Origin of the sequence: Vibrio sp. ZOR0018 (genome assembly GCF_963865925.1) — a bacterium.
Classification (GTDB): Bacteria; Pseudomonadota; Gammaproteobacteria; order Enterobacterales; family Vibrionaceae; genus Vibrio; species Vibrio anguillarum.
Genome location: NZ_CAWMCN010000085.1, coordinates 1 through 57,671 on the forward strand (window position 1 = coordinate 1; position 57,671 = coordinate 57,671).

Genomic DNA, 57,671 nt, shown 5'->3' on the forward strand with positions numbered 1-57,671 from the left:
GCGCACAATGCCGTGCACGCGCTGCACGACAAGGTCATCACGCAGCATCTCAAGCTGAGCGGTTTTGTCCACCAGCTCCAACGCTGTTAAGCCAGATTGGCGACTGGCTAGTTTTATCTCATAGCGAAAACCGTAGCAACGCAGGCCCGCTTGCGCGCTATCAGACAGCGATTCCACACCTTGGTATTCACGCACCACCAACGTGTCGTCTGCCAAACCCTCCACGGTGAGCCTAAAACTTAACCTTGCCATCTTTTTCCCTTCCACTCTTTTATCGCAAAATGACACTAGTACAGCAAGTGCAGTGCCAGATATTTTTCTTTGATATTCATAAGGTTATAAACAGCCCGATTGACAAAGGCAACAAACTGCCTGATATGAGCAAAAAGTTGCCCTTCAATAACCAATTGTTGCTCAGCTTATTGAGCATGAGCTTCCTGATTATGTGTCACAGTCAAATGCTCAAACTGCTTGTCGAGCTCGGCCATTTTCCAGCTCAAATTATTAAGCCGCTGCTTCAGAATCATAAACTCCTGTTCAGCCTGTACAACATCACCTTTTTTGAGCAACTCTTCGACATATGCAGCTCTCCCGTAAATAGGTGACAAACTAATAGCGAACTCCTCCAACGATTTGGTTTGTCTTTGCAGTTCGGTTAATTTTCCTTTTTGCGCGAGCAGCGCGATGTTGGCCATATTGGTTCGCGTTTCACTAAAACGCTCCATAAAGCGCTCAGTTTGTTGCAGAGCTTCACGCTGAGCATCGGCAAACGCTTGATCAACCTCCAGCACTGATTCGGTTTGGGGATAAAGTTGCAATAACGCATCCAACACTTGCTGGGCTTCAACACGAGCCGATTCAAAAGAGAGCGCCATTTTTTGCTCAATCGCCTCTCGGTACAATGGCACAATCTCATTTGACAACTGTTCAAGCTTGGCTGGCGAGTTGGCCTGTTGAAACGCATTGACCTGCTCTGGCGTATGTAAAGCAGGTAACCTTAGGTTGGTTGCATAAGATATTGAGTTGAAAAACGGCAAATAAGTGACGGCTCCATACACCATCACAACACCAAGAACACCGGATATAAAAGCGGCCACATGCGTAACACGTGAGCGCTTTTGATTACGAACCTGCTCAACCTGTTCCGTTTGGGTATGACGCTTTAGCAGCGAATGATATTGCGTTTCTAAACGATCAATATGTTCAAAAATAGCAAAACCTACTCCTTCGAAATCAACCAAATAGTCCGGCTGTTGCAGCTCTAAAATGGCATGCATGCGCTCACAAAAGCGCTCACAACGGTATAAATCACGCAGTGCTTCATGATTCGGACGCAGATCTTTTAACTCCCGCACTACACGAGCATTAACCCAATCGAGCACTTCCTTGCGCATTTTCGCCGATTTTACGTCCGGTTTTGGCAAATTACTTAAGCAGTAGCACAACAGTTCAACACCATTGGCGTATCCCGCTAAGCCCTGCATTTTTAAACAGGCTACGGTGTAATAACCGCACAGCAAAAGGTCAATCCCCGGGCCTTTTGCTAATGTTTCACAAGCAACTTTCACCACAGCCCAGTCTGGACCACCTGATAATGGGTTGTTACGACGATTGATCTCATCTCTCACCTTTTGGTAGGCATCAATGTGACGAACAGCGGCAGCATCATCTATCAAATGAAAACGAGCGTGGTCGATAAATACAATATTGGACATGACTACAGCGTCCTAAGTGAGTTGAGGAGCGATGACCAATCGCTCCTCACTATTATTTTAGTAAAGGGTTTTCGAGAGTTTGAATGACTTAAATAACCGCTCGGTGAATGGGTTAATATCTGCCTCTGAATTGAGTCGATAAATCATCTCACCACCGTCAACTGCAAACTTAAAGTCAACCGACGTGGAACTAGCACCCACCACATCACCTTGTTCAAGCAAGCGGAAAAATGCCCACGGACCTTGGATATTAATACTTCGTGGCGACATATTATTTTTAGTCGGCACTAACGTTACTTTAGAGATCGCAGAATCACGCAGCGTATTTGGCCAAATCAACTCGACACTGTCTCTTGGGCCGTGACTGTAAGCGAGATATTGACCATCAACATTCAGCACACTGCGGCGTTTGTTGTTACTCAAGCGTAACGGTTCAACCGAGAAACTAACGTCTAAGACCCCTTTGCGGTTAAAGAAAGCTTGCTGAATTTTCTTCGCCTGCTTGAGCTGTTCTAGAACGTCTTTGCGAATAATCGACTGCGCGTTATCGTCATCATTGACCGCAATATTTTCTTCCACAAACATTCTTAGCTGGTTGTTGTAGAAGTTGTCTAATGTGCCGTTGGGCGCAAAAAACGCTTCAAAGTCAGAAAGAGAACTGTCTTTGTTGGATGACTCATTAAATGGATAGCGCCCAGCTAATTTCTCTTCAAAGGTTTTGTAAACATCATCATGCCAACGAACTTCAAGGTGCTTGATCGCTTCTTGTTTGACAACATACCAACTCTCATCCGCCAGTTTAGACACCATAGTATCGAGCGGTTTAGGCAAACCTGATGCAATACGTTTCACCGTGTAAATTGGATCAGCGTTCACTAATTTTACGCGTGCTTTAGTGGCATCCAGCGCAGCCATACCAACATCTGGCGCTTCTTGAATAGATTTGAGGTAATTTTGTAACTCTTCCACCGCCACTAACACTTCATTGATGTACGCTGGCTTATCACCGACTGGCTTGAGCATAGCGTTTAGTTCAGCAAAGGGTGCATCAATCTGCGAAGCAACTTTGTATTTTGGATTTTTTAACAGCTCTTTTTGCGCGGCTTCATCTTTAGGCACACTGGCATACATTTGAGTATTGCTTTCTAAAGTGCGAAGCAAACGTTGCATCGGTTCAATGTTGCCAGTAAAGTTTTCTAATACTGACACCGCGTCATTGATGTCGCTAAAATACTTAACGCTGATTTCATTAAGAGCCGCACGCCAGGTATTGGTGTAGTCCGCCACATACAAGCTGCGGATTTTGTTACGAAGGTCGTGCTTATCCGCTTCGCTAAATTGAGCCGATTTGGATTGCCCCAGTACCCAACTGTCGATCAAGGCCAGCTCAGAAACGGATTCTGATTGCGGCATGAAGTAATCTTCAAACCCTTTTTTGGTAAGCATTTGCGGAATATACAGCGAGCTGCTGTTGACCACTCGCTCTTCAAAAACCACATCAAAGACGGGGCCAATCAAGTTGCGTAAATTGATCGAGGGGCCAAGAACCGTTTGTGCATTCAACTTCAAATTACGGTAAACACGTTGATCGTTAGGCATAGAACCAAGATCAGACTGCACTTTCGCCACCACCTGATCATAAGGCTTCATCACCGACTCTGCATTGCGATCACCGCGCGCGCGATCACCCGCTAAATCCGTGTGTAACATGGCGTAGTCTAAATGCCCCAGTAGTTCTTCTTGGATCACGCGTTGCCCAGCGAACTCTTGCTGCCAGTATTTGGAGAAATAATCGAGTACATAATCCTTATAGCGGCCGCTTTTATCTACCATCATGCGATAGACGCGCAGCACGGCCAGCTTCTCTTCATCTGTTTTGGCTTGGTTAAGCTGTACAACGACATCAGCCATGAGCAGAGGTAAAAAGCGGTTTTCCAATAAATTCAAATAGGTCGCTTCAACCATTGGACCAATCGTGTGGCCTTGGTACAAACCAAAATCGGAAATGTACTGTGGTTTATCACGGAAGAAGCCAAACTCCAATGTCGCCTCTCGAATTTTATTGAGCGGCACGAGAACATCTTGCTGAGAGGCTAAATAAAGATTAGAGGGGAACTCGTTTTTGTACTCGTTTACTTTCGCTAACACCGCATCAGAGTGCTTCACGTTACTAAGGTAATAACGATGCCAAGTGCCGACTAATAACACAGTTGCAATAGAACAAGCCACTACTGACAAACCAATCAAGCGCCGTTTTTGCTTCGCAACACGAAAATTATCTGAGGCAAGCCCAGCTTCAGGATAGATGATGTTATTAAACAGTTTTTGTGTGAAATAAACCGTTGAGTTTTTAGCTTGCTGCGCTTTATTAATGGCATGATCTAGCCCATAACGACGCGAAGCAGCATCATCAAATGCGTTTGTAGGCACACCTTGTTGATACACAGAAGTGAAATACGCACCACGCACCAAAGCCGACGTAGAGAACTGATCACTGGCCAATGCATCGTTGAAAAATTGTAATAAGATCTCTTTTAAACCGGAGATTTGACGCGTGAAGCTATAAATAGCATTGCGCTCTTCCAAATCCATCGGCACAGAAACCGCGTGCGGCAGTACATCATTAATGCGCTCAACAAACTGACTGTAGTCTTTTGAAAACTCGTTGAGCCAGTTATCCAAGTCATCAATAGAGTCGAGCGAAAAGGTAAAGCCCAGCACATCTTCACGCTGACTGCGCGAGTAATGTTTAAAGAAAGGTTCAAAACCGTGTAATAAATCCAATTTGTCAATGCAATATAGACAGGTAAACGCGTGGATAACGTCTCCATTAGTTCACGTAAGCGAGCACGTAATAAATTGGCGTAAGCTTTACGCTCGGTTGCAGTTGCGGTTGCTAAATGAGAAACGTCTAACGCTAAAACGATACCGTTGAGTGGACGGCGGCTACGCGTTCTCTCCAACCAATTAACAAAATGAAGCCACAAACGGCGCTCCATCGCACCATCGTTATCATTGCTGTGGTTACCTTGTGTCAGTAGCTCTCCATCTGGATCGATCAATACCGATTCATCGCCAATCCACCAATCAAACGAATACGGGTTTTCACTTTTTTGACCCGAGGCTCGCATTACCGAAGAAAAAACAAAGTTTTGCCCAGAGCGGTTGATGAGGCTGGTTTTGCCGGCATTTTCCAAACCGAGCACTAAATACCATGGCAACGCATAAAGATAATTACGTTTATTGAGGTTCTCTTTCATGCTGACCATCACTTGGTTCAGCTCAACCTCTTGGCGCTCTTCATAGGCTTTAATTGGATCTTGGCGAAGCTGATCTTCACGCTTTTGCTCGGCTTTAAAACCTTGCAATTTTCGCCACTGCCACACACCCCAAACGGCCAATGCACCTAAAGTGAACAAGCTACTTGCCACTGCGCGAGCGGTTATCGATTCAAGTGGCTTATTCCCCGCGATCTCTAGCCAAGGGCCTGCCCACCAAATCGCAACATTCAATAAAATGAATGTGCTAAATAGCAAAATAGGCATCGCCGCGGCAATGCCCGGTGTTAACTTTCTTGCGATCCCAACAATAAATTTCCACATGGGTTTGTGTCCTTCGTTTACTCTGACGTTGTGTATTGTTCTAATTGCTCAACTAATGAGGGTTCCCAATCGGTAACGCTCATGGTGCTAACCTGAGCATGTAACGTTTGGTACTGTTCTTTCGCCATCGCATCTAAATTATTGCTATTTAACAAATCAGCCGATAATAACCGCCAATAGAATTTATCCCTTGGCTCACTGGCGCTGACCAGGCCATCGTTGAGCATAGAGAGCGCCACCGCAATGCCTCCCTCTTTCGCTAAGCTAAACGCCTCTTTGCGTTTGTCTTGCCAATCACCTGCTACTTGGCCTTGGGCGCTACTTTGCTGCTGGCTGAGTAGCCACTCTTTTACGCTCGCATTGACAAAAGGCTCGCCTCCTTTGAATTTCAACTCGAGCAGCGCAGGTAGACGTGCCACAAACTGCTGGCTTTCACTCAAAATGGCTTCACTCCACGCCTTTTGGCCTAAACTTTGCGCGATTTGATAGCTCATCATTTGCCCTTCAAACCAGTAAGGTGCCATGGTCAAACTCTGCTCTACCTTGCGCCATAAGGCTAAATCTGGGCTACGCATTTGGTCGTGATACTCTTTGATTCGTTCTTGCGCCATCGCCCGTAACAGTGTTTCCCCGCTGACGTCGTGCTCAGGTAATGAGGTAATACTTGACCACACGGCAAAACGCCTGACTCGTATTGCCAAGGCAATGCCGAACTCTTGTTCAGACAAAAACTCAGCTACCTTTAGTAAGGTCTGCTTAGTGGCTTTGTCACTTGAACTGTCGACTGAGATGGCGCTCTGGGTGGTGGTTTTACGTTCAACCGCCGGAGTCTCTTGCACATGTTGAGTCGCTTGCTCACGTTCTGTTGCGCGGCGCAGTTGGGCTTGAACTTTAGCTACTAGACTTTCAACGCTTTCAGACATCAGTCCGGCTTGAGTAGTCGCTTGCTGTAGCGCGTCGATCGCGGTGTTTAACTCATCACGATCTGGTCCATCAAATTGTGCGAAATCTAACTTGTCGATGACTAAGGCTAACCGCTGCACAATCTGGCTGAAGAATTTGCGACGTGGCAAACTGCCTCTTTTGCCTGGCGCAGGGAAGCAATCTTCCCAGTAAAGGGACATGAAATCGCTCAGCAGCTGCAGCGACGTGGTGAAACGTAGCGGTGTGGCTTGGTTATGCAAACACTGCAACAAGTAGATCAATAATTTGAGATCTTTACTTTTTTCGCTGAGTAGTTTGAGCGTACTGTGTTCGACTTCATCCCATTGCACACTAGCGTGGGAGAGTGACCCCACTTTCATCATTTGATCTTCAACAAAATCAAACAGTGGATCATCAATCAGGCGCTCACCCACAGGGTTATCGGCTTGAATAGGCTGAGTAATACAGCGGCGATAATCGGTTAACTCCATTGGAACTCCTTACCAACCACAGCGTGTTTTTAGTGCCGTTAATGATTGCGAAAGCTCGCTCGCATCAAACTGCAATCCATCAACAAAAGGAGAGTTTGAACGCAGCACAAGGCGATTTTCTCGCGCCATCGCTTTCATCATCTCAATCGCTGGCATGCCTCTGCCTGAGGAAAAGAGCAAACCTAAATCGTCACTACGCCAAGATTGTGCCTGCATATTAGCAATCGACACTTGGATGCGAGGGTCATCAATCGCGCTAGGAAACGCCAATTCCACTCGACTCAAATTGTCGATACAGCTCATCAGCAGCACAGGTTTAGCGTTATCGTCAAACTTCGTATTTTGATTTAACGCAACCAAAGTAATCCACGCATTCCCTTTATCATCGTCGCCCTCAACGGTTAAGTGACTTGCTTCCCCGTCTTTATACTGGCTGATGCTATCAAAGGCGCGTTGCCAAGATAGCGGCGCATTGGGCGTTGCCGCTTGAGGCATCACCACGTCAGAAGGCGTTTTAAACAGGTGGTCAAAACAGCTCAATCGCTCTAACCGAGATGTGATCGTAGTGCATTGCTCTGCTTGTGCTATAGCGTCATTTTCCGCATTCGCCATGGGGAAATACAGCGTCATAGAGAGGCAAACTGTGAGCCTAAACAACCGTTTATTCATGGTGTTTTAATCTCCAATTTTTGGCATTTATAGGCCAAGGTCCGCTTGGGAATACCGAGGCTTTGGGCCGCTTTGGCCCTGTCACCAGCAAAATATTGGAGGCGCTCACGGATAATACGAGACTCAAATTCATTCACCGCTTGTTTTAAATCATCCACCACTCGGCTGACACCGGGCTCAGCTTTAGCGACCTTATGCCCATGTCGTTCAGTCTCTGGCTGCTGATCGGCTTTAGTGTATGCTAAACGTTGTGTAAAGCAGGACTCCTCCACCTGTGTGCCATCCAGTGTTTGCGCACAACCAAATTCAATAAGGTGCTTGAGTTCACGCACATTACCGGGAAAGTCATAACGTTTTAGGCAATCGATCGCTTTATAGTGCACACCCCGAATGTTGGTTGCATGCTGCTGATTAAAGCTGCGTACAAAATGTTGGCTAAGCCGTTCAATGTCATCCATCCTTGCCGCAAGGCGTGGCAAAGTGATCGGGTACTGAAATAAGCGGTAATAAAGATCCTGACGAAACGATTTATTACGCACTTGTTCGAGGAGATTGACATGCGTTGCTGAAACCAAACGAAAATCAGAAGATTGTTCGTTTTTACCGCCAATCGGCCGAAAAGATCGAGATTCCAACACCCGCAGTAATTTGGCTTGCAGGCTCAAGGGCATATCACCGATTTCATCCAAAAACAGGGTTCCGCCATCGGCTTGCGCAATCAACCCTTGTTTATCGCTATCCGCGCCGGAAAACGCCCCTTTGCAGTAGCCGAACAGTTCACTTTCCAATAAGTTTTCAGGGATAGCCGCGCAGTTAATAGCAACAAATGGCGCTTGTTTACGGGGCGAGAGTTGGTGCACCGCTTGCGCGACCAACTCTTTACCTGTCCCTGTTTCACCTTGCACCATCACTGAAAGCTGTGATGGCGCGGCGTTGATGATCTGCTCTCTTAATTTTTTCATCACCAAGCTGTTACCGATTAAGGTTTCAGAGAGGCTCGCAATTAATGAACGACGAGCATTGTCACGCTGAACGTCAGACAACGATTCCGATAAGTTTTGTCGATTTTGTTCTTCCCGTTGCATCTCATTAAGCAACGACCACTGATGGCAAAACACATCCACATACTTGATAAAATCTGGCTGCTCAAATAGGCCTTCCAAGGTATGGGTTTCACCAATCAACAGCAAAATAGACTGAACTTGTGTATCCCCATTAGGTAACGGGTGTACAACCACGCTATCTAGCATGCCGACCCGGCTAGTGAGTTGACTAAACAGGCGATTAGATTGCCAAAAAACCAATTCATCAGCGGTTAAGTGCATCGATTTGGCCGATTGCAATACATGGGCAAACGGACAATCAAAATCGGTGACCGACCAGCTTAAATTCAGCGGGTTATCCTGTGGCACTAAGGTACGGCCGTCTGAACTGGGAACCAGTAACAAGCAAGTATCGAGCCTTAGCTCTCGGCGCAGCGTTTCTACAAACAATGCGGCCAATTGGCTAGGCTTTCTCGCGACAACAAGCTCGGTTGCGTAAGCTAACCAGTGACTCATGATCACTCAACCTCTCCAATAAACTCACCCTCTTCCGCCGCTAAATAGATGCGTTGCACTGGTTGTTTATCAGCCAGTTTATTTAACAAAGCTAATGAAATCGGTGGTAGTAATTGACCTTCGATGATCGCTTCCAGCATACGAGCCCCATTTTCAGAGCGCGTTGCACGGCTTAAGATCTCTTCGATCAAGCTATCTTCAATCACCACGTCAGCGGCATAACGCTGTTTAAAGAGCTGCTCAAGGCGGGTTAACTTGCCACGCACAATCTGCTCTAGCACTTCCTTGCTGAGCGGTAGATACGGAATAATCTCCATACGAGCCAGTAAGGCGGGTTTGAAGAAAGCCGCAAGTTCTGGGTAAAGCTGCTCATCAAGCAACTGAGGCTGCTGCGCGTAATCGACTATGGTTTGGTAACCTAAATTCGAGGTGAGGAAGAAGACGATGTTTTGGCAGTCGATCACTCGACCTTCACCATCGGCCAGCTCACCTTTATCAAAGGCTTGGTAGAAAATATTGAGCACTTCTGGGTGCGCTTTTTCAACTTCGTCTAACAGCACCACAGAGTACGGCATTTTACGAATCGCTTCGGTAAGAATGCCACCCTCACCATAACCAACATAACCCGGAGGCGAACCAATCAGGCGTGAAACGGTATGCTTTTCTTGATATTCCGACATGTTGATAGTGGTTAAAAATTGTTTACCACCATAAAGTTGTTGCGCCAGTTGGACTACCGTTTCGGTTTTACCAACGCCACTTGGACCCACGAGTAGGAAGGAACCTTTTGGACGCCCCGGACGGCGCAAATCCGCGCGCGCCGTTAATAAGTTACGGTGAACACGCTCAATCGCAGTATCTTGCCCTTTGATTGCCTCACCTAAAATAGCCGTTAGGTGGGTGATTTTATGCAGCTCATCGCTGTTCATTTGGTCAACGGGCACGCCCGTCCAGTCCGCAATCACTTCCGCGATTTGCTGAGCATCGACTTGTGGATGCATGAGGCGATCATTATGAGGGATCTCTTCTAAAGCTCGATATTGCTCCTGCAATTGAACAAGTAACTCATCACGCTCAACTTGGGTCTGCTCACCATGATCCTCAGCGCCATCTAAGAGCTGATCGCGTAGGGTAATAATGCGCTCAATGATCGCTTTTTGCTCTTGCCAGCTTTGAGTCAAGGTCGCTTTTTCAGCTTCATCGGCCACTTCTTGGCTACATAGCTCATCCAAGCGATGCGAATCAACCACTTGACCTAAATATTGAGCACGCTCAAGCATATCAATTTCAAGTTGACGTTGATGGCAAGCGGTCTCTAGTTGCGCTAAGCGCTTCGGCGGTGTGGTGATATTAATTGCAATACGCGCGCAAGCAGTATCCAACACATCAATCGCTTTATCCGGCAGTTGTCTACCTGAAATGTAACGCGCTGAAAGCTCGGCGGCGGCTTTCAATGCATCATCAGTAATCAATACGTTATGGGCTTTTTCGTAAACACGATTCAAGCCACGCAGAATATCTACTGCTTGGCTGATGCTCGGCTCTTCTAATTTCACTAACTGGAAACGACGAGTCAGCGCAGGATCTTTTTCAAAATACTTTTTGTACTCTTTCCATGTGGTGGCTGCGACAGTACTGAGCTCGCCTCGCGCAAGAGCTGGCTTGAGCAAGTTGGCCGCATCACTACCACCCTCTTGGTTGCCAGAACCAATTAAAGTGTGCGCTTCATCGATAAACAAAATGATCGGTTTAGGCGAGGTTTTGATCGCGTCAATCACGCCTTTAAGACGTTTTTCAAATTCACCTTTGACTGAAGCACCCGCTTGCAACAAGCCTAGATCGAGTGAGCACAACTCTACATTTTGCAGTTGTGTCGGCACATTGCCCGCAACGACGCGCAATGCAAGTCCTTCAATCATAGCGCTTTTACCGACACCAGCGTCTCCCACAACGATGGGGTTGTTTTTACGACGACGACACAAGATGTCGATCATCAAATTGAGTTCGTTTTCACGACACAATACTGGGTCAAGTTCGCCGTTACGCGCTTGCGCCGTGACATTGGTGCAGTATTTATGCAGTGGCGAAGATGACGCTGCATCCAGCGCGGCAGGAGCTTGAGAACCCGCTTTGCTTTTTTCAACCGCCGACTCGGAAGAGTCTTGCAACAGCGTATCAAACCCTTTGTTTAGGCTCTCTTTGTTGATGTGTTCAAAAAGACGGATTAGTTTAAGTGGTAGGTAACGATCAGCGCGCATCAACGCGGCTAAAAACACCACACCTGAACGAAGCTGATTCTGATTCAGCTCAGTGGTAGAAAGCAACCAAGCTTCCTGCAATAGCTCAACCAACAGTGGCGAGAATGCTGGATAGGTATCTAACACTTGTTCACGAGCGTAACTTGCACTGATGGCTTGTTTTACGGTTTCCACATCTAAGTTAGCGTGCTTAGCTATCACACGCACATCCGAAAGTGGGTTCTCTAGCAACACATGTAAGAAGTGCTCATAGGTCACTTCTGGGTGCTGACGTTCAATACATAATGAAGCGGCTTGCTCTAGGGCTAGCTTACTCTGTTCATTGAGTTTTGAAATTAATGTGGGTAATTCAATACGGATCACTACAATCACCTAGCCTTTTATAATTAGAGTATTTGGTTCAATTGGTTTAATACGTCTGCCGATTGGCTGTGCAGTAAATAGGAATAGCCTAAAAACACACCGACCCAAATAATGACAAAACCAAGCAGTACTGACCAAACCGGTAACTGCCTGCTTAACTTATATTTTGATTTCACCACATGGTCCGTGGCGGAGGTCAGTTCTTTCGGCTCGTTTTCATCCAACGAACTGACGGTGTCATGTAAACGACTGATCACCTTTTCACGCTCGTTGTGGCCGCTTTCCATCACACGGTATTTACCTTCAAAACCTAACACTAGGCATTGATAGATAAACTCTAGCAACGCGCGATAACGTTTAGGTTCACCTTCCAAGCGACTTAAGATGGTAAACACTTTTTCGCCGCCCCAAGTCTCACTGTGGAAACGAGACAGCATAGAATGTTCAGCCCACACACTAGATGCACCCCACTCGGTTCCCATGACGGCTTCATCCAAAAACGCGCACAGAATGTAGCGATAAGCCATCAAAATCGCATGCTCAAACCCTTGCTCGGCAAGCTCGATTTCAATCGCTTTAATCTCTTCCACCGTCTGTTTGTAGATCTGCTCAATGTTTTCGCACTCTGACAAGCTGCGTACCCGCAGCGACAAACCAAACAGAGGGGTAGCAGCATCAATCAAAACATTAGGGTTATCACCACGCAGTTGAAACCAGTAATCTTGGTCGTGGTTGATCTGCTCGACGCTGTCAAAAAGCAGACCGCTGTATTGGGTGTTTTTTTTATCAATGGCCATCATCAGCTCCTAATCGCCCAGAATTGCAGGTCAAGATCTTCAAACGCACCCGCGACATGGAAAGCAAAACCACTTGAGCGACCTAACATCGACCATGCTGAGCTGGTTTTATCCAATTGGTAATAGGTATAACCGGCGTGGTAAGGCAACTGCCTTGGTGCAACTGGTAACGGTGTAATTGGAATGCCCGGTAATTGCAGTGAAATGAGCTCGCGGATTTTCTCCACTGACGATACTTTGGTCTGCTGAGTAAAGAGACGACGCAGTTCATCTAATGGCATGCGTGCTTTCACCGCGATGATGAATTCTGCGCTTTCAACCAGTTGAGGGTCGTGGATTGGGGCAACCATCAGGCCGTACTTACGTTTATCCAACTGAATCGAGACCGCTCTAGGCTCAAGTACGATACTTAGGCTCTGTCTTAAGTTGCGGATCAGCGGCCCAAAAGAGTGGGTCGGCATTTCATGGTTATAGCTCGGGATGCTCGGTGGTAAACGACTTTCATCGGTAAATGTAGCCAATTCTCCACATACGCATGACAGGCACTCAAATAAACGTTCCGGGTGCAAACTGCGTAGCTCTGCCAAGTGTTGCATCTGGGGTTGTAGACGATTCAGGGCTTGCAACAGCATAAAATCAGACACATCCGCGACCCCGCCTTGAGAGGGAGAGCTGATACGTTGAGCAATGTTTTTGGCACGTTCGCGCATTAACCCAGATATTTCGTTAATAAAACGGTGCAAAGCCGCATTGCTCGCAACATTAAGATGGCACGGAATAAAGTCCGGATCGAGTACGACACTACCATCAGGACGTTTTTCTAAAATACGAGCGATCGCAATTGAGGCGTAAGAGCTTCTGTCTTCTTTTTCAAGCATCAACTGCACACGAACAGGTGAGACATCTAGCGTCGTGGTGTCACCGCGCACGGTATGTACGTCGCGCACTTCTAAACGATTGCTTAAGTAACGCCCGGTTCCACGCTCTTCGGGCCAGTTAATCTCCATTAACGATTCACTGCGAAGCGGCACCGCTAAATAGACCAACTGGTTTGCAAGCGAAGCATCGGCAATCTCGAGCGCATCTGGCAACACATCTTCCTGAGGAATACGGAAAACGGTTCCATCAGGCATAATACCAACCGCACGTTCGATCGCGATACGACCAAAAGAGAGATATTCAGGGTTAAGTGATAACTCTGATACTCCGTAAAGGTAGCCACTGACTGATGAGATGCGTTCATCAATATGATATTCAAAATAGCGTTGCTGCTGCTGGAAATGCTGCGGTTTAATGAATAGACCTTCATTCCAAATGACACGATTACGCGCAAACATCTTGTTATTCCACCCTTTCCAGTTTTACATCGTAGTCTTTGAAATACATCAAAAGATGATATTCCCTACCTTTGTTAAGCACTTTGACGGCCTTTTTCCATTCACTCAGCTCAGGTTCAGCAAAATGCGCCATGACCCCAATGTAGTTCGTGCCTTCATCAATCTCGAACGCGTTCACAAACTTAAACTGGCCTGGTGTCATTACATAATCGTAATTGGCGATAAAATTGCTGCGTAACGCTTTTTTGTAGTCTGCTTTTACTTGGTCATAATCGGCAGACATAAACATCGAATCATCTTTGAGCTCAAACACTTGAACCTCTATCGGCGACGCTTCACCCCAAATATTAGGGTTAGTACCTTCATCACTAACGAGACTGAAGGTTACCTTGGTCGGCTGTGTGGCTGGCTCATACTTTTCTGATGAGCTACAGGCGGTTAATACCGTCAGTAGCATCAGCAGGACAAAAGACCGCTTGTTCACCGTTATAGCTCCAGCTGTTTTTCACGAATTTTCTTGTCGTAAGACTGCTCGAAAATTTCCCAAAACAGTTTCTCAAATCCTTTTTGGCGATTAGAAGTGAGCTCTTGGTAGTAGTGGCAATACATCTCCCACGCCCAAGCATCTGAAGAGTGGTTCTGTGCATCACTATTGCGCTTGTAATGTTGGAAACGGCGCAGTAGCACTTGAGGAGAAAAGGCATTAAGAATCTGATTTAGGGCTTCGCTAGTGGCGTGCTGCATTGCTTCGTTATGGTCGCGCACATTTTTTAGGCTTTCGGCAATCGCCGCTGGGGCAGACAAGTGCACCACACTTTTATCAGCATCATACAGAGTACGAATGGTTTCTTCGTATGATAGCCCCAAGCGAAGTGGGTTATCTTCAATCGGTTGCAAGTTACGATTCATCATACCAAAACGCCCTTTACTCACTTGCTGGTGAAGCTCAAGCAAACCTTGCACACAAGCTTGCAACGATTGCCCAAGCTCTTCTGAAAGCATGTGCATTTTCGCCATATCGTGGCTATTGCCAACGTCAACACCTAGCCCGGTGAGCATAGGGCCGGTCAATAAGTGTGATGCATTGTTTGACGAGCTGTTGTGTTGCTCGGAGTGAGGGTGGTAGCTTCTCGCCACTTCTTCCTCAAGTAGATCTAATACTTTATCGTCCATCGCTAAGCCCTCAGGTACGTTGTAAATACTGTTATTAATGTTCAAATGAGTCGGTGGTTGCGCAGTCTCATGGTGCTCAACAGCCGGAATAGGTGGTAAATCGGTGGAGGTTTTGCCAAAACCGAGAATTTTCTTTAATCGAATCGATGACGTCATCTCATACTCGCTGTCAGCTTGAGGCGTAAACTGCAGTTGCGACTGCTGGCTATCGTATTCTGGCACTAATGAATGTTGTGCTTGTGCGAGTGGTTTTTCCGTCTCTTCAAGCAACGACTCTTCTTGTTTAATGCCTTGCAATAAATCATCTAAAGCGGCGATAGGGTCCATTGAACTCGGCTCTGGTTCATCCTCGTCGCGGCTGATATCATCCAATGGACCATCTTTGAGTAGATCGAGCCCCTCTTTAGCAAACAACTGATCCAAAGAGCCATTAATCAGAGAATCGTCTTCACCCACTTGACCAAAAATGACACGAATTTGGTAAGGTCCAATGGCCACTTCATCTTTGTGCTCCAACTTAGCCGAAGCACCTTGCCCTAACGGCTTATGGGAACCATTAACATAGGTATTACCAACCAGATCTTGAATGCAAAACGCACCATCAATCACACGGATGGCACAGTGATGATTTTGAATTTTCCCTTTACCGTCACGAAGCTGCCAATGCGCATCACTTGCAGAGCCAATCACACCGCCTTGCACATTAAACATCGCTTGTGCGGATAATCCTGATTCCAGTAGTTGCACATTCGTCACTACCATTGAAAGCGTTTGCTTCTTCTGCATATCGCTATTGCCTTACTTGTATAAGCACGCTTTTGTCCGCCAAATCGCGCCCTAAAAATGATGACCAACCCAAAGCCACACCACTGTCATGGCATAAACTCATCACTGGAGCCTCGCTCTCGTGCATGGTCAGCTCAAGGTCGTAAGCCATCTGCTCTCGTAAAATAAACTCCACCAACTTACACAGCGGTTGATGTTCTTTGCCTGATGGCAAAAAATCGGCAAATCGTTCTCGAGTTAAGTTTTTGATACAGATAACAAACTTACCGTTACAGTCCATCACTGACTCACCCAACATGCTGTTGATCCCAAGCTCGCCATTCTGCTTACCTAAGCAAAACTGCTGATAAGGCTCTATCCGGACTTTGCGTCGAACCCACTGGCGAATACTGACTTCTTGCAGATCAAAACAGTGCGCGATGATGCCAGACACCACTTGCGGTGAACGACTTCGGCCAGCCAAAGTGCCCGCATAAGCCAGCATCTTGCACCAATTTATCGGTGTTTCGCCGCGCAAGTCCGCATCACCCAAACCGACTAAAGCAAACAGCTGTGATGAAAATTGATCCTGCGCACCCGCTTGAAAACGGACGTAATAGCGATACTTTCGCCATACGCGGTACACAAGGTTAATCAACCGGTTATTGAAAAAATCCAAAAAGGGCCGCTTGAAACCACCGGGATCTTCTTCGACCAATTGCTGCAAAATAAAACCAGGCAACGGTGACTGTGCCCCAGTTAATCCGAAAAAATTGGTTTGTAAGATCAGGCGCTCATCCGCGAACTCACGTAAATCCGTTACGTCCGCTGGTGCAAAGCCTAAACTGGGGTTGGCACTGAATACCAACTGGCATGTCCGCTCCCAATCTTCTGATTCAGGATTAAACGCATTAAGTTTTTGCAGCAGTTCCACCAACTGATAGAAGTTGTACGTTCGTACATCGCTTGGTAAACCCAGTAGAGGCTCCGGCACAGCCGCCGCAGCCATCTCTAGATCAATGGCTGCATTCCTGTCTGTGTTCCCCATGTGTACTTCTCTTGATTGGACGCGTTAATAACGATCAGCTCATGAAACGAATTGATGCTGGCATATAGGGCAAAAAAGTGGCTAAGCACGGTGCCAAAGAGGTAAAGCTCCCCTTCTGAACCAAAACAGTTTTGATCAATATGAATCGTCGATTGCAGCCCTCGCACTGGCAAACCGCGCAATATTTTATCCACGGGTTGCGACTCAATTTTTTGGATCCCTTCAAGACGCAAACGCGCAACACGCTCCGCTTGGCGATCCACCAAGGCTCTGAAATCGTAAGCTCGCAACACACTGCTTAAGGCATCTTTGGACAGCAGCGATAAATAATTCAGCGATAAGTTAGAAATCAATACCCACAATAGACTGCCATCCAGTACTGGGCGCAGAGATTGTGAAGGCACGGTAATATTGCTGAAAGTGGCAAAGGGGGGCGAGCTGTCTGTCGGCTCACAAATGTCACCGACACCGAGTTCGAGCGGTAATAAGCGATTGGTGCAGGTGAGTTTGAGCGAGATGGCTTCATCGACATGCATGGATTGCGTTTCATCTCCGCGAATGAAAGAGATGAAATTATCAAATCCATCGCCACGGATACTGTCTTTTACTCGCGTGCGGTAATAGAGCGCTTCACGATTTCGAACCCGCTCCACTTCATGCTGAAAACTTTCAAATGCTGAATAGACACGTTTTTCACCCCGAATTCGTTGGCTGGCTTGAGTTTTGTCTTGCCAACCGAACACGCCGTCAACGCTGAACACTTCATAGTGAGAAGGGTAACGACTAGAGGGAATAATGCGATACTCAGAACGCTTGCCCGTTAAATCGATCGGATCGGCATCATGTTCAAACAAATTAATGACAGGGGTGCAGTACAACTGGAAATTATCCTGACGCACTCGAACGTCCGCTGGCAAGGTTTTCGAAAAACTGATTTTCAGTTTGAACGCACCATGCACTGATTTCGGCACTACGCTAGCCAGACGGGTAATGTCAACAAAGTGAAATGCTTCAGGAAACGACAAGTATTCCTGCAAAACGCGATAACCTTCATACACATTGGAAGGATAGGGCAAAAGTGACTGCTCGCTATCAAATCCGACCGTTTGGAAGCTATTGCGCGGCAGCGTAAATTCTACCCCCGCGACTTCAACAGAAATCTTATCGAGGTAGTGGTTGAGCCATAGATAGAGCATTTGTGAGCTGTATTTATCACCACCTAAGTAAAAGCGCAGATCATCAAGATGCGCATCACCGACGCTTATCTCACCCAACATATTAAGCGACACTTCGATGATGGTCGCTTCTCTAGTATGTTGCGCAGTGACGTCAGTACATTTCAGTGGGTAAATCTGCACGTCACGACAGGTTCTAAAGTGACATTTGGTGCCGAAAACAGGCTTGCTATCGAGCTGAGTGCCACGAGCGATTTGCTGCTTATCACTGACACTTTTATCCGGTGTGAACGAGACAATACTCATGCTTGGCACAGGACGTAAGTAGTTTGGCCATAGCATGTTGATGATGGAGTGCGTTAGCTCAGGAAATTCATCTTCAACTTTTTCGCGCAAGCGAGCGGTGAGAAAGGCGAATCCTTCCAATAAACGCTCGACATCAGGATCCGTCGTTTTACCGTGTAAAAAGCGAGAGAGTTGAGGATGAATTTCAGTGAAATGCTTTCCTTGTTCTTTAAGGAAAGCAAGCTCTTCTCTGAAGTACTTATCTTGAGCCATAATTTTCTAATACACTCGGTACTTTCGGTTTTGATCCAGTAGCAGGTTGAACTGCACTTTCTCATGTAACGCATCACTGTTTATTTCGGCCACAATATGGAAGCGCAGCATCAAAGGGCTAAACACGTCCGACTCGGATCGAATCACAATATTTCGTAAACGGGGCTCATACACATCTAAGCAGCTTTGTATCGCAAGCTTAATCCGCAGCGATAAGTCTAAGGTTTCTAACGTTGCATCGTTAAAATCCACTAAACCTAACGTTGGAGCACTTTGTGCCTCACCCATGCGAGTATTCAAAATATTGGAAACATTGCGTTTGATTGATTGGAGCACATCCCATGCATTTGGCCCTTGAGTCAAAGACATAGGCTTGGTGCCAGCTTCTAAACGTTCAAAGAAGCCGACACCAAATGCACTCTCTTCAGGTGCAATATAAGTCATGGTTATGCTTGATCTAATCGACCAACCAATGACAATTCAAAGTTCGCGCCCATGTACTTAAAGTGAGGACGAACAGAGAGAGAGACCTGATACCAACCTGGTTCACCTTCAACATCCATGACTTCGATTTTTGCAGCACGAAGAGGACGACGGCTACGTACGTCTGCTGGTGGATTTTCTTGGTCAGCCACATACTGTTTGATCCAGCCATTAAGCTCACGTTCAAGATCTTGACGCTCTTTCCAAGCACCAATTTGCTCACGCTGTAGCACTTTGACGTAGTGTGCAAGGCGATTGATGATCATCATATATGGCAGTTGCGTACCCAACTTGTAGTTGGTTTCCGCTTCTTTGCCTTCTTTAGTATTAGGGAATATTTTTGGCTTTTGGATCGAGTTTGCAGAGAAGAATGCGGCGTTATCACTGCCTTTACGCATGGTTAAAGCAATGAAACCTTCTTCTGCTAATTCAAACTCTTTACGGTCAGTCACCAACACTTCAGTTGGGATCTTACTTTGCAGTGCACCCATCGATTCAAACACGTGTACTGGCAGATCTTCAACCGCACCGCCACTTTGTGGGCCAATGATGTTTGGACACCAACGGTACTTGGCAAAGCTATCGGTTAAACGAGTAGCGAAAGCAAACGCGGTGTTACCCCATAGATAGTGTTCGTGTGAAGCGCTGACACTTTCCACATAATTAAATGATTTAATTGGGTTTTCTGTTGGGTCATAAGGTACGCGCAATAAGAAACGAGGCGCAGTCAAGCCAAGGTAACGCGCATCTTCTGATTCGCGTAGAGAACGCCATTTAGTGTATTTAGGGCTTTCAAATGTTGACTTAAGATCCTTGATATTTGGTAGCTCTTCAAAAGAATCGATACCAAAAAACTCAGGGCCTACACTAGAAATGAATGGAGCATGAGCCATCGCACCAAGTGCACCCATGTATTGCAGTAGCTTCATGTCAGGGGTTGATGGCGTGAAAGCAAAATTACCGATGATAGCGCCAGTCGGCTCACCACCAAATTGGCCATAACCAGAAGAATAAACGTGCTTATAAAGACCGGATTGCGTCGTTTCTGGTGCAAATTCAAAGTCTTCAAGCAACTCGCCTTTCGTTACATGCAACAAATCGACCTTGTTGTTTTCACGAAAATCGGTACGGTCAATAAACAGTTTCAAACCACGCCATGACGATTCCATCTGCTGGAAACGCTCTTCGTGCAAAATCTCATCCATTTGAGCACTGATTTTCTTATCAAGCTCAACCAGCATTTGATCAACGAGTGATTTGTTAACCGGCTCTTCCGTTTGATTCGAACCGATGAGATTCTCAATAAACGCAGCAACCCCTTTCTTCGCAACATCATACCCTTCTTCAGTCGGTGCAATGCGCGTTTGTGCCATGATTTCATCAAGTAAACTGCCTTGGGTGGCACTTTGTCTCTCTAAGACGGCTTCAGTAGTAGACATCAATTTCGTTCCTAAATTTGATTAAATAAAAAGTTGGGTTGATCAAGCCTTATGCTTGAGGCTCTTCTTCTTTGCCGCTCACTAGGCTTAGCTCAGATAGAAGTTTTTCACGCGATTCTTCCGAATTTAGTAGCTCTTGTAGACGCTCTCTAAATGCGGGAATATTGCCCAAAGGACCTTTTAAGGCCACAAGAGCTTGGCGTAGCTCAACCAATTTATTTAATTCTGGAACTTGTGCTGCCACTGAATCCGGTTCGAAGTCAGCAAGAGATTTGAAACTAAGCTCAACAGGAAGCTCAGCATTTTCATCGCCACTCAGTTTATTGCGCACTGTAGTGGTCAGTTTCAAATCGCTTTCACGCATAACCGCTTCAAAGTTGTTCTTGTCCACTGAAACGGTTTGTCTCTCTTCAAGTGGGGTCTCTTCGGTATGGCCTTTAAAATCACCCACCACCAGAGTTTTTAGCGGTAACTCAACTTCAGCCTGTGCATCTCCCGTTGCTGGAATATACTTAATATTAATCCGCTCTTTAGGAGCTACACTTCCTTCTTTAGACATATTACGTCTCCAATACCTATGCCAATCATTGTCAAAATTACGGACAAGAGCGTAGCTAAACTTAGTTACCACTTACTCAGGCCGAGGGTTACATAACGTTGTAAAAATTAAAGTTAAATCTATTGGACTTAAGTTCTAATAGAACTCAAGTCTCTTAATATTTATTATCTGGTAGATTTTAATGAGCATTTAAACAATAAATCCCATTAATTAGCATTAGCTATTAAACTCTTCCCTAAATTACCCCATTAGATTTATCGATATTTTTCGTGGGGATTTAAAATTCTCGGCACATTCTATTCATATAGGAGCATTTTAAATATAAAAAATCACAAAAACATGATCTTCACCCAAAAAAATATGCCGTTTCTAATACTGTATAATTTACCTAATTAATATCCCAAAAGACATCATGATAATAAAAATTCAGATTATTCTTATAGTTAACAAATATGTCATTAGCTTGTGCTTTTTCTTCCTCACTCATCTTACCAGCAAGGCTTTCTTCCTCTAATTCCAATATTGAGTAGAGCGACTGCATACGTTCAGTACCAGCAGCAGAGAGATATAAATCTAAATAGGCTTGCGCTTTGATCCGATCGGGAGTCACAAAATGATAGGATGCGCTATCGCCGAGCAGAATCTTAACTACCGTTGCCAAAGAGGTAATATCACCTTGCTCTAACGCCATCAGTCGCCATTGATAGGCATCTTCAAAACGGCCTTTGCTCTCTAAAATACCGATGTAGCGTCTCATCGCAGGGATATAGTTTGTCTTCGCAGCCGCGAGATAGAGCTCTCTCACCTTGGTCTCCCTTTCCCCTGGCATTAAAAACAGGCCTCCACCCTCTTGAACTTGCTTTGCTTTATCCATCAATGCTCGTGGATGATTAAAACTGACCGCTTTATCGAGATAGTAGCTATACATCTCGTTATCCATACCTTTGTAAAACTGGGCAAGCTCGTAAGTGGCTTGTGCAGGATCATCTCGTCCTAAACGAATCAAACTATCGTAATACTGGCTTTTCCAATACTGCACATCGCGATCTCTTAACCACTTGGCATCAGTATAAAGATGTTTCATGGCGCGACGATTGCCTAATTCTGCGGCTTTAAGCAGATATTCACGCGCTTCAGGAGGCGTTCTAATGGTCGTTTTGTAGTTCGAAAGCTCCATCGCGTAGAGAAAGGCGGCATCCGAATTGTCGTTGTCTGCCGCGTACTGGAGGTATGGTCGCGATTCCATATTTTTGTATTGCGCTCGAAGCAGTCGTCCGGTAGCAAACGCTTTTTCTGGAGACATATTTCCTACTTCATACACTTCTGCTGCAGACGTTTCTTGCTCAGCATGTAACACCATCGAAGGAAATAAGGAGAGCGCTAAAATGGCATATGTTTTATTAATCCACATTGACGCGACTTCCAAACTTGACGCTTGCGGAACACACAATGATAGACGTTGGCAGAAATCCATCATGAACCGTTTCCATATTACCCACTACAATACTCTGACTCATTATATTTCCTTAACTGACTAACCATTTATCCATAAACACGTAAGCAAAAATCATTCCCTTCAATTACGCTTACTTAAGAATAAAGCCCCACAGCCCGAGCGGGCAAAAAATTGCCCAGCCGAGCAACAAATTGCCCGAGCGGGCATAATATTGCCTATATGATAATCAATACTCAGCCTTTACCCATCAAAATTAAAAACAATACACTCATTAAATTAAATAGAATCAGGAACCAATCACTATAAATAGAATTAATGACAAAAAAACTAACATAAAGCTGACATTGTTTTACATAGAAATAAAATGAATTAATCCTCCAATCATTCTATATGTTTTAAATAAACGCATAGCATCAGGTTAAATCGACACTGTTAACTTATTTCTTTGGGATTCACTAAGCTATATTAATGATATTAATAAGCTAGTTACATTAATTAATCGTATCATCATCGCCGTTCAACCAGAAACTGGCATTTCTAGGTCAAATCAGTACAATTCTGCGTTCTCCACCACCATCCACTGCGAGCCAGAGAAAATGCCAACACCAGCGCCCTGTTTTACTGCCTTTAAAAAACCTATTGAAGGCTACTCTCTGCCTGAGCGCTTTACTTTCCCATTTTGTTACGAGCCGCATCCGCTAAGCGAATTAGCGGCAAGCCAGCTGCAACAACACCTGCTGAACCAGCAGAATTGGCAACATAATTTTGGGCTCGATAATCACGGCGTGCTAAACCAGCATCCGGAAGCTATCGGGAAAATGTTTGGCGTTTTAGTGGTGCGTAAACAAAGTGGAGAGCTAGGGTACCTGTCTGCATTCTCGGGGAAGTTAGCTGAGCAAAACCTGCTGCCGCATTTCGTGCCGCCTATATTTGACATGCTCACTAACGATGGTTTTTTCTTGGAAGGCAGCGTGCCGATCAATCAAATTAATCAGCAAGTTGAACAATTGGAGTGCGATCCACAGCGTGCGCTACTTCAGCAGCAATGGACCACGGCCCAACAGCAGGCGCAAGATGAATTAGAAGCGCATCGCCAACTGATGATTCAAGGTCGTGAACAGCGTAAACAGCAACGCATCCTTGCCGAACAATCAAATGATGCCCAACAATTGCGTGAAACCTTAGATTGTCTCGCCAAACAAAGTGTGGCTGAAAAAACGTTCCTCAAGCAATTAAAACGAAAATGGGACGTCAACCTCAACGAACTACAAGCGCAAATAGACGCATTTCAAGAACAGATTGATGCGTTAAAAGAGCAGCGTAAAAATCTCTCTAATGCGTTGCAGCAACGACTTTTTTCTCACTATCGATTTCTCAATCAATACGGCACTGAAAAATCTCTGGGGGAGATTTTCCGTCTTACGGCTAACCCTGTTCCACCAGCAGGATCTGGAGAATGCGCCGCACCAAAATTGCTGCACTACGCGTTTCAACATCAGATGACACCGATTTCACTCGCCGAATTCTGGTGGGGAGCGTCACCAAAATCTGAAATTCGTCAACACAAGAAATTCTATCCTGCTTGTCAAAACAAGTGCCAACCGATTTTGGCTCACATGCTTGATGGGCTGAAGCTCGATGATAACCCGCTATTGCATAACCCAGCGCAAGGCAAAGAGATCGACATCATCTATCAGGATGAAGCCATTGTTGTCGTCAACAAACCTGCCGAGTTTCTATCCGTTCCCGGAGTCAATATTCAGGACTCGGTTTACACTCGTCTGCAACAAACGTTTAGCTCAGATGAAGGGCTTTTTGTGATCCACCGCCTCGATATGTCTACTTCAGGTTTATTGGTGTTTGCTCTCACCCGCCGAGCCAATAAAAGCCTGCAGAAGCAATTTATTACTCGCGGCGTTGAAAAACGCTACCTTGCTTTACTCGCTGGTGAATTACAGCAATCGCATGGTGACATTCGCTTACCGCTGCGGGGCGATTTAGATGACAGGCCGCGTCAATTGGTCTGTTTTGAACATGGCAAACCCGCTGACACTCACTGGCAATTAATTGAATGCCGAGATGGATTCAGTAAAGTCTACCTCTACCCCAAAACAGGACGAACCCACCAATTGCGCGTACATTGCGCTCATGTGGAAGGACTCAACCTGCCCATCGTTGGCGACGATCTTTATGGCACGAAAGGAGCGCGTTTACATCTACATGCTGAGTCGCTGAGCTTTGATCACCCTTATACCAAGCAAAGGATGACATTCACGGTGGATGCCGAGTTTTGATCGACATTCCGCTTTAGTGACATTGAGGTGACAAATCCTGACTTAGCACAGCTATAATTTCGTGAATGCGAACCTTTTTCTAAGTGCTTAACGTTGAGAACACGGCTGCTGTACCTTTTGATCACACTCACCGCAGTGCTAGGACAATCAAACCTAGCACACGGGCAAGAGCAAACGCTGCAAGATCGTTGGCAGCATTTTCTACGCCAAGCCGAATCGCTATCGGCTGCGCGAGCCTTGCCATTGCAAAGTATTAACTCATACCCTGTCGATCTTCTGCTCAGCGCCAGCGCCTATCCTGATTTTTCCCGTTATTCATGGCAAACCATAACCGAGCTCAAAGCGATAGCCTCACAGTGCGCACTGTCGCCCGGTTTATCAAAAACCTTGGCATCACGCCCTGAATTGCAAAAAGCAGCGTCGTTTGAACTCGCTTTATGCCAAGGCGATGAATTGCCCATCCGTTGGTTTAAGACTGCTCCGTTTCTGCATCCTGTAGGCGGGAGCTACGCAGAGCGATACTTAGCTTTTTCTACTCATAACATAACGGCCGAGCAAAGCGCCGAGCTACAGCCCTACACGACTCTCTCTGACCCTCAGCATCCGCTGTACAACTTTTTTACCGATTTAGAAACGGCAGGGCGAGATGCCTTGGTCAGCGGTTATCGCGCTTATATTGACCGTCAACAACGACTATGGATCAGTGGCGATTTCGGTATTCGCGTACTGAGCGCATTGCAATGGAAAAAAGTCGCGCTCGATCAGCAATTGGTATTGTCGGCCATCACAGCGGCTACTCAAAGTTGCCAATTACGCTACAGTAATCTGTGTGTCTCTAGCCAAGAAAAACCCCATATCTCACTGTGGTTATCGGTCATATTACTGCTGTTGCTCGCGGCAACGCTGAGTAGGACGCTCTGGTTACGCCGCCAACAAGCCAAAGAAAAACGCTTTATTTTACAGTTGCTAACGCATGAACTACGCACCCCTATCACCAGTCTTGGCTTGACCGTTGAGCAGTTTCGCCAGCAATTTGATACTCTGCCAGAGCCAGCCCAAGATACATTCGGCCGCTTACTGGCCGATCACCAACGTTTAGCTCAGCTTGCTCAGACCAGTAAAGGATTTTTGAGTAGCGACCCAAATGAGCCGTTTCAATGTCAAACCGCTTATCTCTCAGATTGGTTAGATCACTGCGTAGCGAAACACGAACTCAGCTATGAACTGACACAAGATATCGAGCTCACACTACCGTATTACTGGCTTGGGATTTGTTTGGATAACTTGATCCGTAATGCCAAGCAACATGGTCAAGGGACAATCTCAATAACGGCCAGCGTGACTGACACTCAACTGCGGCTTTGCGTTAGCGATGAAGGCGAGTTTCCCTCTCGTCTAAAACGGCTATTTTCCCGTTCTCGCACGGCTTCCAATATGGGGATTGGGCTCCGTCTTGTGAGCCATTTGATGCTTAAAATGGGCGGCAAACTGACGTGTAAAGCCCACCCCACTCGCTGCCAATTGGAATTACCATTATGAACACACTGTTATTGGTCGAAGATGATCCTCTACTCGGGCAAGGTTTGCATGATTACTTGCTACAGCAAGGTTTTGATTGTTTGTGGGTACAGCAGCTCTCACAAGTCAAAAAAGCATGGTTTCGCGCCGATTTGGTGATTTTAGATAGACAACTGGCTCAAGGAGACAGCTTGGATCATCTACCTCAATGGCTAATGGCCAAAGCCGTGCCAGTGATCATCCTGACGGCCAAAATCGAGGTTGAGCAAAAAATAGCAGGTCTGATGGCGGGGGCGAAAGACTACGTCACTAAACCATTTTCGCAACAAGAATTACTGGCGCGAATTCAAGCGCAACTGCGACCATTAGGAGAAAGCTTGCTTTCCTACGCTGACATTGCCATTGATCTCTCAAAGCGCAGCGTTACCTTAGGTGAGCAGTTGATGACGCTAAAACCGAAACAGTTTCAGCTATTACTGCTGCTGGTTCAAAATCAAGGACGTGTTTTTCACCGTGATGAACTACTCAATAAAGTGTGGGGCTACCAAGCCTTTCCCTCAACTCGAACCGTCGATAATCATGTTTTACAGCTGAGGCAGCAGTTACCCTCACTCAATATCGAAACCGTTCGTGGCGTTGGGTATCGTTTAGTCGAGGTGTCCAATGCGTAACCTTTGGCTGTTTGTACTGTTCGTCGTTAGTCCAAGCCACGCCGTGAGTGATGATTGGTTTATGGCAACACCACTGCAATCAACCTATCGCGCTTTAGCGAACCATCAGCCACAGCTTGCCTGGCAAGAGTTGATCCTCGCACTCAATAACCAAACCATTGCCACGCAACACTGGGCAAGCGTCAAGCATGCCATTATTGAACAAACCCAATGTGGCCAACAGCTCTTAAGCGATGTGGTACCAAATGCGGCGCTGATCAAAGTCTCGATACAAAAAAAAACCAACGTGATGCAGCAAGGTTACCAGTTCAAATTATCAATGGAAGGAGCAGAGCTGCCTAGTCAGGTTGAACTTCTTGGCCCTGACAATAGCTTGCTCATCTCACAGAGCCAAGTAACGTCATCAGCCCCTTATATAGAATTAGAAAGCCCAGAACTGCTCTTTGCTCCGCAAGATGGCGTTTATCGACTGACACTCGACAAACAGCACTATTGGTTAGTTCTTACCATGCCTTTTGGCTCCACATGGTTGCAATCCGCCTCTCCCAACGGTGGTTACCCACTAGCACTTGAGTCCCCCATAGCATTGACAAACTGCCCCCCAACAAGCCTTGCTTGGCAATGGTTTGACGACCAATTTCAGTTAATCAAGCAGCAAGATATGGTAGCAATAAGTAATACTCAGCAATTATTGGACAAACCAAGCTCATCCCCCAGCTCGGCTAAATGGCTCAGTACTCTGATCAAAACTATCGAGTATCAAGGAGCAATCAAAGTGGAATATGTACAACGTTTGACTCTGCCAAATCAGGCTCAATGAAGACATCAGGGTGACAATTGAGTTGTCGATTTCTTATGTAATCAACACACCGAGACACACTGGAAATGACAAACCATGTATAAACCACTTTGTTCTTTATTGATCACCTGTACGCCACTTTTGGCGTTGGCTAGCCAATCACAACCAGCGTCAATTACACTGCATAATCAAAACCAAACCGTGCAAATAGAGCCACAAAATTTTGCTATTGATTGGCAGCAAAATGCCCAGCTAACCATTAACCAAGGCCAGCTAACCGTTAACCAAGGCCAGCTAACCGTTAACCAAGGCCAGCTAACCGTTAACGGCCAGCCACAGCAGGTCAGCCAACTGCAACAAGATAATCAACATCACGCCTCTTGGCTGCTTGTTCCTAGCCAGTTAAAGGTTGAGGCCAATTTACAACAAACATTGAAGCTGTCGATTACCGCGAGCGCTGAGAGTAAGATCTCTCGTGCTAAACCGTTAACCGTGCAGTGGTTTGAACTGCCTGAGCAGCAAAGCAAAACGCTCATTCTTCCTTTTAGTGAAGGAATGCGGATTCCAACTGATAACCCACAGTGGGTGAACTACCTCATAGCGGAACGCTCTGCCAGCAATACCACCCAAGATCTCAAAATGCCATTTTGGAGTGTAGAAGCTGGCAATGAGCAGTATGTGAGCTACCAACTCAATACCGCCACCAACAACAAACTCAATTTTAGCGCCAAGCAAAACAAGCTGGACATGCAAGCCACGCACGCTTTCACTGTGCTCAATAAAGATGAGCCTTTTGAGGTGGAAATCTCCCTTGGCAACTCACCACTAGATGGTGCCAAACGCTACCGTCAGTGGCGAAAAGAGAATGGGTTATCACAAACGCTCGAACAAAAAGCGCAGCAAAACCCAGCCATAAAACAGCTTATCGGCGCAAGCCATGTCTACTTGTTTGGCCAAGACTTAGTGTCCAAACAAGATGTGACTGATTTCTGGGCACTTAAAGAATGGTATTTTAAGCAGCCCCAGTGGGTAGCATCAAACGAAGCGCTCAAAGAGCTTAAGCCACTCGTTAAAGGAAAAGATTTTTTCAACAACTACAACAAACGGTTGTTGATTGACGAAGTGAACCGCTCGCTCAATGCTTGGATAAAAGAGCAACCTTCAACCCAAGAAGCAGGGATAGCTAGCCAATACCAAGCCGCTCAGGCACGAAAAGCATGGCTCGCAGAGCAGAAACTACCGTTTCTACGTGATGCCAGCACTTGGGGACAGGGGCTATCGACATCCATGATTGACGCACTCAGCTCAGCTGGTTTGCAGCACCTCTGGCTAGGTTTGGATAATTGGATGCCCGCCTTTTACCAGCCACAAGTGGTTGATCAAGCAAAACAGGCTGGCTACTTAGTTGGGGTGTACGACTCCTACAATACCGCCATTGCAAAAGGCATCAACGATGGTTGGCTTACCGCGCAGCTACCGGATGCAATGCGTGAGCAATGTTCGATAGAAAACGCCGACGGCAAAAAACAAAAAGGGTTTCGTGGCAACGGCTTTTATCTTAACCCAGCCTGCCAATTGGGCTTTGTGCAGCAACGCATTGAGGCAATTTTAAAATATGGCCGCTTTAACAGCCTGTTTCTTGATGTGGATGGGACCGGAATGGCCCGTGAAGATTACTCATACCAAGAGGGCCAAGGAATGAAAGAAAGCGCGATGCTGGAGGCATTCAATCAACGCATGCGCTGGATAGCTAATGAACAGAATGTGGTTCTCGGCTCTGAAGATGGTAACAGCCTGACGACACAAGGGCTCTCTTTTGCTCATGGTTTAGAAACGGTAGGATTTGGCTGGACAGATCCTGATATGAAAACTAACCGCCAATCGCCTTACTTTCTTGGAGCATGGTTCCCAACAACGAGCCCAGATTTTTTCTTTAAACCCGCGCAAGTCAAAGAGCCGTACAAAACACTGTTATTTGCACCGCAATACCGTATCCCTCTCTATCAGACCGTGTTCCATGATGAGGTGATCAACAGTCACCACTGGCACAACGACAGCGTGAAGTTTTCCAACGTGCAAGCGGAGCGAGATTTAATCGCCATGCTGTATAACACCCCAGCGATGATTCACCTTAGCCGTGATGAAGCGACGCCTAACAGCGCACGAGTTAACGCATTACGCCGTTATCAGCAAGGGTTTGCACCAATCCATGAAGTCGTGTGGAACCAACCTTTAGTCGATTTTAAATGGCTTGATGAACAAGGGATGGTACAACAAACAACCTTTGGTGATGGCAGTAAAATTACCGCCAATTTCTCTACGCAGCCATATAAAAAAGAGGATAAGGAAATAGTTCCAGCCTTGAGTATTCAAGCTGAACTCAGCAATGGGCAAAACCTCATTTGGCCATCGGATACGCTAAAGACAGAAAAATAGTCTCATCTCTCACTCATTAAAAGATAAATAATAGTGCGACACTTCAAGGAGGAAGTGTCCATTTCTATCATTCAGCAACCATAGCCAGTAGCACAAATACAATATGAACAAACAAAACTAGACGACTGGTCTAATTTAAATTATAGTGCCGTCCATGAATACAAAAACCCATGATACTCGCCAACACATCCTTGAGGTCGGTTACCAACTTGTCGTAACCAAAGGCTTCACCAGCGTAGGCTTGTCTGAATTATTAAAAACCGCTGATGTGCCCAAAGGCTCTTTCTATCACTACTTTAAGTCAAAAGAGCAATTTGGCGAGGCACTGATTACGGACTATTTTCAGCACTATTTAGTACGGATTAATGCCCTTTTTGACCAAGAAGAAGGAAACGCCTATCAACACTTGATGCATTATTGGCAATGTTGGTATGAGCAGAGCAATGGCTTATGTAACGCACAGCGCTGCTTGGTGGTGAAATTAAGCGCTGAAGTTTCAGACTTGTCTGACGCGATGCGTATTGCTTTACTTAAAGGTGCAGATAGCATTATTGAGGCGGTCGGAAAATGTATCCAGCAAGGGATCGACGACGGCTCCATTCACGTACAACACAGCCAGCAAACCGCAGAATTGCTTTATAACCTTTGGCTCGGCGCAAGTTTGCTCAGTAAACTGCGTCAAGATAACCAAGGGCTTGCACAAGCGCTTACGAGCACCGAACACATTTTGCAAGGCCAGTGCCCTAGTTAAGATTCACCCGCTATTTCGATAGCGGTTTTTTTGAAACCCAAACTAGACGACTGGTCTAATTTAAAATAATAAAGGACTCTCCAATGACTGAACAAACTAACCGCCGCATTGTACTCGCTTCACGCCCTGTCGGTGCACCAACGCCTGCTAACTTTCGCTTAGAACATGCGCCTAAACCAACACCTGCCGCTGGTGAAGTGCTGCTGCGTAGTGTTTATCTTTCACTTGACCCCTACATGCGCGGCCGCATGAGTGACGCTAAATCGTACGCCGATCCTGTCGCGATTGATGATGTCATGGTAGGCGGGACCGTGTGTCAAGTGGAAGTATCAAACCACCCAAAATTTGAGCAAGGTGAGTGGGTACTCGCTTATACCGGATGGCAGGATTACGCTATTTCTAACGGCGAAGGTTTACTCAAACTCGGTAAAAATCCAACCTCACCCTCATACGCACTAGGCATAATGGGAATGCCCGGTTTTACCGCTTATATGGGTTTGCTAGACATAGGCCAACCGAAGCAAGGTGAAACTGTGGTAGTCGCCGCAGCCACTGGCCCCGTAGGGGCAACGGTTGGTCAAATTGCTAAAATCAAAGGCTGCCATGTGGTGGGCATTGCTGGCGGTGAGGAAAAATGTCGTTACGCTAAAGAAGTATTAGGTTTTGATGAATGTATTGATCACAAAGCTGACGATTTTGCAGAGCAATTGGCTAAAACATGTGCTCAAGGGATTGACGTTTACTACGAAAATGTCGGTGGCAAAGTATTTGATGCGGTTTTACCTCTGCTTAACACAGCAGCGCGAGTTCCGCTGTGTGGTTTGATTTCTCAATACAATGCAACGTCGCTGCCTGAAGGACCTGATCGTCTCTCTATGCTGATGGGCACCTTGCTTACCAAACGAATCCGCATGCAAGGTTTCATTATTTTTGATGACTACGGCCATCGCTATAACGAATTTGCTACTGATATGACTCAATGGCTAAGCGAAGGGAAAGTGAAATACCGCGAGCAACTGATTGACGGTTTAGAAAACGCACCACAAGCCTTTATTGGTCTATTGGAAGGCAAAAACTTTGGCAAACTGGTTATCCAAATCAACCAACCACTTTAATAAGGACCACATAATGATCAAACTTCACCATCTAAATAAATCACGCTCTAAGCGCATAATCTGGTTACTTGAAGAGCTCGGGGTTGAGTATCAAGTGGTTCCATATCAACGTGATAGCGTGACCTTTCTGGCACCGCCCGAGCTAAAAAGCGTGCATCCGTTAGGTAAGTCACCTGTGATTGAAGACAATGGCTTGGTGATTGCTGAATCTGGCGCCATTACCGATTACTTGATAGAAAAATACGGTCAACACTTTGCGCCTCAGCGTGGCAGCGTGGAATATGTGCAATATCAGCAATGGCTCCACTTTGCGGAAAGCTCTGCCATATTGCCGCTGCTATTAAAGATGTTTGTTGCCAAAGATGGCTGCCAAACCAATTTCCTTGGTGGCTATGCAGAAAGCGAAACGGCCAAAGTGATGAGTTATTTTGATCAGTGTTTAGCGGGTAAACGCTACTTAGTGGCCGATCAACTCACTGGCGCTGATTTCATGATGTCATTCATTGCTGAAATATTGCTGACCAACGGAGCGATTACTCACTTCCCGAATATTGAACGTTACTTAGAGCAGCTCGCCACTCACCCTGCTTATCTAAAATCGAACCAAATCGAAGCGCAATACGCCTAACCTTAGGTTCCTGATGACGCCACTTCGACGATAACGAAGTGGCGTTTTTATTTCCATTATGGAAATGACTACTTGATGTATTATCAATAGTGAAAAGTAACCAAGCACATTAGGATTAAACCACAATAATATAAGGGTTTAATTCATGCGCCATTCACTCGATACACAGCAACGCTTCCACGCCATTGTCACTGACGCACACCTCTCGCCCAAACAAAAGTCACACTTCCTTGCGCTAGAGGCCGAAGCAAGCTTGCCCTATCTGAAACTCTCTCCTGAGTTGGCTCGAGCAATGGAACAAGGCATTATCTGCGATATGTTTGAAGGCCATGCCCCTTTTAAACCACGTTACGTGTTGCCTAACTACGCAAAATTTTTAGCACAAGGCAGTGAGTATTTAGAGCTTTCGCCTGCCAGTAATTTTGATGAAGCACTCAATATGCTGACCATTTTGTACCATCACGTGCCTTCAGTGACCTCTATTCCTGTCTATTTGGGGCAATTGGATAGCGTGTTATTGCCCTATGTGGGCGAACTGAGCGAAGCGTTGATTTATCAAAAATTGAAGCTGTTTTGGATCATGCTTGATCGTACTCTGCCCGATGCTTTCATGCACGCCAACATCGGCCCGAGCGACAATATTATTTGTCGTACTATTTTACGTGTCGATGCTGAACTGAAACAGATCGCTCCCAACCTTACCTTCATGTATGACTCTTCTATCACTCCTGAGGATTTACTGCGACAAGCGACCGATAATATCTGTCAATGTAGTAAACCGCACATCGCCAACTATCCGATTCATGCCACCGCCTATGGCGAGCAAGGTTTTGGTATCGTCAGTTGCTACAACTCGCTTCCTTTAGCGGGTGGCTGCAATACTTTGGTCAGAATGAATTTAAAAGAGGCCGCGAAAAAAGCCTGTGACCGCCAAACATTTTTCGATCAGATTCTACCCACTTACAGCCAATATATGATTGAGCTGATGGATGTTCGAGCTGCTCATCTGCACCAACAATCTCATTTTTTTGAAGGTTTTCTGACTCAAGAAGGGTTGATTGAAGAATCTCGTTTCGCACCGATGTTTGGCATTTATGGCATGGCTGAAGCCGTTAATCTATTACTGGAAAAGGAGCAGAGTAACGCTCGTTATGGCCATGATGATATCGCCAACCAATTAGGCATCGCCATTTCCGCCAAGCTGGCCGACATTGTACAAAACTCACCAGTCAAATATGGCTTCAACGGCCGTGCTTTACTGCACGCGCAAGGTGGTATTAGCCTTGATCTTGATGTCACTCCGGGCGTGCGCATCCCTTATGGTACCGAACCCAACCCGATTGAATATGTGCAAGCAACGGCTGGACATCATCAATATTACACCTCTGGTATCAGCGATATTCTAACTCTGGATGAAACCATAAAGGTCAACCCAGAAGCGATGTTCAACCTATGTAAAGGAGCCCTCCACTCGGGCTATCGCGAATTTACGGCCAACGTGGCTTCGAACGATTTAGTTCGCATTACGGGTTACATGGTGAAACTGTCTGAAATAGCGCAATTTGAGCAGCGCGGATCACGCACCAACACCACATTTCTTGGGGCAGAAGCGGCCAAAAACACGGCCGTGCTCAAGCGAAAAGCACGCGTGGTTAGCCATGAAATGCAACCGGCTTATCAACCAAACTCTGTCAGCTAAACTAATGGTGAGTAAAAAACAGCCGCTCCGAGCAAAAGTCAGCCGAGTGCTGACTTTCTCCTGCGTTGATGGCCCGGGCAACCGACTGGTCATTTTTATGCAAGGTTGCAACTTCAATTGCTTGTCTTGCCATAACCCACATACGATTCGTCACTGTCACCATTGCGGTGATTGTGTAACAACCTGCCCATCGCAAGCACTGCGCCTCAATGCTGACCAGCAAGTCGAATGGCTAGCGAATAAATGCACTCACTGCGATCGCTGTATTGAGCACTGCATGCACCAATCAAACCCCAAAATTCATCACTACAGTGTTGAACAACTCGTGGAACTTATTCGCCGAAATCATTATTTCTTAGCCGGTATTACCATTTCAGGAGGGGAAGCAACCCTACAACTTCCGTTTATCATCGCTCTTTTCAAAGCCATCAAACGTGATGAAGAATTGAAACATCTCAGCTGTTTTATTGATAGTAATGGCTCACTATCAGAATCGGGATGGGACAAAATATCGCCCTATGTGGATGGCGCAATGATCGATTTAAAAGCTTGGCAAGAGGAAACGCATCGGTGGCTAACCGGACGCAGTAACCATAGAGTGATACGCACTATTTTCCACCTCGCTACACTGAATAAACTGCACGAAGTGCGACTGCTACATATACCGGACAAAAGTGATTTAGAGACTGAAATTACCGAAGTGGCGCATCTGATTAACCAGTTGCCTGCGAACGTCAACATTCGGCTCAACGCCTTCCAACATCACGGTGTGGTCGGCAAGGCCTTAACTTGGCAGCCATGCAGTGAAGGTGAAATGCTACAGTTTCATCGGAAACTAGCCGCTCAAGTACAGCGAACTGTTTACCTGCCTACAAGCTACGCCTAGCGTCGAAAACCACCATATCCATAGGCTACCTATATTAGATTAATAACCCGTACCATTTTGCCTAATGCATAACGCTCACCTATGCTTATCCAAACAGGCACTAACCGTTTAGCAAAAGGCCGAGCACTCGCTCTCATCACATAAAAAGGAAAGCATCATGATTGAATGGGATTTCTTACATCTTTTCGATACTCAAGAGCTCTTTATATTTTATTAACGAGAACCAATATTATTAACGAGAGCCAACCTCATTTTAAATAGCAGCCGCAATTTCACCTTCAATATCCTTTTGCGGCTCTTTTTGTACTGGTGGAACTTGCCCTTCTTCTACAGCGTGTTGGTAACATCCACTTAGCTTAATGGCTAAATACATGTCCGCACGAATCACCACGCCGCCATCACCCGTTGAAATTCCAGCGATTTCACACCATTTTCTCAAACTGCGTTTACGCCCCGCTAGCACTAAACGAATGCCTCGTTTTTTCAGAATGCTTTGCACGTCCGATAACATCGCCATGACGCTTAAATCTAAATGGGTAAAACTCGACACCGCATCAATAATCACGCACCCCACACTCATGCCCGCCGATTCAGTGTGAAATAAAATACGACGTTTAAAGTAAGGCGCATTGAAATAAGTCAGCGGAGAGTTGAAACGATAAATCACCAAACCCGGTATTGGTTTCGCCTTCGCTGACGTATCAATCGTGCGAATCGTTCCTTTATCATCCAAACCCAATGTTTGATCACTTGGCCGCATCACGGTGCGTAAAAATTGGAACAGACCCAGTAATACCGCAAGAGTGATGCCGGGGATAACGCCAATGACCAATACAGCGATGAAGGTTAAGCTTGCCAAATAAAAGGCGTCTTTATCACGCTTGTGTAAACTCCAAATCCCTTTCAGATCCAGCAACGAGATAGACGCGATAATCAACACCACCCCCAATGCAGCAATCGGAATGTATTGTAGTGGCTGATACGCCACAATCGCGACAAATCCAATCACAATCGCTGCAATAATCGAAACTAATTGCGATTTCCCACCATTAGCGTCATTCACCGCCGTACGTGAATCCGCCCCACTGATGGCAAAACCTTGTGAAAATGCAGAAGCAATATTAGCTAAGCCAAGCGCGCGAAACTCTTTGTCGGCGTCAATATCGTAACCATTTTTTGCCGCAAAACTGCGCGCAGTGAGCATCATACTGACAAAGCTCACCATCGCTAAGTTCAAAGCGGGCATGACTAATTCACGGCTCACCCCTAGATCAAATAGAGGGGTTTGGAATATCGGTAACCCACCTTGGATTAAACCAACGACTTTAACGCCAAGATGTTCAGCGCCAAAAAACCACACCCAAAATGCAGCAGCGATGATAGCCAACATCGCTGCTGGCCAATTGGGCCTGACACGCTTACACAGAAAATAAACCACCACTGTCAGCGCACTTATCAATAAGGTTTGCCAATGCAAATCAATCAGCAAGGATGGCGCTTCCACGATACGCTCTAGTAGATATTGCTGCTCATATTTCAGCCCAAACACTTTAGCAAATTGACCCACGATAATGGTCAGAGCAACACCGTTTAACAACCCAAGTAGAATAGGGCGAGAGAGAAAATCGGCTAAAATACCGAGTTTGAAACGACTGGCCAGCAAACACCATACACCAGTCATTGCCGTCATTGTCATGACCAACTGCCAGTGTTTGAGAGGATCGCCCATCGCCAGCGGTGTCACTACCGCCGCAATCACTGCGCAAGTTGCCGCGTCTGGGCCTAAGATCAACTGCCTAGACGTGCCAAAAATCGCGTAAACCAACATCGGCAATACGCAGGAATATAAGCCGACAATCGCGCTTACTCCAGTGAGCTGCGCGTACGCTATCGCGACAGGCAGTGCAACCGCAACCACAGAAAGCGCCGCACGTACGTCATCCATCAACCAGCGAGTTTCATAGTCTTTCAGTTGGTGTAAACCCGGCATCCACTGTTGTACAAATGCACTATTCAAATTGCTTCCCCCCCTCTTCTCGCAACAAGGTTTTCACATTAAGCATAACTCATTGCTAACAAACTAGCGCTTATAATTGGCTGATTTTATTGAAGTATGAGAAAAAGAAAAAGTGCAGGAAAAAGATCGCCTCCATAGGTCGACTTATGTGAAAATAGCCCACTCCATTTCACTCGCCTAAAGTTGTACTTATGAAATTTCAAGCTGCCATTTTTGATATGGATGGACTGTTACTCGACACGGAACGTGTCTGCCTTACTATATTCGAACAAGCTTGCCACGCAGTTGGCGTCCCATTTTTAAAAGAGGTTTATCTCTCGGCTATTGGTCGCAATGCGGCAGGCATTGAACAAGCACTGCGCGCAGGCTACGGGCCAGAATTAGACTATCCGGTATTACATACGGAGTGGCGTAAACGTTACGATGCCGTGGTGAAACACCAGGCGATCCCAGTGAAAGAAGGGGTTATCGAGTTATTACAATGGTTAAAAGCCAATCGTGTTCCTACTGCTGTCGCAACATCAACCCAAAAAGACGTGGCACAAATTAAGCTGCGCCTTTCAGGCCTTGAGCAATATTTTGACTCGTTCACAACCGGTTGTGAAGTGACACATGGCAAACCCGATCCTGAGATTTATCTACTCGCTGCGCAACGTCTTGGCGCTGAACCGACCCAATGCTTAGCCTTTGAAGATTCTAATAACGGCGTGCGATCCGCCGTGAGTGCGAATATGATCACCTACCAAATTCCTGATCTCGTCGAACCCAGTGAGGAGGTTTTGGCGCTTGGACACCAAGTGGTCCCCTCACTACATCACGTTTTAACGGCCCTGAAAAACAGTAATTGATCGGTTTTTCATACGCCGCCTGTTTGATTTCGATTGCCATAACTAAACAGCGTGATATTGGTATTGCAATTACAGATAGCTAACAAGTAACAAGGGGTATCATTGATACCCCCTTGTTTAATCAATAAGAAATATTCGTTAATGTTTAGGTGGCGTACCTTCACAATTAGAAACCACAGCGTCAATTTGTATTAACGCATCCATAGGCAGCTCTGAAACACCAATCACGGTTCTCGCAGGTAGCTCATGGTTAAAGAAGGTTGTGTAAACTTCATTGACAATATTAATGTCATCCATGTTTTTTATTTGAATATTGACTTTAACAATATCATCCATAACATGCTCAACACTTTCTACAATATTCTTTATATTTTCTAAACACTGCTTAACTTGTTCTTTTATTCCACCAGCAACAACTTCATTATTTTTTGGAGATAAAGGTAACTGACCTGAAATATGATTATAATGAGAAAAAGCAACAGAGTTGGAATAGTCGACTTCAGGTGCATTCACGGTATTATTTTCTTCAATCACAAGTAAGCGAGCATCTTCAGGAAGCTGTGGCGGTGTACCATCACCATGTGACACAACAACATCAATTTGCACCAATGCATTCATAGGCAAGTCAGCAACACTAACTAGGCTTCGCGCAGGCACATAACTTGGGAAAAATTGTCCACAGACTTCATTGATGGCTTCTGCATCAGATATATTTTTAAGAAATATCGTTGTTTTAACGATATCAGCCATCGTATGACCAATACTTTCTAAGATAGCATTAATATTATTCAAACACTGTTTACTCTGTTCTTTAATACCGCCTTGTACTATTTCTCCCGTTTTAGGTTCAATCGGCAATTGAGCCGAGAGGTTATTATAATGAGAGAAGGCCGCGGTTTGAGAGTATAGACCTTGAGGTGCATGTTCAGTATTCCTTGACACTTTTATGAGCTCACAAGGCGCTTGTGGAGCAGTGCCTTCACCGTTTGAAATAAGAGCATCAATTTGCACTAAAGCATCACTGACAGGTAAAGCCGTAACCGCCGCTATGGTCACTGTAGGAAGCGGCCCCTGAAAAAAAGTGGGGTATACTTTTTTGATGGCATCAATATCTGAAATATTCTTTACAAAAATATTCATTTTGACCACATCATCCATAACGTGACCAATACTTTCTACGATAGACTGTATATTATTCAGACATTGTTTTGTTTGGTCATTTATACAACCAATAACAATTTCACCTGTTTTAGGATCTATCGGTAGTTGTGCTGAAATATTATTATAATGAGAAAAAGCGACAGTTTGTGTGGAGACAGAACATATAGGTGCATTTTCTGTGTTTCTTGAAACCTTTACAATATCGGCAGCCATATCGAAATTTATCCTATTATTGGTAGAAATATGTATTTATATTTAATAAGTGTTTTTTGATAAAACAATCAAAGTGGCGAAATGGTAAGTTAAAAAAATTTCAGTAAATGTGACATACATTAAAATATTATTTGACTAGAAAGTCATCGCTTATATTGATAATGATTGATTAACGACTAATTATCCACAATCGTGTTAATAACGTGGATTAAAGAATATTTATCCTCGAAATGATTCTAAAATTGTGAATATAATCTCATGAAAATGAATACTGCATTTTCTTGATTTAGTCCAATAATGATAGGTTGTTCACAATAAGCTTCTAAAAATTTACACATAAACTCGATTAATGTGCCATTTCAATCGTAATAAATGCATAAATTTCCTGAGTCACTTAGTTTCCTTACTCCATCAAAACGCACAATAGCATGCGTATATTGAGCTACTTAATGGCTTGTTTTCTGTTGAAACTGCTTCACGCTGCGCTTTTGAGCACTGCGGCGGTTGGCTTGCTTATCACGCGGTTTGCGCTTCGGTTCACCGCTGGTCGGTTGGTCTGTCACTGGAAAATCGGTCAACGCCTCCAGCGGTAAAGCGCGCTGCGTTAAGCTGCGGATTGCCTCCAGAACTTGGCTTTCACCATGGCAGACCAGCGAAATCGCCACACCACCTTGACCAGCACGCGCTGTGCGGCCAACGCGGTGAATATAAACTGGCGCACTAGGCGGTAAATCAAAATTGATCACCACTGGCAGCGCGTCAATGTGAATACCACGCGCCAGTAAATCGGTGGCCACCAGTACATCCACTTGATTCGCTTTGAAATCGGCTAACGTTTTCTCGCGAATAACTTGATCTTTTTCACCATGCAAAGCTGCCGCACGAATACCCGCTTTGAGTAATTTTTTCGCGACCGCGTCAGCACTATCACGAGCGCTAATGAACACTAATACTTGCTGCCCAGCCCGCTGTTTAATCAGAGCAATTAATGCTTGTGCTTTACTGCCCTTATTCACAAGGTAGAGCTGCTCTTCAATTTCTTCCACCACTTTATTGGCTTGATTCGCCTCTATCTTTACCGGGTTATTTAACACGGCCAATGCCACCTGTTCGAGATCGGCGGCGAGTGTGGCGGAAAACAACAACGTTTGTTTGGTTTGGGGCATAAAACTGAGCAGGCGTTGTACATCCGGCCAAAACCCCATCTCTAACAGTCTGTCAGCTTCATCTAACACCACACAGTGCATCGACTCCAATGAGATCAGTTGCTGTGTGAGTAAATCAAGCAAGCGGCCCGGTGTCGCGACGATTAAATGCGGTAATTTGGCCAACTGCGCAAGCTGCTCTTCTTGGGCCACTCCCCCGCATAAAGTGCATAAGCTAATGCCCATTTTGCTTGCCACGGTACTCAGCTCTTGGCTGACTTGTTGTGCTAATTCACGGGTAGGAGCAATGACAACCGATTGAATTTCAAGAGTATTAACTTCAATCCGTTGCAGTAAAGGCAAACCATAAGCTAACGTTTTACCACTGCCCGTCTGCGCGAAGGCAAGCACATCTTGCCCAGAAAGTACGGCTGGAATAGCCAATTGTTGGATTTTGGTCGCCGTGTGTCGCGACGCAGGCAGCGCAGCCATCAAAGGGGCGCTTAAGTTAAGCTTAGAAAAATTCATAAACGACTAGCAGGGTGAAAAAGGTTGCGCCGAGTCTAAAGCTATTCATTCTCCATCACAACTGTCGATACGGATCAGGACTGAATCTGGCCGCCAGTACTCAAATTCACAGTCCATGATCTCGCCATCTTGTTTGTAATTAACTCGACAAATTTTCATTACAGATTGGCCAGCAGCCAAGTTAAGGGCTTTTGCCACATGAAGAGGTGCAGCCGTAGGGATTACTTCAAAACGAGAGCGCGTGGTGATGTAACCGTATTTTTGCTGATAGAGATGCGTTAACGAAGCGGTTAAATTTTCCTCTAATATCTTTGGAAACCACTGCGCAATCAGGCAGTTTTCGACAAACAGTACCGCTCGCCCGTCAATCGAGCGCAACCGTTCAATAATATGAATGGGCGTAATTCGGTCAATATCCATCGCTCTTGCATACTCACGAGAAGCCATCACGCTGCGTACCGCAACTAGCTTAGTTTCTGCGATTCGGTGCTGCTCGCGGATCATCTGGTGGAAGTGGCAACGCGATAGCGGGTTATAATGAATTCGCGCCGGAGAGACAAACCAACCACGCCGCTCTTCTCGGTAAATCAACCCTTCGGTTTCCAGTGAAACCAAAGCGTCTTTAATTGTAATGCGCGTTGTATTAAACAATTCACTCAATTCACGTTCAGATGGCAGTTTTTGTCTGTCGCTCAGCATCCCACTGCAAATTTGCTCACGAAGGGTGCCTTTAATGTTACCAAGTTGGGTCTTTTCTAAAGGAGCATTTGCCACTGGCAAAGGGCTGCGAAATCTCATGCGTGACCTAGTCCAATATTATACAGAGTGAATAAACGTCTTTTAGACTACTTAAGGCAGATAACAAATTTATGACAGGCTAATTGATTGAATTTGAAATAAAAGTGCAATAGAAAATCATCAAAAATGTCAAATAACTACACCGAAAACGTCACAGTTCTTCCCTAGGATAAAAATCGAACTTACTGACCTAGTCCAGAAGGATAGCGACAATGAAAACCTTATTTACCCGCGCAACGACTGCCACAGCACTTGCGCTGACTCTTTCAACTTCGGCTTTTGCTAAAGAGGCTGATTTACAATCTTTGATCAACGCAGCGAAACAAGAAGGCCAAGTGTACAGCATTGGTATGCCCGGCAGTTGGGCTAACTGGCAAGATACGTGGAGCGATTTAGGTAAGATTTATGGCCTAAAACACCAAGATACGGATATGAGCTCAGCGCAAGAAATTGCCAAGTTTGAAGCCGAAAAGAAAAATGCGACCGCCGATATCGGTGATGTTGGCTTTGCATTTGCTCGCGTGGCGGTGAAAAAAGGCGTAACTCAAGCGTACAAACCGAGCACTTGGAATGAGATCCCGGACTGGGCCAAAGATAAAGATGGCCACTGGGCTCTGGCTTATACGGGCACCATTTCATTTATCTCGAACAATAATCTAGTCAAGAATGCGCCAAAAACGTGGAACGATTTGCTCAAAGGCGATTACAAAATCAGTATTGGTAATGTCGGTGTTGCCGCGCAAGCAAATAATGCCGTACTAGCCGCTGCTTTTGCTCATGGTGGCAGTGAAAAGAACCTCGATCCGGCAATCGAATTTTTTGCCAAACTCGCCAAGCAAGGGCGCTTATCATTTACAGACCCAAGTATCGCTAACCTCGAAAAAGGTGAAGTTGAAGTGGCCGTATTGTGGGATTTCAACGCTCTAAGTTACCGTGACCAAATTGACCGTAACCGCTTTACCGTTAACATTCCGCAAGATGGTTCTGTGATTTCCGGCTACACCACCATCATCAATAAATACGCCAAAAACCCAAATGCGGCCAAGCTAGCACGTGAATACATCTTTAGCGATCAAGGCCAAATCAACCTTGCACAAGGCTATGCTCGCCCGATCCGCAGCAACGTTGCACTGCCTGCTGCGGTACAAAGCAAATTGATTGCTAACGATCAATACCAGAACGTGAGCCCAATTAGCGACTTTAATGCTTGGGAAAAATCAGCTCGCCAATTGCCACGTCAATGGCAAGAAAATGTCATTATCCACCAGCAGTAAGAGGTAACCATGAACAATAAGGTGATCCTTGTTGTTCTTGATGGACTCAATTATTCCGTAGCCCGTGATTGCATGGGCTACTTAAACGGCTTAATTGAGCAGCAAAGAGCAACCTTATACTCCCTACAATGTGAATTGCCTTCGCTATCGCGTCCTTTGTATGAATGTCTACTCACTGGCGTAAAGCCTGTCGAAAGCGGCATTGTTCATAACCACATTGTGCGCCTTTCACATCATCAATCCATCTTCAGTTTGGCAAAAGATCAAGGGCTGACAACAGCCGCAGCGGCGTATCATTGGGTCAGCGAGCTCTATAACCGCGCGCCTTTTGATGCAACGCGCGATCGTTTTACCTGTGATAAAACACTCAATATTCAGCATGGCTGTTTTTATCACTGGGATCACTATCCCGATGAAGCACTGTTTTTAGACGCCGAATACTTACGTCGTACTCATCAGCCTGATTTTTTACTGATCCATCCAATGAATATCGATGATGCTGGACATAAGTTTGGCCTTGATTCAGGACAGTATCGTAATAGTGCACGCATGGCCGATGCGCTGTTATCTCACTTTTTAGAAAGCTGGCTAAACGATGGCTACCAAGTGATGGTGACCAGCGATCACGGCATGAACAATGACAAGTCACACGGCGGAATATTAACCGAAGAGCGCAACGTCCCGCTGTTTGTATTGGGCGATCAATTTTCGCACCAAGCTTGTGAGATCAAACAAACTGAGCTCTGCGGCCTGTGCTGCCAACTGCTTAATCTTGATCACAATAAGCCCTTTTCTGCGGAGTGCTTAGCATGAGCAGTAGCCAAGTTATTAGCAAGCCTAGCGCCGTGCTGAGCCAATCAACGCACTGGGCACGCAAACTCAAACCTGCGTTATGGCTTACTCCTTTTGCGCTGTTTTTCTACTTATTTCAGCTCGCCCCCATGCTGTGGGTTTTGTTCAACAGCTTTATCTCTGACGATCAATGGTCACTAGACCATTATCGCGAAATCTTCAGCTCATCCTTTATTTTACAAGGGCTGGGCAATAGTTTGTGGCTCGCCATATGGTCCAGCGTCGCGGGCCTTGCGATTGCGGCAATGTTGGTCGCCTCCTTACGCCGAGTCGATGGCAAGCTGCGCGATGGTGTGATCGCCTTTACCAATATGAGCAGTAATTTTGCGGGCGTCCCTTTGGCATTCGCTTTCATTATTATTCTTGGGGTCAACGGCGCACTAACTTTGCTGCTAAAGCAATACGGTTTGATTGAAGAGTTCAACCTGTACGGCAAATGGGGACTGCTGGCGATGTATATCTACTTTCAGATCCCTCTTGGCGTGCTGCTGCTCTACCCTGCATTTGATGCACTCAGTGATGACTGGCAAGCGGCGGCATCTACTCTGGGTGCCAACGGATGGCAATATTGGCAGAAAATCGCCTTGCCTGTGCTTTCACCAGCCCTACTCGGCACCTTGATTATCCTAATCGCCAATGCGATGGGCGCGTATGCCAGCGTCTACGCACTCACATCCGGCAACTACAACGTCATTACGGTACGCATTGCCAGTTTAGTGGCGGGAGATCTGTTCTTAGAGCCCAATTTAGCCGCCGCCATTTCCATAGTATTGATGCTAATTTTAGCCTTCATTACTGTGATCAATCAGTGGCTAATTGCGAAAAGCTATAGCGCAAGGAACACCCATGCAAAACGCTAATCCTACCCTTGATAAAATCACCTTTCATAAAAGTGTGGTCTATTCCATCGTGGGAGTGATGTTGCTGCCCATTTTGGCCACCTTGGTTTATTCCTTTTCTTCACGCTGGGGCGCAACGATTTTACCCGATGGCTTCACCTTTGACTGGTATCTCAAACTGCTGACCGACCCTCGCTTTCTCGATGCATTTGGCCGCTCATTGCTGATTGGCATCGCTTCTCTGACACTCAGCGCGGTTTTGATTATTCCGGCGATCTTCGTGGTGTTTTACTATTTCCCTCGTCTCGATAAAGTGATGAACCTGCTGATTTTAATCCCTTTTGCGGTACCGCCTGTGGTCTCTTCAGTTGGATTACTGCAACTGTACGCCGATAGCCAATTTCCAATTGTGGGTACACCTTGGATTTTGATTGGCACTTATTTCACCATTGCGCTGCCGTTTATGTACCGTGCAATTGCCAACAGTTTTGAGGCGATCCATCTGCACGATCTCATGGACGCCGCGCACCTGCTCGGCGCAAGCACCAGCCGTGCTTTTTTACTGATCGTACTGCCAAACATTAGAAAAGGGTTGATGGCTTCGCTGTTTCTATCCTTTTCTTTTCTACTTGGCGAGTTTGTATTTGCGAACATTCTGGTCGGCACGCGCTATGAAACCTTGCAGATTTATCTCTACAACATGCGTCAGACTAGTGGTCACTTCACCTCCGCGTTAGTGATGACTTACTTCCTGTTTATCTTTTTACTGACTTGGCTCGCCAGTCGTTTTAGCCGAGGATCCACTCAATGAATTCCACGACCCACACAACCTCTCGCTCTGATTACGTCCACGTCGCCAACCTCACCAAACGCTTTGGCAACAATACCGTTTTTGAAGGGATTGAATTTTCCATTGAGCAAGGGGAATTTGTCACGCTACTTGGTCCGAGCGGCTGCGGGAAATCGACCTTATTGCGCAGTTTGGCTGGCTTAAATCCCGTCGATGACGGCGAAATTTGGGTCAACGGTGAAAACATCACTAACCAAACACCACAGCAACGCGGCATTGGCATGGTGTTTCAATCCTACGCTCTGTTTCCGAATATGACGGTGGCTGAAAACATCGCTTTTGGCCTCAAAATGCAAGGGCAAGACAGAGCTTACATCGCGCGCGAAGTACAAAAAGTGGTCGAACTGGTTTCGCTGATAGGGAAAGAAAAACACTATCCCAACCAGCTCTCGGGTGGGCAGCGCCAACGCGTCGCTTTAGCTCGCGCCTTAGTGGTCAAGCCGCGTATTTTGCTACTTGATGAACCCCTTTCAGCACTGGATGCCAAAATTCGCAAACACTTGCGCCAGCAGATCCGTGATATTCAAAAAGAGCTCAATCTCACCACCGTATTTGTAACCCATGATCAAGAAGAGGCGATGATTCTCTCTGATCGTATTTTTTTAATGCACCAAGGTGAAATCGTTCAGCAAGGCTCCCCAGAAAGCATTTATACTCAGCCAGCCAATGAGTTTGTGGCTGGTTTTATGGGCCATTACAATTTAGTAGAGGCGGCCACCGCCAAGCAGTTGTTTAACATAGACACGGCTTGGAAAGTGGCTATTCGCCCCGAATCCATCTACGTCAAGGAAGCTGGGCGGAGCTATGGTGCCCATGTTTCTGCGCCGCAACATGGCACCATCAAGCATCACCAATTACTGGGTAATGTCATTCGCTACCATGTGGATGTGCGAGGCTGCGAGCTCACGGTCGATTTACTCAATCGTTCGTCAGAGCGATTATTTGCCACTGGCAGTCAGCTAGAATTACTGTTTAACCTTAACGAAATACAACCTGTGAGAGCCTAAATAGATGCCGACACCTCTATACGTTTTTGATATGGACGACACATTGATTGACGGCGACTGCGCAATGATTTGGAGCGAATATTTGGCCGATAAGGGCATAGCGAGCGACCCTGATTTTGTCGCGCAGGATAGGCTGATCATGTCACGCTATGCCAGCGGTGAAATGGACATGGAAGATTACCTCGATTTTGCGATGCAACCTTTGCTCACCCTGCCCACAGAGCAAGTCCAGCGCTTGGCGGACGATTGTGTCGCTACACGCATCATACCTAGGCTATTTCCTCAAGCCAAAGCACTCATTAAACAGTTAACAGACGAGCGTATTCAAATGCTCATTATTTCGGCGTCGGTCAGTTTTTTGGTTAAAGCTGTCGCCCGTAAAATAGGCGTTGCAGAGGCGATGGGTATCGATATGGTCATAGAGAACAACCATTACACCACGCATATTTTGGGGACACCCACCTACCGAGACGGTAAAGTCACTCGCTTAAATGAATGGCTAGCTAAGCGCCCACAATACGTGGGTCAAGTGCATTTTTTCACTGACTCGATCAATGATTTACCTTTGTGTCTACACGCCGATTTCACCTATTTGGTCAACCCATGCACGCGCCTCATCCAATACGCTCAGCCCCAACAATGGCCGATATTAAAGTGGGGCTAATCACATCCTCTACTTTTGATGAACCATGTAGCTTGAGGCGCTGGCGGTAAACTTCTAGTATGAAGACAATAAGTTAACCGAGCCTCTCGCCATGAGCATGAAACATCGCATTGCCTTTATCTCTCTTTTACTGTCAACTCTCAATGCTTGCTCGCCGGAAAATAGCGCGCAAGCATTGGGCACTTTAGAGCGAGACCGCATCACTTTTTCCGCCACCGCCAATGAGATCATTCGCGCGCTTCCTGTCGCGGAAGGCAGCGCAGTGCATGCTGGCGAAGTATTGGTTCGACTGGATACCAGAAATCAGCAGGCGGTGCTGGCCCATGCACTCGCAGAGGCGGCCAAAGCGCAAGCGTATTTGCTCAAACTGAGCAATGGTGAACGCCAAGAAGACATGGCAGCCGCGCAAGCCAAAGTCAATCGCGCGCAAGCCAAACTGACAGAGGCGTTGCAAAACTTCAAACGTGTGGAAGAACTGGTCGGTAAAAAGCTCCTCAGCCAATCAGAAAAAGACAGCGCCACCGCCACGCGTGATGCCGCTCGCGCCGAACTCGATTCTACAAAAGAAGAGTTTGCTAAGCTCACCGCTGGCACTCGCCCTGAAGATATTGAACAAGCGCAAGCGGCGCTGACCGCCGCCAAAGCCGACGTCTCACTGCAACAGCAAAAGCTCGACGAGTTAACCATTGTCGCCACCCGCGATGGAATTTTGGATAACCTCCCATACAACTTGGGTGAGCGCGTCCCAAACAACGGCATTGTCGCTATCATCCAAGCAAGCCGCATCCCTTATGCTCGTGTCTACGTTCCCGCACCACATCGTTTAGCGGTCGTGCCGGGCGCACAGTTTCCAGTGCATATCGACGGTATAAAAGAGCCTCTGCAAGGCACAGTTCGTTGGGTGGCAACGGAACCCTCTTTCACGCCTTACTACGCACTGACCGAAAATGAACGCGCCCGCTTAATGTATCTAGCCGAAGTGGATCTGCCCGAATCCGCGCAATCGCTCCCTTCTGGCATTCCGGCGCAAATCGATTTAACGAGGCAAAAATAGTGACTGAACTCGCCATTCACGCCCGTAATGTGGTCAAAAAATTTGGGGATTTCACTGCGATTGAAGGCATCAATCTGAGTGTCCCCAAAGGAACCATTTACGGTTTTCTCGGCCCAAATGGTTGTGGCAAATCGACCACAATTCGCGTACTCACGGGTTTATTAAGCCCTACCTCCGGCAGTGTTGATGTGCTGGGGTTAGCGATCCCAAAACAATCCGAGCAATTGCGCCTAAAAATTGGTTATATGACGCAAAAATTTTCGTTATACGATGATTTGACCGTAGAGGAAAACCTACAATTTATTGGACAAATTTTTGGTATGCCGCGCAAAGCATTGGCACAACGGCTCAATGAACAGTTGTGCACTTATGGGCTTGATCAGCGCCGAAAACAACGCGTAAGTGGGATGAGTGGCGGTCAAAAGCAGCGCTTGTCACTAGCAGCCGCCACGATGCATAAACCTGAACTGCTGTTTTTGGATGAACCAACGTCAGCGGTCGATCCTGAAAATAGACGGGAATTTTGGGAACAATTGTTCGATCTTTCAGACCAAGGCACCACCATTTTGATCACCACTCACTACATGGATGAAGCGGAACGCTGCCACCGTTTAGCCATCATGGAATCGGGTTTAATTCGTGCAGATGGTGAGCCAGAAACCTTAATGAACACGATGGGCGTCAACATTGTCGAAGTCCGAGCCCATAATTTGCGCCAATTAAAAGAAAAAGTCATGGCTCGGGCGGAGGTTCGCTCTGCTGCGCAACTTGGCATCCGCTTGCGGATCCTTATTCATCAACAAGTCACACAACCTATCGCGTGGCTAAAAACAACCTTCCCTGAACTGGCTGAAGCTGAGATGAATCTAGCTCGCCCAAGTTTGGAAGATGTCTTTGTCACTGTGACTGGCAAGGGGCGTCAATGAAAGCACTGTTTCGAATGAAAGCGGTGATGGTGAAAGAGATACGCCAACTCTCGCGAGACAGAATTACGTTTGGCATGGTAGTGATGATCCCACTGATCCAGCTGTTGCTATTTGGCTTTGCCATCAATACTGACGTACGCAATATTCCGATCGCCATCGTTGATCAAAGTGAAAGTACCCTCGGACGGTTAATTGTAGAGTCAGTCAAAGCCACACAGGTTGTGAGCGTCAAACACACTTTTGCCACAGCAGAGCAAGCTGAACAAGGTAACGTAAGAGCAGCGCTGATCCTGCCAAAAGATCTCACCCAGCGCGCGGTGCAAAATCGCGTGTTAGGCCAGTGGATTGTTGATGGCTCCGATACGATGATCAGTGCCTCCATTTTAGGTCTGCAATCCATGCCGCTGACCGATTTTGATTTTGACATTCGTCCAGCTACCGTCAAAACCTTTGAAGTCACGCTGTTTTATAACCCCACTCGCCGCTCTGCGGTCAATATCGTACCCGGTTTACTGGGGGTCATTTTAACCATGACGATGATCCTCTTCACCAGTGCCGCGATTGTGCGAGAAAAAGAGCGCGGCAATTTAGAACTGCTGATCACAACGCCAATTCACTCTATTGAGCTTATGGTCGCCAAAATTGTACCCTATATTTTTGTCGGATTAATTCAGGTCTTCATCATCTTGGGCTTAGGGCATTTTATTTTTGACGTGCCCATTAATGGTGCGATCAGCCAAATTCTCTTCGGTACGCTGCTGTTTATCGCCGCCAGTTTGACCTTAGGTTTGGTGATTTCAACCATTGCTTCCACTCAACTGCAAGCCATGCAAATGACTGTTTTTATCTTACTGCCTTCGATTTTACTTTCTGGATTTATGTTTCCCTACGAAGGCATGCCAGTAGCAGCGCAGTGGATTTCTGAAGCGTTGCCCGCGACCCACTTTATGCGCATGATCCGCGGGATTGTGTTGCGCGGTGCTAACCTCATGGATCTATGGCGAGATGCGTTATGGATGTTGAGCTTTACCGTCGGTGGGATTATCGTCGCGTCTTTGAGATTTAAGAAATCTCTTGATTAACGCCATTCACATTTGAAGGCTAATTTTTAAGCCAAAAGAAGGAAACTAACATGTTAAAGTCACTGATGACCAAAGCGTTATTGTGTGTAGGCCTGATCTCCAATACCTCAGATGCATTGGCATCGGAGCGCTCAACGATAGCATGGCAATGGATTGAAAATGGCGCGCTTTTAGTCGATGTTCGAACCGCAGCAGAATTTGCAGCTGGCCATATTGAAGGTGCGCTAAACTACCCACTTGATACTGTTAGCAGTGCTTTTTCTCACATCGATAAACAACAACCGATTGTGGTTTACTGCCGCAGCGGCAATCGATCGGGCCAAGCCATGGCCTATTTACTCGAGCAAGGATTCACTCAAGTACATAACGGCGGCGGTTTAGAGGAAATGATCATTCATCCTTCGGCAATAAAGCCACTCAATTGATGTTAGCCTACTCACATTCACGTTATCGCTCTGTTTGTTCTTAATTGGCTCTCAAAGCGCAACAGAAAGACAGCGCTTGTTATTCGGCAACAATGATCGATTTTTTGATTGGAACGTAGAAGATGTTCGATAACCAATCTCAACGGTATACAGCATGCGAACGTACAAAACCTTACGCTTGATCCTAGGCGATCAGCTCAATATCAAGCACTCTTGGTTTAACAAAACGGATGATTCCGTACTGTACGTGGTAGCTGAACTTAAACAAGAAACAGGCTATGTAAAACATCACATTCAAAAAATCTGCGCCTTTTTTGCCGCGATGGAAGCTTTTGCCGAATTATTGCAAAGTGAGGGACACCAGGTTCTCTACTTGACCCTTGATGAAACTGCCGATTATTTGCAGCTACCACCATTGATTAGTGATCTGTGTCATCAGATCAACGCAGAATACTTTCACTATCAGCGACCTGATGAATACCGAGTTTGGCAACAGTTGCAGGAGCTAAACCTCTCTCATACACAAGTGACTTGTTTTGATACTGAACACTTTTTATTGCCTTTTGACGAGATCACTCAGCATTTTAACACCGACAAAACCACTATTATGGAGCCGTTTTATCGCAAAATGCGTAAGCGATTCGGTATTCTTCTGCAAGATGATCATCAAACGCCTTTGGGTGGGCGTTGGAATTTTGATCACCAAAATCGCAATAAGCTCAGCGTGCAAGACATAGAAAACCTACCCAAACCACTTAGCTTTCAAAACGATGTCAGTGCAATTTATAACCGTTTACAGCACCATAATATTCACGTTTTCGGCCTGTATACTCCTTCATTGTTATGGCCGATTAACCGCTCACAAGCGCTGTCATTATTGGCCCACTGTTGTCAGTACGGCTTGCCGCTGTTTGGTCGCTTTCAAGATGCAATGACGGCAAAGAGCCCACATCGTTGGAGCCTCTACCATAGCCGGCTCTCTTTTGCACTCAACTGCAAACTACTATCGCCTGCAGAAGTCATTCAAAGTGCACTCATGCGATTTGAGAATGACAATACGATGGATTTAGCACAAATCGAAGGATTCATTAGGCAAATTTTGGGCTGGCGTGAGTACATTCGAGGCATTTATTGGGCGAACATGCCCCAATACGCCAAGCACAACGCCCTTGACGCTCAACGACCTCTTCCTCACTATTATTGGACAGGGGATACTCGTATGCATTGTGTTAAACAAGCCGTAACTCAATCACTGGAATTTTCCTACGCACACCATATCCAACGTTTGATGATCACGGGTAATTTCGCACTCCTATCAGGTTGCAAGCCGGATGAGGTGGATGACTGGTACTTAGGTATTTATATTGATGCATTGCAATGGGTAGAAATGCCCAATACCCGAGGTATGGCTCTGTTTGCTGATGGGGGAATTGTTGCTACCAAGCCTTATGCCGCAAGCGGCTCTTACATCAAAAAAATGAGTGATTACTGCAAAGATTGTCACTACCAAGTAAAGAGCCGTAGTGGTCTAAATTCATGTCCATTCAATAGTTTATATTGGCAGTTCATGCTCACTCATCGTGAACGGTTAGCCAAAAATCCAAGGATAGGCATGATTTATAAAAATTGGGATAACACTGAAAACGCCACTCAACAAGCAATCTTAGATCAAGCTCAATACTATCTACACCATATTGAAGAGCTGTAGCTCGTCGGCTTACTGGTCACGTTTTGATTTATGCAATTTGGTGAGCACGCTGCAAGTAACTATAATCATGCTATTCGATTAAATATCAGTGAGTGATTATGCAACAACAGCAAGTCCATATGGACCAACGTATTTGCCAGCAATGCTCAGAAAAACAAAGCTTGCCTTTTGACTTCACCATGGCTTTCCAACCCATAGTGAACGTTGCAGATAACACCATCTTTGGCTACGAAGCACTCGTACGAGGTCTGAATAATGAATCGGCTTACTCCATCATTGAACAAGTCAGTGATGACAACCGATACCGCTTTGACCAACTTTGTCGAATCAAAGCGATTAAACTCGCGGCTAAACTAAAACTGTCAGGTATTTTGAGCATTAATTTTTTACCTAATGCCGTTTACCAACCAGAGCGTTGTATCCGCACCACATTAGAGGCAGCAAAGCAGTTCGGTTTCCCGACAGAACGGATCATGTTTGAATTTACTGAGGTGGAAAAAATCGTAGACACAGCGCACATAAAACGGATCGTCGCTTATTACTCCAACCTAGGATTTACTACCGCGATTGATGATTTCGGTGCAGGCTACGCCGGGCTTGGGCTATTGGTTAACTTCCAAACTAAAATAGTAAAATTAGATATGTCACTGCTGCGTAATATCGATCAAGACATCACGAAGCAAGCAATCGTCCGTCATACTGTCGCAATGCTCATTGAGCTAGGGATTTGTCCACTCGCTGAAGGTATTGAAACTCAACAAGAAATGTTATGGCTAAAACGACTCGGCATTGAACTCATGCAAGGCTACTATTTTGCGAAACCTGAGTTTGAAGCGTTACCTACAGTGACGTTTTGAACCATAATATCAGCCTCTAATTTTGTGGATCCATCAAACCACGAAATGCTTGGGCATAAGTTTCAACTGTTCAATACGGCCCGACATGGCTGTTTCCACCTCGGCTAACCACTCATAACGTTTAGTATATAGACGGCGTTTATTGCGATTTAGCGTCTCAACGCCTTTACGGTTTGGTGTGGTTGGCAAACGGTACAAATATTTGCTCATTTTCTCTGCTTCGTACTCTGTCCACAGTTCATCGTAATCAAAGCTTACTGATTTGCGCTTTGAGCCAATATAACGCAACGCTTGATACATATGGCCGCGGTTAGAAATCGCATACAGGTTCTCAACCCCTAAAATACGCGCTAGCGTCATGATCATTTCAACCATCAGTGCTTTGGTTCTTAAACCGTGAGTCGTGCGCGTCAAATCTTTAATGATTTGATTACGATCGGTCACACCACTGCTTGGACCTTGTAGTGAACCAATGTAAATACTGCGCCCTTGATCAGAAACATTGAAACTGATCGAGTAAATTTTCTGCCCTTTTTCATCCGTCAGTTGCAGCCCCAACGAGCCTTCTCTTATCTCTCCACTGCACAGGCTTAATGAATAACTCGCCCCATTTTTGTCGTAAAAATCAAAAATAGAGAAGCCTGATTCTGAGAAAAACTTCGCAGCATTAAAGCCAAACTGTTCAACTAAGTAGATAAAATGTTGATTAATGTGCCATGTACGCTCTTTGGCAGACCAATTGACGCAGAGATAAGGTTTTAATGGTTTTTCCAAAAACTGTGGGCATTGCTTCAATACCTCCGCTAACTCGGAGCACGAAAACAGCCTCAGCATACTTTTTAGAGCATAGGCATTGGTCACGCCCCATAAACAAAAACGGATATTCTTCCTGATTTTAGACCAGCCTTTGGTATTGGGGTAAATCGTTTCGGAGAGTTCAGACAGGCTAAACAGGTAGTCGAGTTTATTTTCAATTATCATAGTATGGACCAGAATTTCAGCAGCTAGGACAGCCTCAAACATTGGGGAGTCGCTCATTGAAAATAATGTACAGTGTTTCATTGAGAGGTGCTGTCCTGAGTTTGTATGAAAATGTCAGCCTTCGTCATTAGCTATTTACTTAGCGCGCTAAGTAAATTATATTGCTTAGCACGCTAAGTAATATGTGACTCGTTATGATTGAAAACACGCACACCCTGAAAGAATTATCACTCGCTGAGCAGTTTGCTCGTCTCTCACGCTTATGGAAAATGGTGGCGGACCGAGAACTCTCACCCTTGGGCCTTACCCATCCTCGTTGGACCGCATTGTGGAAATTACAGCGTCTCGGTGACAACGTCAGTCAAAAAACCTTAGCCGAAGCGTTAGAAATAGAACTGGCTTCTTTAATGCGAACTTTAAAGCAGCTCGAAGAACAATCGCTGATCGAACGTCACTGCTGTCACAACGATAAGCGCGCTCGAATCGTCAGTTTGACGAGTAACGGGCGTGCTCTTATCAAGCAGATGGAAACCCGTATTTTGCAAGTTCGCCAAAACTTACTGGGTAATATTGACGATCAACAATTGCACCAACTGACTCTTACGCTCGAACAAATCTCACACAACGCTCTAGATACGCTCAGCAAACCGATAGCAACACCTTCAAAGGAACAATAATTACTTATGACACCTGATCAAAAATTTGCACTTTGGATCAAATATTCCATCGTCGCTTTTGTGGCGCTCTTTGCCTATTTTTTGGTGGCCGATTTGGCTATGCCTTTAACACCGCAAGCCATGGCAACGCGGACTGTGACCAAAATATCTCCCCGAGTTAATGGTCAAATCAGTGATGTTTTTGTCACTAATAATCAAACCGTACACAAGGGTGAAGTACTTTTCACCATCGACCCACAACCCTATCAACTGGCGGTAGAGCAGGCCCAACTCAATTATGAACGTGCGGTACAAGGTAACGCTCAATTGGATGCATCGATTGCAGCCGCAGAAGCTAATGTCACGGCAAGCCGTATCGTTGCCGATCAAAAGTTGCGCGAAGCTAACCGATTAAACACTCTGTTTGCACGCAATGGGACTTCTCAACAACTTAAAGACGATGCACAAAGTGGCGCTACCGCCGCGAAAGCCAATTTGGTTGCAGCGCAAGCTCACCTGCAAGAATTGCACGTCAGTCGAGGTAATAGTGACGAGAGTAACGTCAGCATTCGCGCCGCTTTGAACCAATTGGCGCAGGCCAAGCTAAACCTTGCCTACACACAAACGCTAGCAGAGCAAGATGGTGTCATTACCAACTTACAGCTTGAAACGGGCACCTACGCCGCAGCAGGTACGCCGTTAGTTGCGTTGGTAGCGACGGATGTAGACGTGATTGCTGATTTTAGAGAAAAAAGCTTACGCCATTTCCCAGACAATAGCCTCGCCCTAGTTGCTTTTGATAGCAAACCCGGCGAAGTCTTTACCGCGCGTATTCGTAGCCTGGATGCTGGGGTAAGCACTGGTCAGTTTGATGCGAATGGGCGTTTAGCCACTCCAACAGAATCTAATCGCTGGGTGCGTGATGCACAACGCATGCGTGTGCACCTTTCGCTCGATGAAACGATGTCAACATTGCCTTCCGGTGCTCGTGCGACGGTACAGTTGCTACCAGAAAGTGGCCCGTTTGCTTGGCTGGCAAAAATGCAAATTCAGTTTCTAAGCACTCTGCACTACATCTATTAAGCGGAGTAAAAAATGCGACTTTGGGATCATCCATTATCTGAAAATGATTTTCGCCAATGCGTCAGAATTGCAACAGGTGCGACGCTTGGTTTTACCTTTTGTAAACTACTGGGTTGGAACTACGGGGTATTTTTTACCGTAACACCGATGCTGTTACTGGGCATGGTACCCGTCATGAATGCACACGCCGCAAAGCAACTTCTCGCTTCCGCCGTCGTTTGTGGCTTAGAAGTAGCCATTCTCGGGGGACTATTTGGAGGTCATCCGGCACTGATGACGATGATGGCTTTTGTACTGTTTCTCTGCAAATTTGCTTGTATGTCGAAAGGCAGCTTATTCTTATTTGGAGCGAACAGCGTATTGAGCTTGAGCATCATGCTGCACTTTGCAAGCTACCCCACAACTGATCTTAACGATCTGATTACCAGCAACTTTATCGCGAATTTGCTTTCGGTAATGGTCGCTTATCTGGTGACATTCTGTATTCCCGACGCACAGAAAAGGCAACCTCCCGCTCATGCAAGCGTGGCCAAAGAGTCACATCGTATGCGCCATGAAGCGCTCATGGGCGCAACCATTGCCACACTCTCTTTCGTTGTGTTTCAAATATTCGATCTGCAAGATTCAATGTCCGCGCAAGCCACAACCTTGTTGCTACTTTTCCCGATGCATTGGAACGGAGCGCTAGGCTACGCACGCAAACGCGCGATGGGTACTCTGCTTGGTGTCACTTTCGGTATTGCGGTCCAACTGCTGCTCTACGATTGGTCAGGTCAGCTTTTATTTGTTATTCCGCTGCTGTGGATAGGTGCGATGCTCTTTAGCTACTGGCATGTAAAAGAATCCAGCGGTTCAGGGGTCGGCTTTGGCTCATTGACTACCTTGGGGATCTTGTTTGGTCAATATTTGACGCCGGGCAATGATTTAATTTTCAGTGCCCTGTACCGAGTCGGCAGTATTTTGTTTGCTATTGTCGCCACATTACTTACAACCTATGTGATCCATCGATTGCTGAATCAATTCAAAGCCACCCAATTTGGCCAGTAATTAAAAACCCTGCACATAGGTGCAGGGTCAACATCACAGCAAACCTTTATTCAAAGGATAAGCGTGCCGAATTTAATACACCCGTTAAACCTTGATAGTGATCCGCCACGACTAAACGCCACTGGCCTTGCACGTTCATTTGTTGCATTCCGCTGAGTGTAAAGCGAACACGATAAGCCGTGTTGCGATCATACTGGTTATACGATTTTAAGTTCCAATAGCCACCATCAGGTGCATACAACTTGACTGAAACATCACCCACAAATGGGTGTGCAATATCAAGTTGAATAGTGGCCGTTTCCGCATTTCCTTGATAAGTCACATTAATCGGAAGTGCTAACTCTCCTTGTGCATGATCGGGAATGGCAAAAGGCCCTTGTAAATCATAGATGGCTTGTTGGGGCGAAGTCGGTTCGGTGGGTGACGTTCCTCCGTCATTACTCCCATCTGGACGTGCATAAATCGCCGCAATGTGTGGCGCGCTCAGG

General features: G+C 46.0%; 47 protein-coding genes and 2 pseudogenes (1 of these 49 running past the window's edge). 26 read left to right on the top strand and 23 right to left on the bottom strand.

Annotated elements, in window-relative coordinates; genetic code table 11:
* The 17 genes and pseudogenes from AACR75_RS03855 to AACR75_RS03935 all read right to left on the bottom strand — a co-directional run.
* Positions 1–252: pseudogene (locus AACR75_RS03855) on the bottom strand (type VI secretion system tip protein VgrG); the annotation flags it as partial.
* A 167-nt stretch (positions 253–419) separates the two neighbouring features.
* Positions 420–1,715 (bottom strand): type VI secretion system ImpA family N-terminal domain-containing protein, encoded by a 1,296-nt coding sequence (locus tag AACR75_RS03860; RefSeq protein ID WP_047687570.1) that lies wholly within the window; start codon positions 1,713–1,715, stop codon positions 420–422.
* A 57-nt stretch (positions 1,716–1,772) separates the two neighbouring features.
* Positions 1,773–5,317, bottom strand: a pseudogene (tssM, locus tag AACR75_RS03865) (type VI secretion system membrane subunit TssM).
* A gap of 17 nt (positions 5,318–5,334) precedes the next feature.
* Complete coding sequence (gene tssA / locus AACR75_RS03870) at positions 5,335–6,732, bottom strand: type VI secretion system protein TssA (protein WP_047687572.1); 1,398 nt, start codon at positions 6,730–6,732, stop codon at positions 5,335–5,337.
* Positions 6,733–6,741: 9 nt separating this feature from the next.
* A complete protein-coding gene (gene vasI, locus AACR75_RS03875) occupies positions 6,742–7,401 on the bottom strand; it encodes a type VI secretion system-associated protein VasI (RefSeq protein ID WP_047687573.1) in 660 nt (219 codons plus the stop codon).
* Entirely contained in the window at positions 7,398–8,960 is a 1,563-nt protein-coding gene (locus AACR75_RS03880) for a sigma-54 interaction domain-containing protein (RefSeq protein WP_047687689.1), read from the bottom strand. The genes vasI and AACR75_RS03880 overlap by 4 nt, the downstream gene beginning before the upstream one ends.
* Before the next feature lie 2 nt (positions 8,961–8,962).
* Positions 8,963–11,581, bottom strand: coding sequence for a type VI secretion system ATPase TssH (tssH, locus tag AACR75_RS03885; protein ID WP_029189701.1), 2,619 nt, complete (start codon positions 11,579–11,581; stop codon positions 8,963–8,965).
* Positions 11,582–11,604: 23 nt separating this feature from the next.
* Positions 11,605–12,378: a type IVB secretion system protein IcmH/DotU gene (gene icmH / locus AACR75_RS03890; protein ID WP_026028435.1), complete on the bottom strand. Its 774-nt coding sequence runs from the start codon at positions 12,376–12,378 to the stop codon at positions 11,605–11,607.
* Positions 12,379–12,380: 2 nt separating this feature from the next.
* The gene (gene tssK / locus AACR75_RS03895) at positions 12,381–13,715 is read right to left on the bottom strand and encodes a type VI secretion system baseplate subunit TssK (protein ID WP_017044997.1); all 1,335 of its coding nucleotides are present in this window, start codon (positions 13,713–13,715) and stop codon (positions 12,381–12,383) included.
* Positions 13,716–13,719: 4 nt separating this feature from the next.
* Positions 13,720–14,199 (bottom strand): type VI secretion system lipoprotein TssJ, encoded by a 480-nt coding sequence (tssJ, locus tag AACR75_RS03900; RefSeq protein WP_013868298.1) that lies wholly within the window; start codon positions 14,197–14,199, stop codon positions 13,720–13,722.
* Between the two features lie 2 nt (positions 14,200–14,201).
* Complete coding sequence (gene tagH / locus AACR75_RS03905; protein WP_047687576.1) at positions 14,202–15,674, bottom strand: type VI secretion system-associated FHA domain protein TagH; 1,473 nt, start codon at positions 15,672–15,674, stop codon at positions 14,202–14,204.
* A gap of 4 nt (positions 15,675–15,678) precedes the next feature.
* On the bottom strand, positions 15,679–16,701 hold the full coding sequence (gene tssG, locus AACR75_RS03910) for a type VI secretion system baseplate subunit TssG (RefSeq protein ID WP_026028436.1): 1,023 nt from the start codon (positions 16,699–16,701) through the stop codon (positions 15,679–15,681).
* A complete protein-coding gene (tssF, locus tag AACR75_RS03915; RefSeq protein WP_047687578.1) occupies positions 16,665–18,434 on the bottom strand; it encodes a type VI secretion system baseplate subunit TssF in 1,770 nt (589 codons plus the stop codon). The genes tssG and tssF overlap by 37 nt, the downstream gene beginning before the upstream one ends.
* A 6-nt stretch (positions 18,435–18,440) precedes the next feature.
* On the bottom strand, positions 18,441–18,878 hold the full coding sequence (tssE, locus tag AACR75_RS03920) for a type VI secretion system baseplate subunit TssE (protein ID WP_013868295.1): 438 nt from the start codon (positions 18,876–18,878) through the stop codon (positions 18,441–18,443).
* 2 nt (positions 18,879–18,880) lie between these two features.
* Entirely contained in the window at positions 18,881–20,356 is a 1,476-nt protein-coding gene (gene tssC, locus AACR75_RS03925; RefSeq protein ID WP_026027753.1) for a type VI secretion system contractile sheath large subunit, read from the bottom strand.
* A 49-nt stretch (positions 20,357–20,405) separates the two neighbouring features.
* Positions 20,406–20,915 (bottom strand): type VI secretion system contractile sheath small subunit, encoded by a 510-nt coding sequence (tssB, locus tag AACR75_RS03930; RefSeq protein ID WP_017043584.1) that lies wholly within the window; start codon positions 20,913–20,915, stop codon positions 20,406–20,408.
* A gap of 388 nt (positions 20,916–21,303) precedes the next feature.
* Positions 21,304–22,392: a sel1 repeat family protein gene (locus tag AACR75_RS03935; protein WP_047687579.1), complete on the bottom strand. Its 1,089-nt coding sequence runs from the start codon at positions 22,390–22,392 to the stop codon at positions 21,304–21,306.
* Between the two features lie 575 nt (positions 22,393–22,967).
* Between AACR75_RS03935 and AACR75_RS03940 the strand changes: the two genes are divergently transcribed.
* The 10 genes from AACR75_RS03940 (at position 22,968) to AACR75_RS03985 (ending at position 35,168) form a co-directional block, all read left to right on the top strand.
* On the top strand, positions 22,968–24,665 hold the full coding sequence (locus AACR75_RS03940) for an RluA family pseudouridine synthase (RefSeq protein WP_047687581.1): 1,698 nt from the start codon (positions 22,968–22,970) through the stop codon (positions 24,663–24,665).
* Between the two features lie 93 nt (positions 24,666–24,758).
* Positions 24,759–26,204 (top strand): ATP-binding protein, encoded by a 1,446-nt coding sequence (locus AACR75_RS03945; protein WP_047687583.1) that lies wholly within the window; start codon positions 24,759–24,761, stop codon positions 26,202–26,204.
* Complete coding sequence (locus AACR75_RS03950; RefSeq protein ID WP_013868288.1) at positions 26,201–26,854, top strand: response regulator transcription factor; 654 nt, start codon at positions 26,201–26,203, stop codon at positions 26,852–26,854. Before AACR75_RS03945 ends, AACR75_RS03950 begins: the two co-directional genes overlap by 4 nt.
* Complete coding sequence (locus AACR75_RS03955; RefSeq protein WP_047687585.1) at positions 26,847–27,674, top strand: DUF2861 family protein; 828 nt, start codon at positions 26,847–26,849, stop codon at positions 27,672–27,674. Before AACR75_RS03950 ends, AACR75_RS03955 begins: the two co-directional genes overlap by 8 nt.
* 75 nt (positions 27,675–27,749) lie before the next feature.
* Positions 27,750–30,089 carry a glycoside hydrolase gene (locus AACR75_RS03960; protein ID WP_047687588.1) on the top strand — a complete coding sequence of 780 codons (2,340 nt, stop codon included), beginning with the start codon at positions 27,750–27,752 and terminating at the stop codon, positions 30,087–30,089.
* Positions 30,090–30,243: 154 nt separating this feature from the next.
* Positions 30,244–30,840 carry a TetR/AcrR family transcriptional regulator gene (locus tag AACR75_RS03965; RefSeq protein ID WP_038148298.1) on the top strand — a complete coding sequence of 199 codons (597 nt, stop codon included), beginning with the start codon at positions 30,244–30,246 and terminating at the stop codon, positions 30,838–30,840.
* 83 nt (positions 30,841–30,923) lie between these two features.
* Entirely contained in the window at positions 30,924–31,955 is a 1,032-nt protein-coding gene (locus AACR75_RS03970) for an NADP-dependent oxidoreductase (RefSeq protein WP_047687590.1), read from the top strand.
* A 13-nt stretch (positions 31,956–31,968) separates the two neighbouring features.
* Positions 31,969–32,583 carry a glutathione S-transferase family protein gene (locus AACR75_RS03975; RefSeq protein ID WP_010319179.1) on the top strand — a complete coding sequence of 205 codons (615 nt, stop codon included), beginning with the start codon at positions 31,969–31,971 and terminating at the stop codon, positions 32,581–32,583.
* A 145-nt stretch (positions 32,584–32,728) separates the two neighbouring features.
* Complete coding sequence (locus AACR75_RS03980) at positions 32,729–34,282, top strand: YjjI family glycine radical enzyme (protein ID WP_047687593.1); 1,554 nt, start codon at positions 32,729–32,731, stop codon at positions 34,280–34,282.
* Positions 34,283–34,286: 4 nt separating this feature from the next.
* The gene (locus tag AACR75_RS03985) at positions 34,287–35,168 is read left to right on the top strand and encodes a YjjW family glycine radical enzyme activase (protein ID WP_047687691.1); all 882 of its coding nucleotides are present in this window, start codon (positions 34,287–34,289) and stop codon (positions 35,166–35,168) included.
* A gap of 253 nt (positions 35,169–35,421) precedes the next feature.
* Here the strand turns inward: AACR75_RS03985 and AACR75_RS03990 are convergent, their stop codons facing one another.
* Entirely contained in the window at positions 35,422–37,158 is a 1,737-nt protein-coding gene (locus AACR75_RS03990; protein ID WP_050934249.1) for a SulP family inorganic anion transporter, read from the bottom strand.
* Between the two features lie 218 nt (positions 37,159–37,376).
* Between AACR75_RS03990 and AACR75_RS03995 the strand changes: the two genes are divergently transcribed.
* Complete coding sequence (locus AACR75_RS03995) at positions 37,377–38,033, top strand: HAD family hydrolase (RefSeq protein WP_017044984.1); 657 nt, start codon at positions 37,377–37,379, stop codon at positions 38,031–38,033.
* Positions 38,034–38,171: 138 nt separating this feature from the next.
* Here the strand turns inward: AACR75_RS03995 and AACR75_RS04000 are convergent, their stop codons facing one another.
* The 3 genes from AACR75_RS04000 to AACR75_RS04010 form a co-directional block, all read right to left on the bottom strand.
* Complete coding sequence (locus AACR75_RS04000; RefSeq protein ID WP_047687595.1) at positions 38,172–39,407, bottom strand: RidA family protein; 1,236 nt, start codon at positions 39,405–39,407, stop codon at positions 38,172–38,174.
* 446 nt (positions 39,408–39,853) lie between these two features.
* Positions 39,854–41,080, bottom strand: a complete 1,227-nt coding sequence (locus AACR75_RS04005; RefSeq protein WP_047687597.1) for a DEAD/DEAH box helicase — start codon at positions 41,078–41,080, stop codon at positions 39,854–39,856.
* Between the two features lie 45 nt (positions 41,081–41,125).
* Positions 41,126–41,878 (bottom strand): UTRA domain-containing protein, encoded by a 753-nt coding sequence (locus tag AACR75_RS04010; protein ID WP_017046832.1) that lies wholly within the window; start codon positions 41,876–41,878, stop codon positions 41,126–41,128.
* Between the two features lie 212 nt (positions 41,879–42,090).
* Here AACR75_RS04010 and AACR75_RS04015 point away from each other — a divergent pair, with 212 nt between their 5' ends.
* From AACR75_RS04015 to AACR75_RS04070, 12 genes are all read left to right on the top strand, one after another.
* The gene (locus AACR75_RS04015) at positions 42,091–43,152 is read left to right on the top strand and encodes an ABC transporter substrate-binding protein (RefSeq protein ID WP_047687599.1); all 1,062 of its coding nucleotides are present in this window, start codon (positions 42,091–42,093) and stop codon (positions 43,150–43,152) included.
* A gap of 9 nt (positions 43,153–43,161) precedes the next feature.
* Positions 43,162–43,965, top strand: coding sequence for an alkaline phosphatase family protein (locus tag AACR75_RS04020; RefSeq protein ID WP_047687600.1), 804 nt, complete (start codon positions 43,162–43,164; stop codon positions 43,963–43,965).
* Positions 43,962–44,864: an ABC transporter permease gene (locus tag AACR75_RS04025; protein ID WP_047687602.1), complete on the top strand. Its 903-nt coding sequence runs from the start codon at positions 43,962–43,964 to the stop codon at positions 44,862–44,864. The genes AACR75_RS04020 and AACR75_RS04025 overlap by 4 nt, the downstream gene beginning before the upstream one ends.
* On the top strand, positions 44,851–45,654 hold the full coding sequence (locus tag AACR75_RS04030) for an ABC transporter permease (RefSeq protein WP_010318639.1): 804 nt from the start codon (positions 44,851–44,853) through the stop codon (positions 45,652–45,654). The genes AACR75_RS04025 and AACR75_RS04030 overlap by 14 nt, the downstream gene beginning before the upstream one ends.
* Positions 45,651–46,700, top strand: coding sequence for an ABC transporter ATP-binding protein (locus AACR75_RS04035; RefSeq protein ID WP_017046834.1), 1,050 nt, complete (start codon positions 45,651–45,653; stop codon positions 46,698–46,700). The genes AACR75_RS04030 and AACR75_RS04035 overlap by 4 nt, the downstream gene beginning before the upstream one ends.
* Positions 46,701–46,704: 4 nt before the next feature.
* Positions 46,705–47,364 (top strand): HAD family hydrolase, encoded by a 660-nt coding sequence (locus AACR75_RS04040; RefSeq protein ID WP_047687604.1) that lies wholly within the window; start codon positions 46,705–46,707, stop codon positions 47,362–47,364.
* A gap of 91 nt (positions 47,365–47,455) precedes the next feature.
* Positions 47,456–48,418, top strand: a complete 963-nt coding sequence (locus AACR75_RS04045) for an HlyD family efflux transporter periplasmic adaptor subunit (protein ID WP_081989605.1) — start codon at positions 47,456–47,458, stop codon at positions 48,416–48,418.
* A complete protein-coding gene (locus AACR75_RS04050) occupies positions 48,418–49,344 on the top strand; it encodes an ABC transporter ATP-binding protein (protein ID WP_017044975.1) in 927 nt (308 codons plus the stop codon). The genes AACR75_RS04045 and AACR75_RS04050 overlap by 1 nt, the downstream gene beginning before the upstream one ends.
* Positions 49,341–50,426 (top strand): ABC transporter permease, encoded by a 1,086-nt coding sequence (locus tag AACR75_RS04055; protein WP_047687607.1) that lies wholly within the window; start codon positions 49,341–49,343, stop codon positions 50,424–50,426. Before AACR75_RS04050 ends, AACR75_RS04055 begins: the two co-directional genes overlap by 4 nt.
* 50 nt (positions 50,427–50,476) lie before the next feature.
* Positions 50,477–50,851: a rhodanese-like domain-containing protein gene (locus AACR75_RS04060; RefSeq protein ID WP_017049317.1), complete on the top strand. Its 375-nt coding sequence runs from the start codon at positions 50,477–50,479 to the stop codon at positions 50,849–50,851.
* A gap of 154 nt (positions 50,852–51,005) precedes the next feature.
* Positions 51,006–52,559: a cryptochrome/photolyase family protein gene (locus tag AACR75_RS04065; protein WP_047687609.1), complete on the top strand. Its 1,554-nt coding sequence runs from the start codon at positions 51,006–51,008 to the stop codon at positions 52,557–52,559.
* Between the two features lie 98 nt (positions 52,560–52,657).
* A complete protein-coding gene (locus AACR75_RS04070) occupies positions 52,658–53,416 on the top strand; it encodes an EAL domain-containing protein (protein ID WP_026027758.1) in 759 nt (252 codons plus the stop codon).
* Between the two features lie 33 nt (positions 53,417–53,449).
* Here AACR75_RS04070 and AACR75_RS04075 read toward each other — a convergent pair whose 3' ends face one another.
* Positions 53,450–54,478 (bottom strand): VirK/YbjX family protein, encoded by a 1,029-nt coding sequence (locus AACR75_RS04075; protein ID WP_017046842.1) that lies wholly within the window; start codon positions 54,476–54,478, stop codon positions 53,450–53,452.
* A 113-nt stretch (positions 54,479–54,591) separates the two neighbouring features.
* Here AACR75_RS04075 and slyA point away from each other — a divergent pair, with 113 nt between their 5' ends.
* From slyA to AACR75_RS04090, 3 genes are read left to right on the top strand one after another with little or no spacing between them, the layout of a single operon-like run.
* Entirely contained in the window at positions 54,592–55,074 is a 483-nt protein-coding gene (gene slyA, locus AACR75_RS04080; protein ID WP_019283056.1) for a transcriptional regulator SlyA, read from the top strand.
* Positions 55,075–55,080: 6 nt separating this feature from the next.
* Positions 55,081–56,136, top strand: a complete 1,056-nt coding sequence (locus tag AACR75_RS04085) for an HlyD family secretion protein (RefSeq protein WP_047687612.1) — start codon at positions 55,081–55,083, stop codon at positions 56,134–56,136.
* A 12-nt stretch (positions 56,137–56,148) separates the two neighbouring features.
* On the top strand, positions 56,149–57,183 hold the full coding sequence (locus AACR75_RS04090; RefSeq protein WP_047687614.1) for a DUF2955 domain-containing protein: 1,035 nt from the start codon (positions 56,149–56,151) through the stop codon (positions 57,181–57,183).
* A 46-nt stretch (positions 57,184–57,229) separates the two neighbouring features.
* Here AACR75_RS04090 and AACR75_RS04095 read toward each other — a convergent pair whose 3' ends face one another.
* Positions 57,230–57,671: the end of a zinc-dependent metalloprotease family protein gene (locus AACR75_RS04095; RefSeq protein ID WP_047687616.1), read on the bottom strand. The gene runs 794 nt beyond the window's last position; the window shows 442 of its 1,236 coding nt (coding positions 795–1,236); its start codon lies beyond the right edge, outside the window; its stop codon occupies positions 57,230–57,232.

Excerpts from the sequence above, each read along its gene's own strand:
- AACR75_RS03935 (WP_047687579.1), bottom strand. The coding sequence starts at position 22,392 with ATGATGGATTTCTGCCAACGTCTATCATTGTGTGTTCCGCAAGCGTCA.
- AACR75_RS03955 (WP_047687585.1), top strand. The coding sequence starts at position 26,847 with ATGCGTAACCTTTGGCTGTTTGTACTGTTCGTCGTTAGTCCAAGCCAC.
- AACR75_RS03960 (WP_047687588.1), top strand. The coding sequence starts at position 27,750 with ATGTATAAACCACTTTGTTCTTTATTGATCACCTGTACGCCACTTTTG.
- tssE (WP_013868295.1), bottom strand. The coding sequence starts at position 18,878 with ATGACTTATATTGCACCTGAAGAGAGTGCATTTGGTGTCGGCTTCTTT.
- AACR75_RS04040 (WP_047687604.1), top strand. The coding sequence starts at position 46,705 with ATGCCGACACCTCTATACGTTTTTGATATGGACGACACATTGATTGAC.
- AACR75_RS03965 (WP_038148298.1), top strand. The coding sequence starts at position 30,244 with ATGAATACAAAAACCCATGATACTCGCCAACACATCCTTGAGGTCGGT.
- AACR75_RS03860 (WP_047687570.1), bottom strand. The coding sequence starts at position 1,715 with ATGTCCAATATTGTATTTATCGACCACGCTCGTTTTCATTTGATAGAT.
- AACR75_RS04010 (WP_017046832.1), bottom strand. The coding sequence starts at position 41,878 with ATGAGATTTCGCAGCCCTTTGCCAGTGGCAAATGCTCCTTTAGAAAAG.
- AACR75_RS04075 (WP_017046842.1), bottom strand. The coding sequence starts at position 54,478 with ATGAAACACTGTACATTATTTTCAATGAGCGACTCCCCAATGTTTGAG.
- tssF (WP_047687578.1), bottom strand. The coding sequence starts at position 18,434 with ATGGCTCAAGATAAGTACTTCAGAGAAGAGCTTGCTTTCCTTAAAGAA.
- AACR75_RS04000 (WP_047687595.1), bottom strand. The coding sequence starts at position 39,407 with ATGGCTGCCGATATTGTAAAGGTTTCAAGAAACACAGAAAATGCACCT.
- tagH (WP_047687576.1), bottom strand. The coding sequence starts at position 15,674 with ATGCAGAAGAAGCAAACGCTTTCAATGGTAGTGACGAATGTGCAACTA.
- AACR75_RS03880 (WP_047687689.1), bottom strand. The coding sequence starts at position 8,960 with ATGAGTCACTGGTTAGCTTACGCAACCGAGCTTGTTGTCGCGAGAAAG.
- AACR75_RS04065 (WP_047687609.1), top strand. The coding sequence starts at position 51,006 with ATGCGAACGTACAAAACCTTACGCTTGATCCTAGGCGATCAGCTCAAT.
- AACR75_RS04025 (WP_047687602.1), top strand. The coding sequence starts at position 43,962 with ATGAGCAGTAGCCAAGTTATTAGCAAGCCTAGCGCCGTGCTGAGCCAA.
- tssA (WP_047687572.1), bottom strand. The coding sequence starts at position 6,732 with ATGGAGTTAACCGATTATCGCCGCTGTATTACTCAGCCTATTCAAGCC.
- AACR75_RS04020 (WP_047687600.1), top strand. The coding sequence starts at position 43,162 with ATGAACAATAAGGTGATCCTTGTTGTTCTTGATGGACTCAATTATTCC.
- AACR75_RS04030 (WP_010318639.1), top strand. The coding sequence starts at position 44,851 with ATGCAAAACGCTAATCCTACCCTTGATAAAATCACCTTTCATAAAAGT.
- AACR75_RS03950 (WP_013868288.1), top strand. The coding sequence starts at position 26,201 with ATGAACACACTGTTATTGGTCGAAGATGATCCTCTACTCGGGCAAGGT.
- AACR75_RS04060 (WP_017049317.1), top strand. The coding sequence starts at position 50,477 with ATGTTAAAGTCACTGATGACCAAAGCGTTATTGTGTGTAGGCCTGATC.
- AACR75_RS04005 (WP_047687597.1), bottom strand. The coding sequence starts at position 41,080 with ATGAATTTTTCTAAGCTTAACTTAAGCGCCCCTTTGATGGCTGCGCTG.
- AACR75_RS03970 (WP_047687590.1), top strand. The coding sequence starts at position 30,924 with ATGACTGAACAAACTAACCGCCGCATTGTACTCGCTTCACGCCCTGTC.
- tssG (WP_026028436.1), bottom strand. The coding sequence starts at position 16,701 with ATGGGGAACACAGACAGGAATGCAGCCATTGATCTAGAGATGGCTGCG.
- AACR75_RS04085 (WP_047687612.1), top strand. The coding sequence starts at position 55,081 with ATGACACCTGATCAAAAATTTGCACTTTGGATCAAATATTCCATCGTC.
- AACR75_RS03995 (WP_017044984.1), top strand. The coding sequence starts at position 37,377 with ATGAAATTTCAAGCTGCCATTTTTGATATGGATGGACTGTTACTCGAC.
- AACR75_RS04070 (WP_026027758.1), top strand. The coding sequence starts at position 52,658 with ATGCAACAACAGCAAGTCCATATGGACCAACGTATTTGCCAGCAATGC.
- AACR75_RS03940 (WP_047687581.1), top strand. The coding sequence starts at position 22,968 with ATGCCAACACCAGCGCCCTGTTTTACTGCCTTTAAAAAACCTATTGAA.
- slyA (WP_019283056.1), top strand. The coding sequence starts at position 54,592 with ATGATTGAAAACACGCACACCCTGAAAGAATTATCACTCGCTGAGCAG.
- AACR75_RS03985 (WP_047687691.1), top strand. The coding sequence starts at position 34,287 with ATGGTGAGTAAAAAACAGCCGCTCCGAGCAAAAGTCAGCCGAGTGCTG.
- AACR75_RS04090 (WP_047687614.1), top strand. The coding sequence starts at position 56,149 with ATGCGACTTTGGGATCATCCATTATCTGAAAATGATTTTCGCCAATGC.
- tssB (WP_017043584.1), bottom strand. The coding sequence starts at position 20,915 with ATGTCTAAAGAAGGAAGTGTAGCTCCTAAAGAGCGGATTAATATTAAG.
- AACR75_RS04015 (WP_047687599.1), top strand. The coding sequence starts at position 42,091 with ATGAAAACCTTATTTACCCGCGCAACGACTGCCACAGCACTTGCGCTG.
- vasI (WP_047687573.1), bottom strand. The coding sequence starts at position 7,401 with ATGAATAAACGGTTGTTTAGGCTCACAGTTTGCCTCTCTATGACGCTG.
- AACR75_RS03975 (WP_010319179.1), top strand. The coding sequence starts at position 31,969 with ATGATCAAACTTCACCATCTAAATAAATCACGCTCTAAGCGCATAATC.
- AACR75_RS04035 (WP_017046834.1), top strand. The coding sequence starts at position 45,651 with ATGAATTCCACGACCCACACAACCTCTCGCTCTGATTACGTCCACGTC.
- icmH (WP_026028435.1), bottom strand. The coding sequence starts at position 12,378 with ATGGCCATTGATAAAAAAAACACCCAATACAGCGGTCTGCTTTTTGAC.
- AACR75_RS04055 (WP_047687607.1), top strand. The coding sequence starts at position 49,341 with ATGAAAGCACTGTTTCGAATGAAAGCGGTGATGGTGAAAGAGATACGC.
- tssC (WP_026027753.1), bottom strand. The coding sequence starts at position 20,356 with ATGTCTACTACTGAAGCCGTCTTAGAGAGACAAAGTGCCACCCAAGGC.
- AACR75_RS03980 (WP_047687593.1), top strand. The coding sequence starts at position 32,729 with ATGCGCCATTCACTCGATACACAGCAACGCTTCCACGCCATTGTCACT.
- AACR75_RS03990 (WP_050934249.1), bottom strand. The coding sequence starts at position 37,158 with ATGCCGGGTTTACACCAACTGAAAGACTATGAAACTCGCTGGTTGATG.
- tssK (WP_017044997.1), bottom strand. The coding sequence starts at position 13,715 with ATGTTTGCGCGTAATCGTGTCATTTGGAATGAAGGTCTATTCATTAAA.
- AACR75_RS04045 (WP_081989605.1), top strand. The coding sequence starts at position 47,456 with ATGAGCATGAAACATCGCATTGCCTTTATCTCTCTTTTACTGTCAACT.